Source organism: Marinobacter sp. S0848L, from assembly GCF_023016065.1.
In the GTDB taxonomy this organism is placed as follows: Bacteria; Pseudomonadota; Gammaproteobacteria; order Pseudomonadales; family Oleiphilaceae; genus Marinobacter.
In genome coordinates this window covers 1-57,671 of sequence record NZ_JALKAQ010000010.1, presented here as the reverse complement: position 1 = coordinate 57,671, position 57,671 = coordinate 1, and the positions used below count along the sequence as shown (strand labels likewise).

General features: G+C 55.5%; 52 protein-coding genes. 26 read left to right on the top strand and 26 right to left on the bottom strand.

Features of this window, described 5'->3' with window-relative positions:
• Positions 1-390 precede the first annotated feature (390 nt).
• From gatC to gatB, 3 genes are all read left to right on the top strand, one after another.
• A complete protein-coding gene (gene gatC / locus MWU64_RS12225; protein WP_199006454.1) occupies positions 391-678 on the top strand; it encodes an Asp-tRNA(Asn)/Glu-tRNA(Gln) amidotransferase subunit GatC in 288 nt (95 codons plus the stop codon).
• Between the two features lie 68 nt (positions 679-746).
• Complete coding sequence (gatA, locus tag MWU64_RS12220) at positions 747-2,195, top strand: Asp-tRNA(Asn)/Glu-tRNA(Gln) amidotransferase subunit GatA (protein WP_247064671.1); 1,449 nt, start codon at positions 747-749, stop codon at positions 2,193-2,195.
• A 22-nt stretch (positions 2,196-2,217) separates the two neighbouring features.
• Positions 2,218-3,669, top strand: a complete 1,452-nt coding sequence (gene gatB, locus MWU64_RS12215) for an Asp-tRNA(Asn)/Glu-tRNA(Gln) amidotransferase subunit GatB (RefSeq protein ID WP_247064670.1) — start codon at positions 2,218-2,220, stop codon at positions 3,667-3,669.
• A 395-nt stretch (positions 3,670-4,064) separates the two neighbouring features.
• On the opposite strand, the gene MWU64_RS12210 is transcribed toward gatB, so the two are convergent.
• Positions 4,065-5,012, bottom strand: a complete 948-nt coding sequence (locus tag MWU64_RS12210; RefSeq protein WP_247064669.1) for a LysR family transcriptional regulator — start codon at positions 5,010-5,012, stop codon at positions 4,065-4,067.
• A 132-nt stretch (positions 5,013-5,144) separates the two neighbouring features.
• Between MWU64_RS12210 and MWU64_RS12205 the strand changes: the two genes are divergently transcribed.
• From MWU64_RS12205 to MWU64_RS12195, 3 genes are read left to right on the top strand one after another with little or no spacing between them, the layout of a single operon-like run.
• Complete coding sequence (locus MWU64_RS12205; RefSeq protein ID WP_247064668.1) at positions 5,145-6,560, top strand: acetyl-CoA carboxylase biotin carboxylase subunit; 1,416 nt, start codon at positions 5,145-5,147, stop codon at positions 6,558-6,560.
• Positions 6,561-6,577: 17 nt separating this feature from the next.
• Positions 6,578-8,386, top strand: coding sequence for a sodium-extruding oxaloacetate decarboxylase subunit alpha (gene oadA, locus MWU64_RS12200; protein ID WP_247064667.1), 1,809 nt, complete (start codon positions 6,578-6,580; stop codon positions 8,384-8,386).
• An 18-nt stretch (positions 8,387-8,404) separates the two neighbouring features.
• Positions 8,405-9,067, top strand: coding sequence for a carbonic anhydrase (locus MWU64_RS12195; RefSeq protein WP_247064666.1), 663 nt, complete (start codon positions 8,405-8,407; stop codon positions 9,065-9,067).
• Positions 9,068-9,125: 58 nt separating this feature from the next.
• On the opposite strand, the gene rimO is transcribed toward MWU64_RS12195, so the two are convergent.
• Positions 9,126-10,466 carry a 30S ribosomal protein S12 methylthiotransferase RimO gene (gene rimO / locus MWU64_RS12190; RefSeq protein WP_247064665.1) on the bottom strand — a complete coding sequence of 447 codons (1,341 nt, stop codon included), beginning with the start codon at positions 10,464-10,466 and terminating at the stop codon, positions 9,126-9,128.
• Positions 10,467-10,768: 302 nt separating this feature from the next.
• Here rimO and MWU64_RS12185 point away from each other — a divergent pair, with 302 nt between their 5' ends.
• From MWU64_RS12185 to MWU64_RS12170, 4 genes are all read left to right on the top strand, one after another.
• On the top strand, positions 10,769-11,176 hold the full coding sequence (locus MWU64_RS12185) for a PilZ domain-containing protein (protein ID WP_247064664.1): 408 nt from the start codon (positions 10,769-10,771) through the stop codon (positions 11,174-11,176).
• A 175-nt stretch (positions 11,177-11,351) separates the two neighbouring features.
• Positions 11,352-12,266: a sulfate adenylyltransferase subunit CysD gene (cysD, locus tag MWU64_RS12180; RefSeq protein WP_305895978.1), complete on the top strand. Its 915-nt coding sequence runs from the start codon at positions 11,352-11,354 to the stop codon at positions 12,264-12,266.
• A 1-nt stretch (position 12,267) separates the two neighbouring features.
• Positions 12,268-13,908 carry a sulfate adenylyltransferase subunit CysN gene (cysN, locus tag MWU64_RS12175; protein WP_247064662.1) on the top strand — a complete coding sequence of 547 codons (1,641 nt, stop codon included), beginning with the start codon at positions 12,268-12,270 and terminating at the stop codon, positions 13,906-13,908.
• A 273-nt stretch (positions 13,909-14,181) separates the two neighbouring features.
• A complete protein-coding gene (locus MWU64_RS12170; RefSeq protein ID WP_247064661.1) occupies positions 14,182-15,198 on the top strand; it encodes a nucleoid-associated protein in 1,017 nt (338 codons plus the stop codon).
• 201 nt (positions 15,199-15,399) lie between these two features.
• Here MWU64_RS12170 and trmH read toward each other — a convergent pair whose 3' ends face one another.
• Positions 15,400-16,134: a tRNA (guanosine(18)-2'-O)-methyltransferase TrmH gene (trmH, locus tag MWU64_RS12165; RefSeq protein ID WP_247064660.1), complete on the bottom strand. Its 735-nt coding sequence runs from the start codon at positions 16,132-16,134 to the stop codon at positions 15,400-15,402.
• A 346-nt stretch (positions 16,135-16,480) separates the two neighbouring features.
• Here trmH and miaB point away from each other — a divergent pair, with 346 nt between their 5' ends.
• The 5 genes from miaB (at position 16,481) to lnt (ending at position 22,083) form a co-directional block, all read left to right on the top strand.
• Positions 16,481-17,827 (top strand): tRNA (N6-isopentenyl adenosine(37)-C2)-methylthiotransferase MiaB, encoded by a 1,347-nt coding sequence (gene miaB / locus MWU64_RS12160; RefSeq protein WP_247064659.1) that lies wholly within the window; start codon positions 16,481-16,483, stop codon positions 17,825-17,827.
• A 420-nt stretch (positions 17,828-18,247) separates the two neighbouring features.
• Positions 18,248-19,234, top strand: coding sequence for a PhoH family protein (locus MWU64_RS12155; protein WP_247064658.1), 987 nt, complete (start codon positions 18,248-18,250; stop codon positions 19,232-19,234).
• Positions 19,231-19,704, top strand: coding sequence for an rRNA maturation RNase YbeY (gene ybeY, locus MWU64_RS12150; protein WP_247064657.1), 474 nt, complete (start codon positions 19,231-19,233; stop codon positions 19,702-19,704). The genes MWU64_RS12155 and ybeY overlap by 4 nt, the downstream gene beginning before the upstream one ends.
• Entirely contained in the window at positions 19,701-20,546 is an 846-nt protein-coding gene (locus tag MWU64_RS12145; RefSeq protein WP_247064656.1) for a transporter associated domain-containing protein, read from the top strand. Before ybeY ends, MWU64_RS12145 begins: the two co-directional genes overlap by 4 nt.
• Positions 20,536-22,083, top strand: a complete 1,548-nt coding sequence (gene lnt / locus MWU64_RS12140; RefSeq protein WP_247064655.1) for an apolipoprotein N-acyltransferase — start codon at positions 20,536-20,538, stop codon at positions 22,081-22,083. Before MWU64_RS12145 ends, lnt begins: the two co-directional genes overlap by 11 nt.
• Positions 22,084-22,086: 3 nt before the next feature.
• On the opposite strand, the gene MWU64_RS12135 is transcribed toward lnt, so the two are convergent.
• Positions 22,087-22,641 (bottom strand): zinc ribbon-containing protein, encoded by a 555-nt coding sequence (locus MWU64_RS12135; protein ID WP_247064654.1) that lies wholly within the window; start codon positions 22,639-22,641, stop codon positions 22,087-22,089.
• A gap of 153 nt (positions 22,642-22,794) precedes the next feature.
• Here MWU64_RS12135 and leuS point away from each other — a divergent pair, with 153 nt between their 5' ends.
• The 4 genes from leuS (at position 22,795) to MWU64_RS12115 (ending at position 27,782) form a co-directional block, all read left to right on the top strand.
• Positions 22,795-25,380 (top strand): leucine--tRNA ligase, encoded by a 2,586-nt coding sequence (gene leuS / locus MWU64_RS12130; protein WP_247064717.1) that lies wholly within the window; start codon positions 22,795-22,797, stop codon positions 25,378-25,380.
• A 1-nt stretch (position 25,381) separates the two neighbouring features.
• On the top strand, positions 25,382-25,960 hold the full coding sequence (lptE, locus tag MWU64_RS12125; protein ID WP_348645557.1) for an LPS assembly lipoprotein LptE: 579 nt from the start codon (positions 25,382-25,384) through the stop codon (positions 25,958-25,960).
• Positions 25,957-26,964 (top strand): DNA polymerase III subunit delta, encoded by a 1,008-nt coding sequence (gene holA, locus MWU64_RS12120; RefSeq protein WP_247064653.1) that lies wholly within the window; start codon positions 25,957-25,959, stop codon positions 26,962-26,964. Before lptE ends, holA begins: the two co-directional genes overlap by 4 nt.
• A 182-nt stretch (positions 26,965-27,146) precedes the next feature.
• Complete coding sequence (locus MWU64_RS12115; RefSeq protein ID WP_247064652.1) at positions 27,147-27,782, top strand: endonuclease; 636 nt, start codon at positions 27,147-27,149, stop codon at positions 27,780-27,782.
• 205 nt (positions 27,783-27,987) lie between these two features.
• On the opposite strand, the gene MWU64_RS12110 is transcribed toward MWU64_RS12115, so the two are convergent.
• The 8 genes from MWU64_RS12110 to bioB all read right to left on the bottom strand — a co-directional run bounded on the left by MWU64_RS12110 (position 27,988) and on the right by bioB (position 37,084).
• Entirely contained in the window at positions 27,988-29,778 is a 1,791-nt protein-coding gene (locus MWU64_RS12110) for an acyl-CoA dehydrogenase C-terminal domain-containing protein (protein WP_247064651.1), read from the bottom strand.
• A gap of 227 nt (positions 29,779-30,005) precedes the next feature.
• Positions 30,006-31,805, bottom strand: coding sequence for an acyl-CoA dehydrogenase C-terminal domain-containing protein (locus MWU64_RS12105; protein ID WP_247064650.1), 1,800 nt, complete (start codon positions 31,803-31,805; stop codon positions 30,006-30,008).
• Positions 31,806-32,049: 244 nt separating this feature from the next.
• A complete protein-coding gene (locus tag MWU64_RS12100) occupies positions 32,050-32,694 on the bottom strand; it encodes a putative metalloprotease CJM1_0395 family protein (RefSeq protein WP_247064649.1) in 645 nt (214 codons plus the stop codon).
• Between the two features lie 90 nt (positions 32,695-32,784).
• The gene (locus tag MWU64_RS12095; protein ID WP_247064648.1) at positions 32,785-33,030 is read right to left on the bottom strand and encodes a flagellar basal body rod C-terminal domain-containing protein; all 246 of its coding nucleotides are present in this window, start codon (positions 33,028-33,030) and stop codon (positions 32,785-32,787) included.
• 51 nt (positions 33,031-33,081) lie between these two features.
• Positions 33,082-33,786, bottom strand: coding sequence for a dethiobiotin synthase (gene bioD, locus MWU64_RS12090; protein ID WP_247064647.1), 705 nt, complete (start codon positions 33,784-33,786; stop codon positions 33,082-33,084).
• A 5-nt stretch (positions 33,787-33,791) separates the two neighbouring features.
• The gene (gene bioC / locus MWU64_RS12085; protein ID WP_247064646.1) at positions 33,792-34,625 is read right to left on the bottom strand and encodes a malonyl-ACP O-methyltransferase BioC; all 834 of its coding nucleotides are present in this window, start codon (positions 34,623-34,625) and stop codon (positions 33,792-33,794) included.
• Positions 34,622-35,809, bottom strand: a complete 1,188-nt coding sequence (gene bioF / locus MWU64_RS12080) for an 8-amino-7-oxononanoate synthase (protein ID WP_247064645.1) — start codon at positions 35,807-35,809, stop codon at positions 34,622-34,624. The genes bioC and bioF overlap by 4 nt, the downstream gene beginning before the upstream one ends.
• 216 nt (positions 35,810-36,025) lie before the next feature.
• Entirely contained in the window at positions 36,026-37,084 is a 1,059-nt protein-coding gene (gene bioB / locus MWU64_RS12075) for a biotin synthase BioB (RefSeq protein ID WP_247064644.1), read from the bottom strand.
• 51 nt (positions 37,085-37,135) lie between these two features.
• Between bioB and MWU64_RS12070 the strand changes: the two genes are divergently transcribed.
• Positions 37,136-37,864: a ComF family protein gene (locus MWU64_RS12070; protein WP_247064643.1), complete on the top strand. Its 729-nt coding sequence runs from the start codon at positions 37,136-37,138 to the stop codon at positions 37,862-37,864.
• Here the strand turns inward: MWU64_RS12070 and MWU64_RS12065 are convergent.
• A complete protein-coding gene (locus MWU64_RS12065) occupies positions 37,861-38,970 on the bottom strand; it encodes an NAD(P)/FAD-dependent oxidoreductase (RefSeq protein ID WP_247064642.1) in 1,110 nt (369 codons plus the stop codon). The genes MWU64_RS12070 and MWU64_RS12065 overlap by 4 nt on opposite strands.
• A gap of 124 nt (positions 38,971-39,094) precedes the next feature.
• On the opposite strand from MWU64_RS12065, the gene MWU64_RS12060 reads away from it, so the two are divergent.
• From MWU64_RS12060 to cmoB, 5 genes are read left to right on the top strand one after another with little or no spacing between them, the layout of a single operon-like run.
• Positions 39,095-39,517 (top strand): hypothetical protein, encoded by a 423-nt coding sequence (locus MWU64_RS12060; RefSeq protein WP_247064641.1) that lies wholly within the window; start codon positions 39,095-39,097, stop codon positions 39,515-39,517.
• 5 nt (positions 39,518-39,522) lie between these two features.
• A complete protein-coding gene (locus tag MWU64_RS12055; protein WP_247064640.1) occupies positions 39,523-40,542 on the top strand; it encodes a serine/threonine protein kinase in 1,020 nt (339 codons plus the stop codon).
• Positions 40,543-40,567: 25 nt separating this feature from the next.
• Complete coding sequence (locus tag MWU64_RS12050) at positions 40,568-40,936, top strand: kinase (RefSeq protein WP_247064639.1); 369 nt, start codon at positions 40,568-40,570, stop codon at positions 40,934-40,936.
• Entirely contained in the window at positions 40,926-41,684 is a 759-nt protein-coding gene (cmoA, locus tag MWU64_RS12045; protein ID WP_247064638.1) for a carboxy-S-adenosyl-L-methionine synthase CmoA, read from the top strand. The genes MWU64_RS12050 and cmoA overlap by 11 nt, the downstream gene beginning before the upstream one ends.
• A 21-nt stretch (positions 41,685-41,705) precedes the next feature.
• On the top strand, positions 41,706-42,698 hold the full coding sequence (gene cmoB / locus MWU64_RS12040) for a tRNA 5-methoxyuridine(34)/uridine 5-oxyacetic acid(34) synthase CmoB (RefSeq protein WP_247064637.1): 993 nt from the start codon (positions 41,706-41,708) through the stop codon (positions 42,696-42,698).
• 68 nt (positions 42,699-42,766) lie between these two features.
• Here the strand turns inward: cmoB and MWU64_RS12035 are convergent, their stop codons facing one another.
• From MWU64_RS12035 to MWU64_RS11985, 11 genes are all read right to left on the bottom strand, one after another.
• Positions 42,767-44,062 (bottom strand): adenylosuccinate synthase, encoded by a 1,296-nt coding sequence (locus tag MWU64_RS12035; protein WP_247064636.1) that lies wholly within the window; start codon positions 44,060-44,062, stop codon positions 42,767-42,769.
• 82 nt (positions 44,063-44,144) lie between these two features.
• The gene (locus MWU64_RS12030) at positions 44,145-45,326 is read right to left on the bottom strand and encodes an ATP phosphoribosyltransferase regulatory subunit (RefSeq protein ID WP_247064635.1); all 1,182 of its coding nucleotides are present in this window, start codon (positions 45,324-45,326) and stop codon (positions 44,145-44,147) included.
• Between the two features lie 180 nt (positions 45,327-45,506).
• Complete coding sequence (hflC, locus tag MWU64_RS12025; protein ID WP_247064634.1) at positions 45,507-46,382, bottom strand: protease modulator HflC; 876 nt, start codon at positions 46,380-46,382, stop codon at positions 45,507-45,509.
• A gap of 3 nt (positions 46,383-46,385) precedes the next feature.
• Positions 46,386-47,570 (bottom strand): FtsH protease activity modulator HflK, encoded by a 1,185-nt coding sequence (hflK, locus tag MWU64_RS12020; RefSeq protein WP_247064633.1) that lies wholly within the window; start codon positions 47,568-47,570, stop codon positions 46,386-46,388.
• A gap of 78 nt (positions 47,571-47,648) precedes the next feature.
• Complete coding sequence (gene hflX, locus MWU64_RS12015) at positions 47,649-48,950, bottom strand: ribosome rescue GTPase HflX (protein ID WP_247064715.1); 1,302 nt, start codon at positions 48,948-48,950, stop codon at positions 47,649-47,651.
• 90 nt (positions 48,951-49,040) lie between these two features.
• On the bottom strand, positions 49,041-49,289 hold the full coding sequence (gene hfq, locus MWU64_RS12010) for an RNA chaperone Hfq (protein ID WP_114334161.1): 249 nt from the start codon (positions 49,287-49,289) through the stop codon (positions 49,041-49,043).
• 33 nt (positions 49,290-49,322) lie between these two features.
• Positions 49,323-50,360, bottom strand: a complete 1,038-nt coding sequence (miaA, locus tag MWU64_RS12005) for a tRNA (adenosine(37)-N6)-dimethylallyltransferase MiaA (protein WP_247064632.1) — start codon at positions 50,358-50,360, stop codon at positions 49,323-49,325.
• Positions 50,361-50,365: 5 nt separating this feature from the next.
• The gene (mutL, locus tag MWU64_RS12000) at positions 50,366-52,252 is read right to left on the bottom strand and encodes a DNA mismatch repair endonuclease MutL (RefSeq protein WP_247064631.1); all 1,887 of its coding nucleotides are present in this window, start codon (positions 52,250-52,252) and stop codon (positions 50,366-50,368) included.
• A 20-nt stretch (positions 52,253-52,272) separates the two neighbouring features.
• Positions 52,273-53,604, bottom strand: a complete 1,332-nt coding sequence (locus tag MWU64_RS11995; protein WP_247064630.1) for an N-acetylmuramoyl-L-alanine amidase — start codon at positions 53,602-53,604, stop codon at positions 52,273-52,275.
• Positions 53,601-54,098, bottom strand: coding sequence for a tRNA (adenosine(37)-N6)-threonylcarbamoyltransferase complex ATPase subunit type 1 TsaE (tsaE, locus tag MWU64_RS11990; RefSeq protein ID WP_247064629.1), 498 nt, complete (start codon positions 54,096-54,098; stop codon positions 53,601-53,603). Before tsaE ends, MWU64_RS11995 begins: the two co-directional genes overlap by 4 nt.
• Positions 54,095-55,651 (bottom strand): NAD(P)H-hydrate dehydratase, encoded by a 1,557-nt coding sequence (locus MWU64_RS11985; RefSeq protein ID WP_247064628.1) that lies wholly within the window; start codon positions 55,649-55,651, stop codon positions 54,095-54,097. Before MWU64_RS11985 ends, tsaE begins: the two co-directional genes overlap by 4 nt.
• Before the next feature lie 130 nt (positions 55,652-55,781).
• Here MWU64_RS11985 and queG point away from each other — a divergent pair, with 130 nt between their 5' ends.
• A complete protein-coding gene (gene queG / locus MWU64_RS11980; RefSeq protein ID WP_247064627.1) occupies positions 55,782-56,861 on the top strand; it encodes a tRNA epoxyqueuosine(34) reductase QueG in 1,080 nt (359 codons plus the stop codon).
• On the opposite strand, the gene orn is transcribed toward queG, so the two are convergent.
• Together orn and MWU64_RS11970 are read right to left on the bottom strand one after the other, a co-directional pair.
• Entirely contained in the window at positions 56,856-57,398 is a 543-nt protein-coding gene (gene orn, locus MWU64_RS11975; protein ID WP_247064626.1) for an oligoribonuclease, read from the bottom strand. The genes queG and orn overlap by 6 nt on opposite strands.
• Positions 57,395-57,671: hypothetical protein (locus MWU64_RS11970; protein ID WP_247064625.1), on the bottom strand; the 277-nt coding region annotated here is incomplete at its 5' end. The genes MWU64_RS11970 and orn, both read right to left, overlap by 4 nt.

Here is a 57,671-nt window from a genome sequence, read left to right as displayed (position 1 = left end):
TGTTTCAACCTGAGAGTTGCGGTTGCTAAAGAAGGATGCGGCAACTTTATCAGCGGGGCCCTGTGCAGGCAAGGAGCCATCGGGGCTGCTGGCTTACTAATTGCACATTTTATGGGTTGTTTCGGGGCCAATCTGTGGCAGCTTTCTGCTAATATATCGGGCTTGTTTTCAACAGGTGCAACGATGCCTTGGGGAACTGCTTTCCAAAAACCGCTCCTTCGGCACATCCTTGTGGCGCTTCTGCTCCGCCATCCATGGCTGCGCACATTTTTGGAAAGCAGTTCCCCAAGGCATCCCCGGACATCGCAGGTGCGGTCATAAACAGCCTCAGCTGCGCGTACGGGCATCATTGTATTAAATTGTATTCACACATGCTTTATTGGAGGCAACATGAGCATTTCCCGCGAGGACATTGAAAAAGTTGCCGTGCTCGCCCGCATCAAAGTGGATGACGAGCAGGTTTCGGCTCTGGAGAAAGATCTGGGCAATATTCTGGATCTGGTTGATCAATTAAGCGCTGCGGATACAGAGGCCGTGGAGCCGATGGCGCATCCGTTGGATGCGGTTCAGCGTTTGCGCGCGGATGAGGTTACCGAAACCAATCAGCGGGAAGCGTTTCAGGCGATTGCGCCAGCGACCGAGGATGGGCTGTATCTGGTTCCCAAGGTTATTGAGTGAAACGGTTCAAGTAAGCAGCCACTGCCTTTTACCCGGCATTTTTCTGACCATCAAAGATTTCAGGATTGATGATGCATAACAAATCCGTAGCAGAGCTTTCCAAAGAGCTGGAGAGCGGGAAGATTTCAAGCGTGGAGCTGACGCAACAGTTCCTCGATCGTCTGAAGAGTGAAGACGGCAAATACAACAGTTTTATTACCATCTCCGCAGACCAGGCACTGGCCGAGGCCAAGGCAGCTGATGAGATGCGGGCAGCTGGCAAGGCGACGGCGTGGACCGGGGTTCCGTTTGCCCACAAGGATATTTTCTGCACCAACGGCGTTCGCACTACTTGCGGCTCGAAGATGCTGGAGAATTTTGTCCCGCCTTACGACGCCACGGTTACCGCAAACTTTAAAGCGGCCGGTGCGGTTTGTTTGGGTAAGACCAACATGGATGAGTTCGCCATGGGGTCTTCCAACGAGTCCAGCTTCTTTGGTGCGGTGACCAACCCGTGGGGCGACAAGCGTGTTCCGGGTGGCTCTTCCGGCGGTTCTGCTGCGGCTGTTGCGGCGCGTTTGGTGCCGGCAGCGACGGGTACTGACACCGGCGGTTCTATCCGCCAGCCTGCGGCGCTGTGCGGCATTACGGGTTTGAAGCCGACTTATGGCCGGGTTTCCCGTTACGGCATGATTGCGTTTGCTTCTTCGCTGGATCAGGGCGGCCCTATGGCCCGCACGGCGGAAGACGCGGCGCTGATGATGAATGTGATGGCGGGTTTTGATCCGAAGGACTCCACCTGCATCGACCGGGAAGTGCCGGACTACACCGCGACGCTGAACGAGCCGCTGAAAGGTCTGAAAATTGGCCTGCCGAAGGAATACTTCAGCGAGCAATTGTCACCCGCTATGGAAGAGCAGGTTCGCAATGCGGTGCGCGAATACGAGAAGCTGGGCGCTACGGTGAAGGAAGTGTCCCTGCCGAACGCCAAACTGGCTATCGCTGCGTACTACGTAATTGCTCCGGCGGAAGCCTCTGCCAACTTGTCCCGTTTTGACGGCGCGCGTTACGGCTATCGCTGCGAGAACCCGAAAGATCTGATGGACATGTACACCCGCACCCGGGCGGAAGGCTTCGGCAACGAGGTTAAGCGCCGGATTCTGGTCGGTAGTTATGCGTTGTCAGCCGGTTACTTTGATGCCTATTACCTCAAGGCTCAGAAGGTTCGCCGTTTGATCCAGCAAGACTTCATCAACGCGTTCAAAGAAGTGGACGTGATGATGAGCCCGGTGTCGCCCTCGCCCGCGTTCGTGCAGGGCGAGAAGACGACGGATCCGGTGACTATGTATCTGGAAGACGTATTCACCATTGCCATTAACCTGGCAGGCATTCCGGCCATGTCGGTGCCCGCAGGCTTTGTGAACGGCTTGCCGGTTGGCTTGCAGATTATCGGGGATTACTTCTCTGAAGCGCGTTTGCTGAACGCCGCCCATCAATTCCAGCAGGTGACCGATTGGCACCAGCGTGAACCTCAATAAGCCCGGATAAGGAGACGAACACATGCAGTGGGATATCGTGATCGGGCTGGAAATTCACGTTCAGCTTGCCACCAAAACCAAAATTTTCTCTGGCTCCAGCACCGCATTTGGCGCTGAGCCCAACACCCAGGCCAACGCCGTTGATCTGGCCATGCCGGGCACGCTGCCGGTTCCGAACGAACAAGCGTTTCGCTATGCCGTCATGTTTGGTTTGGCCACCAATTCCGAGATTGGTCGTCGCTCGGTGTTTGAGCGAAAGAACTACTTCTACCCGGACTTGCCCAAGGGTTATCAAACCACCCAATTGGAGCAGCCGATTGTGGGTCCTGGCCACGTTGACATCGACCTGTCCGACGGCAGCACCAAGCGGGTTCGCATTCACCACGCACACTTGGAAGAAGACGCTGGCAAATCCTTGCATGAGGATTACCACGGCATGTCCGGCATCGATTTGAACCGCGCCGGCACACCGCTGATCGAGGTGGTGACCGAGCCGGACATGAACAGTGCCGAAGAAGCTGTGGCCTTCGCCAAGAAGCTGCACAGTCTGGTGACTTCACTGGGTATCTGCGACGGTGATATGTCTCAGGGCTCTATGCGTTTCGACGTGAACATCTCTCTGAAGCCCAAAGGCTCTGACACTCTCGGCACCCGTACCGAAACCAAGAACCTGAACTCCTTCCGGTTTATGGAACAGGCCATCGCGCACGAAGTTGAGCGCCAGATGGATATCCTGGAAGACGGCGGCGAGATCATTCAGGAAACCCGCTTGTACAACGGCGACCGGGACGAGTCCCGCTCCATGCGGAGCAAGGAAGAAGCTAACGACTACCGCTACTTCCCTTGCCCGGACCTGCTGCCAGTCGAAATCGACGACAGCTTCATTGAAGAGGCCCGCGCCCGTTTGCCCGAGCTGCCCGATGCTCGCCGCGCTCGCTTCAAGGAGCAGTATGGTCTAAACGACTACGATGCGGGCATTCTGTCTGCAGACGCCAAGCTGGCCGGTTTCTTCGAGGAAACCGTTGAGCATGGGAAGGACGCGAAACTGGCTTCCAACTGGGTTCAAGGTGAGTTTTCTGCGCGCTTGAATGCGGAAGAGAAGTCGGTAGCCGACGCTCCGATCACGGGCGCTCAACTGGGTGCGTTGGTGACTCGTATTGCCGACAACACGCTCTCGTCTTCCGGTGCGAAGAAGGTGTTTGAGGCTCTTTGGACCGGCGAGAACGATGACGTGGATGCGATTATCGACGCCAAGGGTCTGAAGCAGGTGTCGGATACGGGCGCTCTGGAAGCGATGGTAGACGAGGTTCTGGCCGGCATGCCGGATCAGGTTGCCCAGTTCCAGGGCGAGGAAGATCCGAAGAAGCGCAAGAAGATGCTTGGCGGCTTTATGGGCCCATTGATGAAAGCCTCCAAGGGCCAAGGCAACCCTAAGCTGTTCAACGAGATTCTTCTGCGTAAGCTTGGTGGCTAAGAGCCAACTCTGGCGGGGGACTTTAAATCAGGCCCCAGCCTGAGAAAGTATGGGGAGGGGGTGAGTTTTAGCCCCCTTCCCAAAAACCGCTACGAGCACATCCATGTGCGCTTCTCTCCGGCCATCCATGGCCTACGAAATTTTTGGGAAGGGGGCTAAAACCCACCCCGTCTCACTTCTGCAAATAACCTATTTAAAACACCCATGAACGCTCTGACTATTTCTCCGTGCGCCCGAAGGCCTTGGCGGGAGGTGTCTCCCAAAAATGTGCGGAGCCATGGATGGCGGAGCAGAAGCGCCACATGGATGTGCCGAAGGAGCGGTTTTTGGGAGACACCTCCCGCCAAGGCCCGCCCGCAAAAGTAGCAGGCTAGAAACGGAACCAAAGCACCAACCTAAGAACCCAACCGCCGAAACAAACGGTCGAACTCGGCAATATTCCGCTGTATGTAATCAATAAATGCCTTCATAGCCGGAGTCGGATGTCGCCCCTGAGGGTGTACCACACACCAACTCCGCCTTAAGGGAAACCCTTTGATATCCAAAGCCACAAGAGAACCTAGAGCCAATTCCGACAGAATGCTCAGTTTGGGAATAACAGCTACACCCAATCCTGCCAGAACCGCATGCTTTACCGCATCGTTTGAGCCAAGTTCCATTACAGGCTCCATTTTCAAACGATGTTTTTGACAATACACCTCCAACGCCAACCGGCTACCCGAACCCGATTCCCGGATCAGTAGCTGGCCACCTAAAAACTCTTCAGGGTTAACCGTACCCTTTGCAAGCAACGGGTGCCCCGCGGGCACAACCGGTACCAATTCATTGTCTAAAAAGGGCAACGAGGTTAACGGCTTGCCTTGCGGCACCATGCCCATGATGACCAAGTCATCGCTGTTTTCATTCAATCGCTCCAACGCAGTGGCGCGGTTAACCACCGCCACAGAGATATTGACCTGTGGGTTTTGTTCAAGAAACGAATGCAGTAGATAAGGCACCACATACTGGGCGGTACTGACCGCTACCAAGCGCAAGTCGCCAGCCACCCTGCCCTCAAGTGCCGCCAGGCGATTCTGCATATCGGCCAGCTCATGAAATACACTCGTCACACACGCCGCCATTTCTTCCCCGGCGGCCGTACAGTAAAGCTTGCGCCCAACGTATTCGAACATCGGCATTTGCAACGCCTGTTCAAGGTGACGCACCTGGCTACTGACTGCGGGCTGGGTTAGCCCCAAGAGTTCGCCGGCTTTGCTGTAGCTCTTCAAATCGTATACGGCCTTAAAAACCTGAAGCTGACGAAAGGTCAGCCGGTTGGCCAGTTTTTGGATACTTAGCGGCATAGATTCGCCCTCTCAAAACTACCTATAACAGATTTATTATACATAAACGAAATAATATCAATTTTTACTAATCAGCATTTCTCGTTACTCTTCTAAAACCTTCATTCGGGACGACGAAACGAGGAATCTCCCATGTTGAAGAAAGTTCTGATCGCCAACCGAGGCGAGATTGCGGTGCGAATTGTGCGCGCCTGCGCTGAGATGGGTATCCGCTCGGTGGCTATCTACACCGAGCCGGACCGATACGGCTTACACGTTAAGCGGGCTGACGAGGCCTACTCTTTGGGGGAAGATCCGATCGCCGGATACCTGGACCCCGCCCGGATTGTGAATCTGGCCATTGAAACCGGGTGCGACGCCATCCATCCCGGTTACGGCTTTTTGTCCGAAAACGCCCGGTTCGCACAGCTTTGCGAGCAGCAAGGGGTTACGTTTATCGGCCCAAAATCTGACGTCATCCACAAAATGGGCGACAAAACCCAGGCCCGCGACAGTATGCGGGCAGCTGGCGTGCCTATCACCCCCGGTTCAGAAGGTAACCTGGCCGATTTGGATGAAGCCCTCAAGCTGGCCAATGAAATCGGCTATCCGGTTATGCTCAAAGCCACGTCTGGCGGCGGCGGCCGGGGCATTCGCCGGTGCGATTCCGCTGAGGAATTGAAAACCCAGTATCCGCGGGTGATTTCCGAGGCCACCAAAGCCTTCGGTTCCGCCGAAGTGTTTATGGAGAAGTGCATCGTCAACCCGCGGCACATCGAAGTGCAGATCCTCGGGGATAGCCAAGGCAATGCCATTCACCTTTATGAACGGGATTGTTCCATTCAGCGCCGAAACCAAAAGCTGATCGAGATCGCGCCGAGCCCGCAGCTTACGCCCGAGCAGCGTCAGTATATTGGTGGCCTGGCCGTCAAGGCAGCGCAGGCCGTGGGGTATGAAAACGCTGGCACGGTAGAGTTTCTGCTCACCGGTAACGAAGTCTACTTCATGGAGATGAACACCCGGGTACAGGTAGAGCACACCATCACCGAAGCCATTACCGGCGTGGACATTGTTCGGGAGCAATTGCGTATTGCCTCAGGCTTGCCCCTGACCTACCGACAGGAAGACATTTCCTATCGCGGTTATGCCCTGCAATTCCGGATCAACGCGGAAGACCCCAAGAACGATTTCTTACCCAGCTTCGGCCGGGTCACTCATTACTACGCACCGGGCGGCCCCGGCGTGCGGGTGGATACCGCCATCTACACCGGCTATGAAATCCCTCCCTACTACGACTCCATGTGCCTGAAGCTCGTGGTGTGGGCATTGACTTGGGACGAAGTGATTGCCCGTGGCAAACGTGCGCTGGACGACATGCGTCTGCACGGGATTACCACCACCGCCAATTACTACCAGCAGATTCTGGACAATCCCGATTTCCGAGCCGGTAAATTTGACACCAGTTTTGTGCCAGAGCATCCGGAACTGCTGAACTATTCGAAGAAACGTCACCCCAGTGCCGTAGCACTGGCGATTGCCGCCACCATCGCAGCCCATGCTGGCTGGTAATCCAAAGGAGAGTGAACATGAGTAACGCAAAAAAAATCGAAGTCACCGATCTCATTCTGCGAGATGCACATCAATCTCTGATTGCCACCCGCATGCGCACCGAAGACATGTTGCCGATTTGCAACAAACTGGACCAGGTGGGCTATTGGTCTTTGGAAGTCTGGGGCGGCGCCACCTTTGACGCCTGCGTGCGGTTTCTGAAAGAAGACCCCTGGGAACGCCTGCGCCAATTACGAGAAGCCTTGCCCAACACGCGCTTGCAAATGCTGCTGCGGGGTCAGAACTTACTCGGCTACCGTCATTATGCAGATGACGTGGTCGAAGCCTTCGTGCAGAAAGCAGCAGATAACGGCATTGATGTGTTCCGAATTTTTGATGCCCTGAACGATCTGCGCAATCTTGAAACCGCAATCAAGGCGGTCAAAAAAGCCGGCAAGCATGCGCAAGGTACGATCTGCTACACCACCAGCCCGGTGCACACACCCGAGTTGTTCGTAAAGCAGGCCGAGCAACTGAAGGCTATGGGCGCTGACTCCATTGCCATCAAAGACATGGCGGGACTGCTAACACCTTACGCAACTTACGAACTGGTGAAAGCCATCAAAGCTGCGGTAGACCTTCCGCTGGTTATCCACAGTCATTCCACGGCGGGACTCGCTCCGCTATGTCAACTTAAAGCCATCGAAGCAGGCGCAGACCGTATCGACACGGCCATTTCAGCCTTTGCCAGCGGCACCAGCCACCCCGCTACCGAATCTCAGGTCGCTGCCTTGAAAGGAACTGAATACGACACGGGGCTGGACCTGGAATTACTCAGTGAAATTGCCGATTACTTCCGCGAAGTGCGCAAGAAGTACCATCAGTTTGAGAGCGAGTTTACTCGTGAGGATGTGTCGGTTCAGATCAACCAGGTGCCGGGCGGCATGATGTCGAACCTGGCCAACCAGCTGAAAGAGCAGAATGCCCTTGACAAGATCAACGAGGTATTCGATGAGATCCCACGCGTTCGAAAAGATCTGGGCTACCCGCCGCTGGTCACGCCGACATCCCAGATTGTCGGCACCCAGGCGGTCTATAATGTGCTCGCCGGGCAACGCTACAAAACCATCACCAACGAGGTGAAGCGCTACCTGCAGGGCGGTTATGGCCACCCACCCGCCGATGTGAATGCCGATATTCGCAAAAAGGCTATCGGCAACGAAACAGTCAACGATGGCCGGCCGGCTGACTTGCTTGCCCCCGAGCTGAACAAATTGCGAGAAGACATTGGTAGTCTGGCCAATTCCGAGGAAGATGTGCTCACATACGCCATGTTCCCGGACTTGGGCCGCGAATTCCTGCAACAACGCAAGGATGGCACTCTCAAACCGGAAGAACTCTTACCGGTGGAGCAATCAGGACAGGGTCGATTGGGCTCCGCCATGGCCACGGAATTCCGTATTGATGTTCACGGTGAAACTTACGAAGTGGCTGTTACCGGTGTTGGCAACACAGAGCCCGGTAAGCGCAAGCTGTATCTATCACTGGACGGCATGCCTGAAGAAGTGGTGTTCGAATCATTGAATGAATACGTGGCGGAAGCCGGCGGAAAAGGCCGCAAGCGGGCCACCGACCCAGGCCACGTCAGTACCGCCATGCCCGGAAATGTGGTGGACGTGCTGGTTCAGGAAGGCGATGCTGTAACCGCTGGCCAGGCCGTTCTGATTACTGAGGCCATGAAGATGGAAACCGAAATTCATTCCAGCGTTGACGGCACCGTGCAAGCGATTCACATCAGTAAGGGTGACCGGGTTACCCCTGGAGAAGTATTGATCGAAATTGCCTGAGCGGCAGGAGGAACTACTATGGATCACATTGTTCGCGGCGTACTGAACTTCCGCAAAAACGTTTACCCGGAGCACAAGGATCTGTTTGGCGCATTAGCCGACAGCCAAAACCCGGACGTGCTGTTTGTTACCTGTTCAGACTCGCGTATCGACCCGAACATGGTCACGGGCTCTCACCCGGGGGACCTGTTCATTTGTCGAAACGCCGGGAACGTTATCCCTCCGCACAGCAACGAAACCGGCGGCATGACCGCGTCGATCGAATACGCCGTTGCGGTTTTAGGTGTTCGCCACATCATCGTTTGTGGCCACACCGATTGCGGAGCCATAAAAGGTGCTCTGGACATTCCAGCGCTGAAAGGCCTTCCACACGTGAAAGAATGGCTGGGACATTGCCGTTCCGCGATGGAGATCGTGCGTGAACGACACAGCATTCCCAGTGATACGTGCCTAGACAGCAAGTACATGGATGAAGCGATCGAAGAAAACGTACTGCAACAGGTACAACACCTGCGCACACACCCTGTGGTAGCGGCCAAACTGGCCAACGGCAAAATCGAAATTCACGGTTGGGTCTACGACATCAAATCCGGCAACATTCGTTGCTGTGGTCGAGACAGCATGGAATTCATGGGTTTTGACCAGTACTACTCGGATTACATCGCTAAAATCGGCGAATAAGTCCGGCACCATAAAAAAGGCTCCGACATGTCGGAGCCTTTTTTTTCACTTCAACGCATCACACCAGCGTGGCCCACAAATCGTGCTCGTCGGCGTGTTCAACCACCGCCTTCACAATCTGTCCGGGCTCTACATCGGTCACCTCGTTCAGGTAGACCATGCCGTCGATTTCCGGGGCATCGGCTTTGGATCGGCCAATAGCACCTTCTTCGTCCACTTCGTCAATCAGCACATCGATGGTCTTGCCGATCTTGGCCTGCAACCGGGCTGCAGAAATTTCCGCTTGCTTCTGCATAAAGCGGGCAAGACGCTCTTCTTTCACATCTTCTGGCACCGCGCCTTCCAGTTCGTTTGCTGTTGCGCCTTCGACCGGGCTATAGGTAAAGGCTCCTACACGGTCCAGTTGCGCTTCATCCAACCAATCCAAGAGGTATTGGAAATCCTCATCGGTTTCACCGGGGAAACCCACAATAAAGGTCGAACGGATGGTCAGTTCCGGGCAAATTTCACGCCACTTGCGGATGCGGTCCAGAGTTTTGCTGTCGTGGGCCGGGCGCTTCATTGCTTTGAGCACTTTCGGGCTGGCATGCTGGAACGGAATATCCAGATACGGCAGGATTTTACCCTCGGCCATCAAGGGAATGATGTCGTCCACGTGCGGGTACGGGTACACGTAATGCAAACGCACCCAAACACCCAAATCACCTAAGGCCTCACACAACGCCTGCATTTTGGTTTTCAGCGGGCGGCCCTGCCAGAAACCCGTGCGGTATTTGATGTCCACACCATAGGCTGAGGTGTCCTGGGAAATCACCAGCAACTCTTTCACGCCTGCGTCGACCAAGCGCTGAGCTTCGTCCATGACATCGCCAATCGGACGGCTGACAAGGTCACCGCGCATGGACGGAATAATGCAGAAGGTGCAGCGGTGGTTACAGCCTTCGGAAATCTTCAGATAAGCATAGTGCCGTGGCGTCAGCTTAACGCCTTGCGGCGGGACCAGGTCCACAAACGGGTCATGATTCTTTTGCGGCGGCACGTATTGGTGCACGGCACCCACGACTTCCTCATAAGCATGAGGCCCGGACACCGCCAGCACGCCCGGGTGAGCTTCACGAATGGTATCCGCTTCCGCCCCCATGCAGCCGGTCACGATGACTTTACCGTTCTCGTTAATCGCTTCACCAATCGCATCCAGAGATTCCTGCTTGGCAGCATCAATAAACCCGCAGGTATTCACGACCACCACATCAGCGTCGTTGTACGTTGGCACCACGTCGTACCCGTCCAGACGAAGCTGAGTCAGGATGCGCTCGGAATCAACCAGTGCCTTCGGGCAACCCAGGCTGATAAAACCAACTTTTCCGCCTTGGGCGGCATTTTCTGTCTTCTCGGTCATAACGTTTTTTCAGGAATCCCGGAGCAATGCTCCTGATGAATGTAGGGGCGCGATTTTACATCAGCGGCTCGCCAACTGCAGCCTTGCCGATGATACTTATTTCGGCTTAAACGTGCGCTGCAAACGTACAATTCACACAGGGTGTGACGCTATGTTCATTATTTCTGTTGCGAATATGTCACACTCTGCTGCACAATTGGATTTGATCATTTTTCAAACAAACAAGAATACACCAAACCAGAACCTAAGGCATTATGGGACACGCGACCTCGCTTGATACGTGCAACGCCAGAAGAGTCAATATGAAGCCTCTCGACGCAAAACCTAATTTAAGAAATCAACAGCGGGTAGACGTGTCCTCGGCGATCAGTCTCAAGAAAGCGGACGGTTGCGAATTTCAGTGCGAAATCGCCAACATTTCTCGCACGGGTGTCATGATTCAGTGTGATGCGCAAACCGCCAAAGCCCTGATTCCCAACATGCTGCCACCTGCGCCCAAGAACCCCATTCAACTTACAGCCCGCTTCCCGGTGCCCGTCCTCCCGGCCCAACCCGTGACCATTGTGGCCGAGAGCAACATCGTTCATATCCGTCGAATCGCCCGCGACCAATTTCATATCGGTCTGCAGTTCAACAGCATTGAGGGCAACGGCTTTGTGTACATCGACCAATACATCGGCAAACTTTTCGACGCATCCCGGCAAAACTAAAGCGTCGGTATACTCGAGAGCAAAAGCGTTACCGTTCCGATCATGCCTTTTGGCCACGCCACCGGCCATATCATTAGAACGGAAAAGTCTTACCGGACACCTTCTTATACCCTATAGCGCCCTGTTATAGTTGGCATCCTGTTTACAGCCATTAAAAGCCCCCTTGCGGCAACGGATGACCATGACCACATACAATCTCACCCATCTGAAACAGCTGGAAGCCGAAAGCATCCACATAATCCGGGAAGTCGCGGCCGAGTTTGATAACCCGGTCATGCTTTACTCCGTCGGCAAAGACTCTGCCGTCATGCTGCATCTGGCGCTAAAAGCCTTTTATCCGGGTAAGCCCCCCTTCCCTCTGATGCACGTTGATACCACCTGGAAGTTCCGGGACATGATCGAGTTTCGTGACAAACAGGTGAGCCGCTACGGTCTGGATCTGATCGTGCACACCAATGAGGAAGGCGTGAAGCAAGGCATCGGGCCGTTTACCCATGGCAGCGCCAAGCACACTGACATGATGAAAACCCAGGCTCTCAAGCAGGCTCTGGACAAGTACAAGTTCGACGCGGCCTTCGGCGGCGCGCGCCGGGACGAAGAGAAATCCCGGGCCAAAGAACGCGTTTACTCGTTCCGGGATGAGCACCACCGCTGGGATCCGAAAAATCAGCGCCCGGAGCTTTGGAATACCTACAACGGCAAGGTGAACAAGGGCGAAAGTATTCGGGTTTTCCCGCTTTCAAACTGGACCGAGCTGGATATCTGGCAGTACATCTATCTGGAAAACATCGACATCGTACCTCTGTACTACTCGGCCGTTCGCCCGGTTGTCGAGCGCGATGGCACCTTGATCATGGTGGATGACGACCGCATGCCACTGAAAGAAGGCGAGGAGCCGATGATGAAGTCGGTGCGCTTCCGTACTTTGGGTTGTTACCCCCTGACCGGGGCCATCGAGTCTGAAGCCACAACGCTGCCAGAGATTATTCAAGAAATGCTGCTGGCCACCAGCTCCGAACGTCAGGGGCGGGTCATCGACCACGATTCAGCCGGCTCCATGGAACAGAAAAAGCGGGAAGGGTACTTCTAAGATGTCACACCAGTCTGAACTGATCGCCGACGATATTCTGTCGTACCTGAAACAGCACGAGAACAAAGAACTGCTGCGTCTGCTGACCTGCGGCAGCGTTGATGACGGCAAAAGTACTCTGATCGGCCGCCTGCTGCACGACACCAAGATGATCTACGAAGATCACATGGCAAGCCTGAAATCCGACAGCGCCAAAATGGGCACGACCGGTGAAAAGCTTGATCTGGCTCTGCTGGTTGACGGCTTGCAAGCCGAACGCGAGCAAGGCATCACCATTGATGTGGCGTATCGCTATTTCAGCACCGACAAACGCAAATTCATCATTGCCGACACTCCGGGCCATGAGCAGTACACCCGCAACATGGCCACCGGCGCGTCTACGGCCCAGCTGGCGATTCTGATGATCGACGCGCGCCACGGCGTGATGACTCAAACCCGCCGCCATTCGTTTATCGCCTCGCTGCAAGGCATTCGCCACATTGTGGTGGCGGTGAACAAGATGGATCTGGTGGACTTCAGCGAAGAACGGTTTAACGAAATTCGCGAAGACTATCTCGCTTTCGCCAGCAAGCTGGGCCTCAAAGACGTTCGTTTTGTGCCTTTGTCAGCGCTGGATGGCGACAACGTGGTGAACCGGAGTGAAAACACGCCTTGGTTTACCGGCCAACCGTTAATGGAAATTCTTGAAACCGTTGAAGTATCGCGAGACAAGAACCTGGAGCATTTCCGTTTCCCGGTGCAATACGTCACTCGCCCCAACCTCAACTTCCGCGGCTTCTGTGGCACCATCGCTTCTGGCGTGATCCGCCCGGGCGAAACCGTGATGGCCCTGCCCTCACGCCGCACCAGCAAGGTTAAGGAGATCGTTACCTTTGACGGCAATCTCGACGAAGCTTACATCGATCAGGCGGTCACGCTGACACTGGAAGACGAGATCGACATCAGCCGCGGCGATATGCTGGTGAAAGCGGACGATGAACCGGAAGTGGGTAACCGCTTTAACGCTAACATCGTTTGGATGACCGATGCGCCACTGGAAACCGGCCGTTTGTATGACATCAAACTTGGGCCTACGTTTACTTCCGGCACGGTGAAGAAGATTCATCACCAGACCGATGTAAACTCGCTGGAGCAGAACCCGAATCCGAGCCAGCTTCAGCTCAACGAGATTGGCCTGTGTGAACTGACGCTGAACCAGCCAGTCGCATTTGATGCTTACCAGCGCAATCACGCGACCGGTAGTTTCATCGTGATTGACCGTTTGACCAACGTTACGGTTGGTGCGGGGATGATCGCTGGTCTGGCCGATGGTTTGGAATCGTTTGACCCGGTCACTGCGGAGGAACGCGAGCGCCGCTTGGCTCAGAAGCCGGTGATCATTGCCTGTAATGGCAAGCAAGCTGCTGCCTTGGCCTTGGCTGTGGAGCGCGCTTTGTTCGATCAAGGGCGTACGGCGGTGGTGGTTTCCGAAGAAAACACTGGTGATGCGGAGGAACGCCGTCGTGTTGCGCAGTTGCTTACCGCTCACGGGCTGATTGCTGTGGCGGTGAATCTGGGTACTGACATTGCTAACACCAGCGTTACGGCTGATAGCGAAGCCGAGATTACTGAGGCGGTTTCTGGAATGCTTCGGGCGCTTTGATCTTAAAAGAGATTCCCCTTCCTTGGCGGGCGGGCTGCCGGGGTGGGGGGAGTTTTTTCTTTGAAAAAATAACTCGCTTCGCTCAGACATCTTTTTTCGGCAGAAAAAACTCCCCCCACCCCGCCGCCGACGTTATTTCGCGTTCGTGTGAAGACATCTTCTGCTTATTGCGGGCAAAACTCCCTCTCTCCGTACATTCTACAAATGAATCCCTGCCCGATCCGTGGCATCATCTGCGCCATCTGAATCTCGTAAAACCGACAGGATCGTAATATGGCCATCAAACACCTCCGCACCGCTTTCGCTAGCCAATACCAGCCGGGCCAACCCGCTCGCCTTGTTGCCGGTGAGGCTTTGCAGGAGCCGGGTGGCGATTACGAAGCGCTGCACAAACAGATGAAGCGTTTGTTTAACAGCAAACCGGGGAAAAAATACGGCCGTTTTTCTGAAGACGTTGGCGAGTGCCCGTTCAGCGCCTGGCTGAAGGACTATCTGGAAGAGAAGCAAACCTTTGCGGCGATGACGGATCGGTTGTTTGGCCAGTGGCAGGAGTTGTTAAACAGCAGTCAGGAGGAGTTCGATGGCCATCTTATGGTTGTGCACGATGCTTTGGCCGATTCGGAGGTGGTGTATCTGTTCGTTCTGGAAACCGACAGCGCGATGCGTTTTGATGGCAGCCAGAAGCTGGACGCGACCGATGTTCTAAGCCTTTCCCGCTTGAATCTTGCTGTTCGCATTGAGCTGGACGATTGGCGTGATGGCAAAGACGGCGACAATTACATGACCCTCGTGCACGCCCGCGGCACGGGTGATCCCGGTGAGTTGTTCATTCGTTTGTGTGCCTTTACCAACAGCGTGGATGTTGAGAAAGAAACCACCACTTTCCTGGATGCGGTAGAAGCATTCGCCAAAACCAGCGAGCCGGAGAAAGCCGGCGAGGTGCGTGCCAAAGCTTATGAGTTCTGCAAAGACCAGCACGCCTTGGGTGAGCCGGTGGCGATTGAGGCTTTGTCCAGTTATCTGGACGAGAGCCAGCCTGAGCGTTTTAAGGAGTTCGCCAGCAAGACTGTGGAGATGCCGGAAACCGGGGTTTTGCATCCGGACCACCGCAAGGTGAAGAAGCTGGTACGTATCGCCGGTTCTGGTGGGGGGATGAGTGTTTCGTTTTCATCGGATTTGGTGAATCAGGCGGTGTATTACGATCGCGATAAGGATGCGCTGACGATTACGCGTTTGCCCAAGGCTTTGCGGGAGCAGTTGCAGCGGTATCTTGAGGCTCGTGAGGAGTGATCCGGTTTATGTAGCCTGAAGGTTTGGGGGCGGGTTGCGGGGTGAGGATTCTTTTTTCCTTGGAAAAATAACTCGCTTCGCTCAGACATCTTTTTCCGGCGGAAAAAAGAATCCTCACCCCACACCGGCAGAGCTTTTTGGGATACTGATTTAAAGAAAAAGATTATAAACAGAACTTTTTTTCGTTGGCTTCGCTGCTGCTTACTCTTCTGTTAAGGGCTCTTTTTCATCGTCCCATCTGGGGCGGTTGGCTCTTAGTTTTCTGACTTCTTGCATCCAGCCTACGCCGTCGATGAGCTCACCAGTTTCATGATCGATGGGTGGGTACGGCAGGTTGCGGTCGTCGCAATAGCGTTTGACCGTGGGCTGGCACCATGCAAACAACAGGCGGTTGTATTCATCCTCCGGCATCCGCCGCTGGTCAAACATGCCTGCGAGCTTTCGCTGCCGCTGGGCTTCCGAGAGGATGATTGAACAGGCCGCCGACACGTTTAGTGACTCCACCATGCCCATCATCGGCACCACGATATGCTCATCCGCTTGTTCGGCGGTAACGGGGTTCACCCCATCTACTTCGTTGCCCATGACGATCGTACACGGCACGGTGAAGTCCACGTCCCGAAAATCCACTGCCCGGTCTGACAGCTGTGCCGCGTAGATTTTGTGGCCCTGCCCTTTCAGGTCGGCCACGGCCTCTTTCATCGTCGGGTGGGTGTGGGTAGTGACCCAGTGGTAGCTGCCACCGGCGGTTTTCCGGAAGGCCCGGAAACCTTCTTTCGGCCACACCACGTGCATATTGGCCAGGCCGAAGGCATCGCAGGAACGGATGATGGCGGAGAGGTTTCTGGGTTTATGCACCTGATCGGTCAGCACCCGAAGGTCTGGCTGGCGGGTGTCGAGGATGTGTTTGATTCGGGCGAGGCGTTCGGGGGTCATGTTTCGAATTTCGTATCGTTATAGGAGCAATCACACAACAATAAAATATACTGAGGACTCCAGCTCCAATAGTTGGGGAAGGGTTTTGGGGTGGGTTTTCCAAAAATTTCGTAGGCCATGGATGGCCGGAGAGAAGCGCACATGGATGTGCTCGTAGCGGTTTTTGGAAAACCCACCCCAAAAGCCTTCTAACACCTAAGCCGCGAATAATAGCACAGTGTTAGGTAAGGAATACCGAGACAACGGTGGTTGAAGTTTAATCACGCCGGTATAATGTGCCGTCCAATTTTTGCCAGCGCCAAAAACACCACATCCGGCGCAACATACACCAAACTGCGTGAGACCCATGGCCAAGAAGCTGTACATCAAAACCCACGGCTGCCAAATGAACGAGTACGACTCCGCCCGCATGGCAGACCTACTCAAAACTGGCGAGCCCGTCGAAATGACCGACTCACCAGAAGACGCCGACATTCTGCTACTGAACACCTGCTCCATCCGGGAAAAAGCCCAGGACAAAGTGTTTCACCAACTCGGCCGTTGGAAAAAGCTCAAAAGCAACAAGCCCGACACCATCATCGGTGTCGGCGGTTGCGTAGCGAGCCAGGAAGGTCAGGCGATCATCGACCGGGCGCCGTTTGTCGATATGGTCTTCGGCCCACAAACCCTGCATCGCCTGCCGGATATGATCACTGAAGTGCGCGCCAAAGGTAACGGCGTTGGCGTGGTTGACGTGAGTTTTCCGGAAATCGAGAAATTCGACAACCTGCCAGATCCTGGCGCAGACGGCCCCTCCGCGTTTGTTTCTATCATGGAAGGCTGTAGCAAGTACTGCACCTTCTGCGTGGTGCCTTATACCCGTGGTGAAGAAGTCAGCCGCCCGGTGGACGACGTCATTGCCGAAGTCGCGCACTTGGCCAGCCAGGGAGTGCGTGAGGTTAACCTGCTGGGTCAGAACGTGAACGCGTACCGTGGCGAAACCCACGATGGTGATGTGATGGACATGGCGGAGCTGGTGGAGTTGATCGCTACCATCGATGGCATTGACCGCATTCGTTACACCACTTCTCACCCGGTGGAGTTCAGCGATTCGCTGATCGAAGTGTATGAGCGGGTTCCCGAGCTGGTTAGCCACCTGCACTTACCGGTGCAAAGCGGTTCCGACCGCATTCTGGCGGCCATGAAACGTGGCCACACGGCGCTGGAGTACAAATCCAAGCTGCGCCGTTTGCGCAAGATTCGCCCGGACATCAGTTTCTCGTCTGATTTCATTATCGGTTTCCCCGGTGAAACCGATAAGGATTTCGAGGACACTATGAAGCTGATCAACGACATCGGTTTCGATATGTCGTTCAGTTTCATTTACAGCGCCCGTCCGGGTACACCCGCGGCGGATTTGCCTGACGATACGCCGATGGAAGTGAAGAAGCAGCGCCTGAAGATTTTGCAGGATCGCATTAACCAAACGGTGATGGACATCAGCCGCAAGATGGTGGGTTCCACCCAGCGCATTCTGGTTACCGGGCTTTCCAAAAAAGACCCTGGTGAATACTCAGGCCGCACCGAGAACAACCGGATTGTGAATTTCCGCCACGAAAACCCGGAGATCGTCGGGCACTTTATCGATGTGGAAATTGTCGAGGCTTACGCGAACTCCTTGCGTGGCGTGCCTGTGGATTCGGCGATGTACTAGGTTTCAGCGTTAGTGTGGTGATGGGAGGCGGGCCGGATGGGCCTCCCATAAACCGCTACGAGCACATCCATGTGCGCTTCTCTCCGGCCATCCATGGCCTACGAAATTTTTGGGAGGCCCATCCGGCCCACCTCCTTCTAATTTCACAGTGGCATTCCAGAAAAGTAACGATGTAAATTCATCAAAATTGAATCCACTAAGCCTTGTTTTTTCACTATCGGGCCTGCACATTATTTGAACGGTTCAGGGTGGGTAAGGCTTTCCAAAAATCTGGAGCGCCAGGGATGGCGCGACGAAGCCCTACACGGACGTATTTACGTGGCGTTTTTTGGAAAGCCTTACCCACCCTGAACCAACGCACATTTCCAGAAATGCTAACTCCTTCTGAACCGAGAGGGAGTAAACCAATACGGAGTAAGATTGAACACTCAAGACAGCAGACAATTTGACCTGCATCCCGTAGACCAGCGACGTCTCACCACGCTGTGTGGGCAATTTGATGAACACCTGAAGATGATCGAAAAGCGTCTGCAGGTAAAAGTCGGCCGTCGCGGCCACCACTTCCGGGTTGAGGGTGCCACTGAAAACGTCGCCGCAGCCACCGAAGTTATTCGCCACATGTACCGGGAAACCGAAGCCGTGGACGATATCGCACCAGATACCGTACACCTGTTTATTCGGGAAACCGGGCTAGAGCGGCTGCCGGACGACGTGCCTTATAACGAAGGGCAAATTACCGTCATCAAAACACCCAAGTTGACGGCTAAGCCTCGGGGCCAGAACCAACAGAAGTATGTGCACAGCGTTCGCACCCACGACATCAACTTTGGTATTGGGCCTGCGGGTACCGGTAAAACCTGGTTGGCCGTCGCCTGTGCCGTGGAAGCTTTGAAAGATGAGCAGGTTAAGCGCATTTTGCTGGTACGTCCTGCGGTCGAAGCCGGTGAAAAGCTGGGGTTTCTGCCGGGTGACCTTGCGCAGAAAGTGGACCCTTACCTGCGCCCGCTGTATGACGCGCTTTACGAAATGCTTGGGTTTGAGCAAACCACCCGGTTGATCGAAAAAAGTGTGATCGAGATTGCACCACTGGCGTTTATGCGTGGTCGTACGCTCAACAACTCTTTTATTATTCTGGACGAAAGTCAGAACACCACCCGGGAACAGATGAAAATGTTCCTGACCCGGATTGGTTTTGGCTCTACCGCTGTGATCACCGGCGATACCACTCAGGTGGATTTGCCGCGCGGTCAGGATTCGGGGCTGATCCATGCGGCCAGCGTTCTGAGTAACGTGCGAGGCATCGGGTTCACCCGTTTCGAATCAAAAGACGTGGTTCGCCACCCCTTGGTTCAGCGCATCGTTGAAGCTTACGATTCATTCAACGATGGTAGTGGCCCACGCACATGAGTCAATTGACCGTTGATTTCCAGAATGCCTTCGAAGGCGAAGGCCTGCCTGAGGAATCCGGCCTCCAAAAATGGGCGGGGCTTGCCTGGCAGGGTGATGCAGATTCCGAGGTGACGATTCGCATCGTTGACGTGGAAGAAAGCCAAGCCCTGAACTTTCAGTACCGTGGAAAGGACAAACCTACCAATGTTTTGTCCTTTCCATTTGAAGCACCAGCGGGTATAACATTTCCTCTGGCCGGGGATCTTGTTATTTGCGCGCCGGTTGTTGAAAAAGAAGCCCAAGAACAGCATAAAGAACCTGCGGCCCATTGGGCCCACATGGTTATTCACGGCATGCTCCATCTTCAGGGCTACGACCACATTGAAGACAGTGATGCCGAGGTGATGGAAAGCCTCGAAATCCAGCTGCTGGAGCAGCTCGGGTTTGCTAACCCTTACGAAGCAGAGGAAACGGAAAAAGACTCATGAGCGACGATCAGTCGAGTCGCAGTCAGGGCAACAAGTCCTGGCTGGAGCGTATTTCACAGGCCTTTTCCAGTGGGCCGGAGTCCGTAGAGGACGTACTGGAAATCCTGAGGGATGCAGAGTCCCAGGAAATCATCGACACCGATTCAATGAGCATTATTGAAGGTGCGATGCAGGTGATTGATATGCGTGTGGAAGAAATTATGATTCCACGCTCGCAAATGATCACCGTCAAAGCCTCTCAGGACCCCAAAGAGTTTCTTCCCGATATCATTGCTTCTGCCCACAGCCGCTTCCCGGTCATCGGTGAAAGCCCTGACGACATTCTGGGTGTGTTATTGGCCAAAGATCTTTTGCCTCTGGCTCTTAACGATGATCTGGATTGGTCCCATATTCGCGGAATACTTCGTCCACCGACTTTTGTACCCGAGAGCAAGCGCCTGAACCAGCTTCTCAAAGAGTTCAAAGAGAACCGCAACCACATGGCCATGGTGGTCGATGAATACGGTGGCACAGCCGGCCTGATTACCATTGAAGATGTGCTCGAACAAATTGTGGGCGAGATTGAAGACGAACATGACTTCGATGAAGAAACCCACATCAAGGCCCGAGGCGATGGCACCTATGCGGTGAAAGCTGTTACCCCGATCGATGATTTTAACGAATTCTTCGAAACCGGCATGGACGAAGAAGAGTTCGATACCATCGGTGGATTGGTTCTGAAAGAGTTTGGCCACCTGCCCAGGCGCGGTGAAACGGTTGAATTCGGCGGCTTGCAGTTTACCATTGCCAACGCCGATAACCGTGTCATCCGTTTGCTGCAGGTAACCCGAAGTGACTCATGAGCCAACACCTGAACACCCTTTAAACCTCAAGTTTACAGCTAACCCCTGGTTCAGCTCGGCGATCCTCCTGATCGCCGGTGCTGTGCAAACGCTGACGTTCTCGCCATTCCATCTTTGGTGGCTCGGGCCTCTGTCTGTGTTTCTTATTCTTCTGGTGGCACTGCATCAGCCTTCTGGAAAACTGTTTCGTACCGGTTGGCTGGTCGGGCTTGGCCTGTTTGGTTCAGGCGCCAGCTGGATCTATATCAGCATCAGCGAGCACGGCAACACGCCGATTCCGGTTGCTATTATTCTGATGGTCTTGTTCGTGGCAGGCCTTGCCTTGTTCCACGGGCTGGCGTTCTGGTTCTGGGGCAAACTGGCAAAGCAAAATCTGATTCGTCGGCTGATTTTGTTCCCCGCCATTTGGTTGCTGGGAGACTGGCTGCGTGGCTGGCTGCTGACCGGTTTCCCCTGGCTTTATCTGGGCACAGCCCACACCGACGGCCCTCTTGCAGGCCTTGCGCCAGTACTCGGAGTTCACGGGATCACCTTCTGGGTGACCGCCACGGCCGCTGCCGCCTATGCATTCTGGTGGCTGCTGCGAGCCGGCCGCACTAAAGCGGCTGCCGCAACAATCCTTGCGGCTCTGTTGCCTTGGGGTATTGCACCAGCACTGAAAAAAATCGATTGGACCACCATCAGTGATGAACCGGTCAGTTTTGTCACCATGCAGGGCAACATTCCTCAACAGATCAAGTGGGACCCGGACTTTCTTCGCGACCAGATTGTTACGTATCTGGGAATGACGGAGGAACACTGGCAAGCCGACATCATTTTGTGGCCCGAAACGGCGATCCCGATTCCGCAAGACCAAGCGGGCCCCATCATTGCTCACATTCAGGAGCGTCTGGGCGAAGACAGCACGCTGATCACCGGCATTCCCTGGTATGGCTACAGCGAGAAGAGAGAAGGCAACACCTTCCACAACAGCATCATGGCGATGGGTAACGGTGAAGGCATTTATCACAAGCAGAAACTCGTGCCTTTCGGGGAATACGTTCCGCTGGAAGGGCTGCTTAGAGGTTTGATCGGTTTTTTCGACCTCCCTATGAGCAGCTTTTCCCCCGGCCCTGACAATCAGTCACCACTGCAGGCCAATGGCACTAACGTGATGCCGTACATTTGCTATGAGGTGGCTTACCCGGATTTTGTGGCCTTCAACGCCCGTAACTCCGGGTTGTTGCTGACCATCAGCAACGATGGCTGGTTCGGGGACTCCATCGGTCCGCTGCAACACCTGCAGCTGGCTCGCATGCGCGCTCTGGAAACAGGCCGCTACATGTTGCGGGGCACCAACAACGGGGTCACCACCATCATCAACGAAAAAGGCCAGATGACGGAACGGGTGCCTCAGTTCAAGCGAACGGTTCTGACGGGCGAAGTCTTCACCGCTACCGGCAGCACGCCCTACATGCAAACCGGGTCCTGGCCGGTGCTCACGTTGGCGCTGATCCTCATCGTGTTCGTTCGTGAGCGTGTGATTCCTAAAAACTGACCCTCAGTCATTGTCAGTCCTGTTTGGCCAGCGACTCGTTACCCGCTCGAAATAGTGGGAGTCGCACGCCTCACAGGGCTCCAGATGACTGGTTTTGGTCAGGCACAGCATGTGGCTGCAGTTCAGGCACCGAAACATCCCTGCCGTCGCCACTTCCCCCGCAATGTACTGCCCTACCTCTTCGTTTTCGAGTTTCTGTTTCAGTGCCAGCGTGTCCACCAGGGTTTGATCCGCCACCGACAACAGCCGATCGGTCAGGGTCTGCTCCAACAAGGAAATATCCAGTTGCAGCCATTCCTTCAACCCTTCGCCGGTCTCCTCAACAAAGTGCATCAGGTGCTCCAGATCTCGCTTCAGGTAAGCTCCCAATAAATCGGCTTCCTCGCGGGTCATTTCTTCCAGTTCGTATTCGAACTCGACGGCTTTCTGAACCTCTTCCTCCAGCGTCTGCACTGAAGTTTCCTGAAACATATGCAAACGGGACTGCACCCGCTCAAGCATTCTGTCATAGGCCTCAAGAGCCTTCCCGGAAAGATGGTTGCGCTCGGGTTCTGTCATGGTCGTCCTCTCATCGGCTGAAAAACTTCAACAATAGGAAGTCTGGCACAAGTCCGACAAATTGGCAGACTACCTGTTAGGCCGCGGGTGCGTTAGAATGTTCGGCCTTTTCGAACATCATTCTGACACAGGGTAATTTTGGTAATGGCAGGACTGGACGAGCAATACAATCCACGCGATGTAGAACAGACCGCCCGTGACTTCTGGGAAACCAACGAAACCTTCAAGGTTGTAGAAGATCCGAGCAAGCCCAAGTACTACTGCCTGTCTATGTTCCCGTACCCGAGCGGCAAGCTGCACATGGGCCACGTGCGCAACTACACCATCGGCGACGTGATCTCACGCTACCAGCGCATGCAGGGCAAGAACGTCATGCAGCCCATGGGCTGGGACGCCTTCGGTCTACCCGCTGAAAACGCCGCCATTGCCAACAAAACTGCGCCCGCCAAGTGGACCCGCTCGAACATCGAGTACATGAAGAACCAGCTCAAGCAGCTGGGCTTCGGTTACGACTGGAATCGCGAACTGGCCACCTGTGATCCGGAATATTACCGCTGGGAACAGTGGTTCTTCGCCCGTCTTTACGAAAAAGGACTGGTGTACAAAAAGATGTCCACGGTTAACTGGGACCCGGTTGATCAGACCGTACTTGCCAACGAGCAGGTCGTGGATGGCCGTGGCTGGCGCTCCGGCGCTCTGGTTGAGCAGAAAAAGATTCCCCAGTGGTTTATCCGCATTACCGATTACGCGGAAGAACTGCTGAACGACATGGATGACCTCGACGGCTGGCCAGAACAGGTTAAGACCATGCAGCGGAACTGGATCGGCAAATCCACCGGTACCGAGCTGACCTTCCCGCTGAAAGATCGCGAAGATGGCCTGACTGTATACACCACTCGCCCCGACACCTTGATGGGCGTGAGCTACATGGCCGTTGCCGCCGAACACCCATTAGCCAAAGCCGCCAGTGAGCGTCATCCCGATGTGGCGGAATTTGTTGAACAGTGCCGCAACAGCAAGGTGGCCGAGGCTGAAATGGCCACCATGGAAAAGAAAGGCATCGACACTGGCTTTAAAGCGATCCATCCCCTGACTCAGGAAGAAGTTCCGGTTTGGGTGGCCAACTTTGTGTTGATGGATTACGGCACAGGTGCCTTGATGGCGGTCCCCGGTCACGATGAACGCGACCATGAATTCGCCCTCAAGTACAAACTGCCGGTCAAGCAGGTTATCACCCCGAGCGATCATCAAGAGATCGACGTGCAGGAAAAAGCCTACACCGAAAAAGGCATTCTGGTTTCTTCCGGTAAATACAGCGGCTTGACCAGCGATGAAGCCTTCGAGGAAATTGCCAGCTTCCTGGAAGAAAACAACATTGGTAAGCGCACGGTAAACTACCGGCTGCGCGACTGGGGCGTTTCACGCCAGCGGTACTGGGGCGCGCCTATTCCGATGATGACGCTGGAAGACGGTACCGAAATGCCGGTCCCGGACGACCGCCTGCCGGTACGCCTGCCGGAAGACGTTGAGATGGACGGTGTTCAGTCCCCCATCAAAGCTGACACCGAGTGGTGCAAAACCGAGTTCAACGGTCAGCCTGCAACGCTGGAAACCGACACCTTCGACACCTTCATGGAGTCGTCCTGGTACTACGCTCGCTTCTGCAGCCCGAACTACGATCAGGGTATGCTGGACCCGGCCGCAGCCAACTACTGGCTGCCGGTAGATCAATACATTGGCGGCATCGAACACGCCATCCTGCACCTGCTGTACGCGCGCTTCTTCCACAAGCTGTTGCGCGATGTTGGTCTGGTGGACAGCTCAGAGCCGTTCAAGCGCCTGCTGACCCAAGGCATGGTGTTGGCGGAAACCTATTACCGCAACGAAGATAACGGCGGTAAGTCCTGGTACAACCCTTCTGAAGTCACGGTCGAACGCGACGGCAAAGGCCAGGTAGTGCGCGCGGTCTTGAAGTCTGATGGTGAACCCGTTGAGATTGGCGGCGTTACCAAGATGTCCAAGTCGAAGAACAACGGCATCGACCCGCAGTCGATCATCGACGAGCACGGCGCCGACACGGTTCGCTTGTTCATGATGTTTGCTGCGCCCCCCGAGCAGTCTCTGGAATGGTCTGACAGCGGCGTTGAAGGGGCTCATCGCTTCCTCAAGCGGCTGTGGCGCATTGTTCATGAGCACACCAGTAAAGGCGAAGCTCCGGCTCTGGATGTCGACAATCTGTCCAGCGCCCAGAAAGATCTGCGCCGCAAGACTCATGAAACCATTGCTAAAGTCAGTGATGACATCAGCCGCCGCCTGACTTTCAACACCTCCATTGCCGCGACCATGGAACTGCTGAACGAAGTCAGCAAACTTGGCGATGACGAACCGCAGAGCCGTGCCGTTCGCCAGGAAGCGCTGGACGTTGCCGTGCTGGTACTGTCACCGATCGTACCGCACATCTGCCACCAACTCTGGCACGCGCTCGGCCACAGCGAAACCGTTGTCGATGCCAGCTGGCCAGTGGCCGATGAAAGCGCCATGGTCCGTAGCGAGATTGAAGTGGTGCTGCAAGTGAATGGCAAGGTGCGCGCCAAACAGAGCGTTCCGGCCGACATCAGCAAAGACGACCTCGAAAAGATGGCGCTGGAGAACGAGAACGTACAACGCTTTACCGACGGCAAAACGGTTCGTAAAGTGATTGTGGTTCCGGGCAAGCTCGTAAACGTGGTAGCTAACTGATATGAAATGGATGCCTCTGACTCTGAAAACCTTTCGGTTATCGCTCCTTGCGGTCATAACCGCGACTGCGGTTTCTGGCTGCGGCTTTCAGCTAAGAGGCACCTCGCCGGTGCCAGCGGCTTTGCAGCCTCTGGCCATTGACTGCCCAAACTCTTTGCCAGCGCGCTTTTGCGAGTCGGTACGCGAACAATTGTCGCTGGGTGGCATAAAGCTTGAGCCCACCGAAACCGCGGATTACGTGCTGACGCTCAGGGATTACAATCAGGATCGTCGGGCTTCGGCCATCACTGCCCAGGCTTCCGCCGCCGAGTATGTGCTGCGCCACAGTGTGACCATCGAGCTGCACTCGGCCAATAAAGTCCCTCTCATCGCTGCAACAGATCTGACCGCCAGCGAAACCTATCGCTACGATGAAACCAACGTGCTGGCCAAACAGCGAGAGGAAGAAGAACTCCAACAGCAGCTCGGCGACCGTCTCGCCCAGCAGGTGATATTCCGCCTGGTTCCGATGACCCAAGAGCGTATAGACGCTGCATTGGAAGCACATTCCGCTGATCAGAAGCCCTCAGAGTCGCCATGAAGATTCAGGCCGGCCAACTCCCTCAAATATTAAAAAAGGGTCTTGCACCGGTTTACCTCGTCTCTGGCGATGAACCCCTTCTGGTTCAGGAATGCTGCGACCAGATCCGTAAGGCCGCCAAGGGCGCAGGCTTTCATGATCGCCTGACCTACCACGCCGACCAGCAACTGGACTGGGGCTCGGTGGCGAACGAATGCAATGCCATGTCCCTGTTTGCCGAGAAACGGCGCATCGAGATCCATTTACCGACCGGCAAGCTCGGCGATGGTCGTAAGGTGATGGAACAGATTCTTCAATCCCCCCCTGACGATGTCATTCTGCTGCTGATCAGCGCCAAACTTGATGCGGCGGAAACCAAGCGCAAGTGGTACAAAGATTTACAGGCCAATGGTGTGCACGTGCCGGTTTGGCCTGTCGATTCGGACAAATTTACCGGCTGGCTGCAACAGCGGGCCAGCAATCAGGGCCTGCACATTACCCGTGGGGCTTTGGCGATGTTGGCTGAACGTTTGGAAGGCAACCTTCTTGCCGCGAGCCAAGAGCTGGACCGGCTGACCCTGCTGTCTGATGGCAAAACCATCGATGAAGAAACCATAGAGATGGCGGTACAAGACAGCGCCCGGTTCAACGGTTTCGAGCTGGTTACTGAGCTTCTAGCCGGGAAAGCAGCACATGCTGGAAAGATCATCGGCATCCTGCAACAGGAAGGCGAAAACCCGCTGGGCCTGCTCAGCGTGCTGGTTCGGGATCTGCATCTGATCATCGAGCTGAAAACCGCCCTGCCTCCCGGTGATAATCCGGCCGGTTTTCTGAAAAAGCGGGGGGTATTCCAGCCCAAGCGAGCGGGGGCTATTCAGCACGCCGCACGCAGGCTCAGCCTGGCTCAATTGCATCGCGCCATTCAGCTTTGCGGTATCACCGACCGCGCGGCCAAGGGATACGGCGACCTTCCGCCATGGCATCACCTCAGGGATCTGTCGGCTCTGCTCGCCGGTGCCAACTGAGAAATGTGTAACAAACATACACATTAATCAGGCCAAACGCGCTTCCGCGAAACCACCACTGTGTCATACTTCACATTAATAAATGATCACACTGTCATAATTTCGGCGAACTGTTCATTTAGCCATCAGCCAGTTCTCTAATTGGCCCAGGCACTCGATGTACGATGTGAGGCACATGGACCATGAAAAAAATAATAGCCATACCCACGACACTTGCTATCGCTCTTTCAACAGGCATGGTGATCGCCCAGAACACTCGATTCAGTGATCCTGAATCGGTGGTGAAGAATGAGTTTTGGGGCAATCTTTATGCGGACGGCGGTTCGTCTTTTTTCTGCAATGAGCCGTTTAAATCCAAAGGTTTTGTGATGACCGACGGGCACATTTATCCGCTCGCCGATATTCGTTCTGCCTTGGATTGCGGTACGAAGTCACAGTGTAAGCGGGACAATCGCTATCGGCAGATTGCGTCGGATTTGCACAATATGGTGCCGGTTCGTAGTCGCGTTGAGCTGAAGCGCCGGACGGCGCGTTATGAGGATTTGAGTCCGGCGATTGATCGGGATGAGTGCGGTATTCGCACGAATAATCAGTTCTTTGAGCCGGCAGAGCGCATTAAGGGTGATGTTGCTCGTACCATGGCCTACATGGTGGATACTTATGGTTTGCCGTGGCTGGGGGCGACTCCGGTATTCCAAAGCTGGAGCAAGCTTGATCCGCCAGATGATAGAGAACTGACTCGGCATCGCAGGGTTGCAGAGATTCAGGGTAATGAGAATCCATTTGTGACCAACCCTGACCTGATTAACCGCCTGTGACCTAAACTTTGGGAGTAGGTGACGTTCGGGAACTGCTTTCCAAAACACGCTGTGAATACGTCCATGTACGCTCTGCTTCGCCATCCATGGCTACGCAAGGTTTTGGAAAGCAGTTCCCGAACGCCACCAAACTTCCGCGTAAGCATCCACAAAAAAGCAGGCCACTTGGGCCTGCTTTTTCACTTTCTGGACTGACGAAATCGTTTTAGATTTCGTTAGCATCCAGCGCCATCATGGCATCGCTGCCACTACGGATACCTTCAGCCAGTGACACGGCTTTCGGCAGCAAACGCTCGAAGTAGAAACGTGCTGTTTTCAGCTTACCGGTGTAGAAACCGGAAGTGTCGCCTTCTGCTTTCGGTGCAGCCGCTTTAACGGCTTTTACCCACATATAGGCCAGTGCGGTGTAACCGAACATGTCCAGGTAGTCGACTGCCGCAGCGCCGATGGCGTTGGGGTTTTCAGCAGCCTGCTTGATGACGTGCTCGGTGGTGTCAGACAGTCGCTCCAGTGAAGCCGCCAGCGGCTCGAGGTAGGGGCGCAAGGCTTCATCGCTGCTGTTTTCTTCGATGAATGCGCTAACGTCTTCTGCGAAGAGTTCAAACAACTTGCCCTGGCTCGCTACGACTTTACGGCCCATCAGGTCCATAGCCTGGATACCGTTGGTGCCTTCGTAGATCTGGGTGATGCGGCAGTCACGAACCAGCTGCTCCTGACCCCACTCGCGGATAAAGCCGTGGCCACCGAAGACCTGCTGGCCAATGATGGTGGTTTCCAGACCACGGTCGGTCAGGAAGGCTTTGGCAACCGGCGTCAGCAAAGCAACCATGCCTTCTGCGTGTTTGCGCTGTTCGTCGTTGTCGGAGTACTTGGAGATGTCCAGCCACTTGGCGACGTAGGTAGAGAAAGCACGGCCGCCTTCAACGTAGCTCTTCATGGTCAGCAGCATGCGACGCACATCCGGGTGTACCAGAATCGGGTCTGCGGCTTTTTCTGGCTGCTGGGCGCCAGTCGGCGCACGGCTCTGGATACGCTCGTTGGCGTATTCACGAGCGCTTTGCAGAGAGGCTTCAGCAGCACCGATGCCTTGAATACCCACACCCAGACGCTCGTAGTTCATCATGGTGAACATGGCGTTCAGGCCTTTGTTTTCTTCGCCGACCAACCAACCTTTGGCGCCATCAAAGTTCATCACACAGGTAGCGGAACCTTTGATGCCCATTTTCTTTTCAATGGAGCCACAGCTGAACTGGTTGCGCTCGCCCAGTGAGCCGTCGTCGTTAACCATGAACTTCGGAACCAGGAACAAGGAGATACCCCTCGGACCTTTAGGCGCATCCGGCAGCTTAGCCAGCACCAGGTGGATGATGTTCTCCGCCATGTCGTGCTCGCCCCAAGTGATGAAGATCTTGGTGCCGGTGATATTGAAGGAGCCGTCGTCGTTTGGCTCTGCTTTGGTGCGAATGATGCCCAGATCAGTACCGGCGTGGGGCTCGGTCAGGTCCATGGCGCCGGACCATACACCGGAGTACATGTTCGGCAGGTATTTTTCTTTCAGCTCCTGGCTGCCGTGGGCGTTCAACGCCAGGCAGGCACCAGCGGTCAGCATGGGTGCCAGGCCGAACGCCATGTTGGCGCCCTGCATCATTTCTTCAAATTGCGCGACCAGTGTTTTGGGCATGCCCATGCCGCCGAATTCCGGGTTGCCACCCAGTCCATTCCAGCCACCTTCTACGATGGTTTGGTAGGCCTCTTTGAAACCTTCCGGACTGGTTACTTCGCCTTCGTCCCACTTACAACCTTGTTCGTCGGCTTCGCGGTTCAGAGGGGCCAGAACGCCGCCGGTGATTTTTCCAGCTTCTTCCAAAATGGCATCGGCCGTTTCCGGATCAACGTTTTCGGCAATTCTTGGCAGTGAAGCCCACAAAGCAGGCGCATCAAACATTTCGTTCAGAACGAAACTCATATCACGAAGGGGGGCTTGATAATCAGCCATGTATAACTCTCCAGAAAATCAGTCAGTCTCTTCGGGGGCATGCTTTGACAATGGCCCTCATTGGAAGGCTCAGCGACGTCCGCCCGATCGGCAATGTGTCCGTATCAAGGTTATTATTCTATGCTCGGTATTCTACCTTAATACTGGCCTCAAACTCATGAAAAAAGCCCGCCTCTTCACAGAGAACGGGCTTTTTTTGCACTATCAATCAGATAGCAACCTCAGCCTTAAAGGGCGAAGTTTTCTTCCGGCATATCCAGCAGAGTGTCTGCACCGGCCAGCATGGTGGCAGCGTGAGTCTTGGTACGCGGCAGCATGCGGGTGAAGTAGAAGCGAGCAGTCTGCAGCTTCGCAGTGTAGAACGCTTCTTCAGTCGTGCCTTGCTCCAGCTTTTCCTGAGCAACTTTGGCCATCTGAGCCCACAGGTACGCAAACACGGCGTAACCGGAGTACATCAGGTAGTCAACGGAGGCAGAACCTACTTCTTCACGGTTCTTCATAGCGGCCATGCCCACTTTCATGGTCAGGTCGCCCCACTCTTTGTTGATTGCTGCCAGCGGCTCGATGAACTGCTTCAGCTGCTCGTTGTCTGCGTTTTCTTTGCAGAACACGTGAACTTGCTTGGTGAAGGTCTTCAGAGACTCGCCCTGAGTCATCAGAACCTTACGGCCCAACAGATCCAGCGCCTGAATGCCGGTAGTGCCTTCGTAGATCATGCCGATACGGGCATCACGTACGTTCTGCTCCATACCCCATTCGGAGATGAAACCGTGACCACCAAATACCTGCATACCCAGGTTCGCAGCTTCGTAACCGATTTCGGTCAGGAAGGCTTTGGCGATCGGGGTCAGGAAGCCCAGCGCTTCGTCGGCTGTCTTGCGCTCTTCGTCAGTCTTGCCACGAGCCACGAGGTCTGCTTTTTGCGCAGTCAGGTAGATCAGGGCACGAGCACCTTCAGCAACGGCTTTCTGAGTCAGCAGCATGCGACGCACGTCTGGGTGAACGATGATCGGGTCAGCGATGCCTTCCGGGTTCTTCGCGCCACTCAGTGAACGCATGGCCAGACGGTCTTTGGCGTAAGCCAATGAGCCCTGGAACGCCAGTTCAGCTGCGCCCAAACCCTGGATAGCTGTACCGATACGCGCGGTGTTCATGAAGGTGAACATGCAGTTCAGACCTTTGTTCTCAGGTCCGATCAGCCAGCCTTTGGCGCCGTCGAAGTTCATTACGCAGGTTGCGTTGCCGTGGATACCCATCTTGTGCTCGATAGAGCCACAAGAAACAGCGTTGCGCTCACCCGCAGAACCGTCTTCGTTCGGCAGGCACTTAGGTACGATAAACAGGGAAATGCCCTTGGTACCTTCAGGTGCACCCGGCAGACGAGCCAGTACGATGTGAATGATGTTCTCGGTCATATCGTGCTCACCGGCCGAGATAAAGATCTTGGTACCGGAAATGCTGTAAGAACCGTCTGCGTTAGGCTCTGCTTTCGTACGCAGGGTGCCCAGGTCAGAACCACAGTGCGCTTCGGTCAGGCACATGGTGCCGGTCCACTCACCGCTGATCATTTTGGTCAGGTAAGTCTGCTTCTGCTCTTCAGTACCGTGCGCTTCCAGGGTGTTGATTGCACCGTGGCTCAGGCCCGGGTACATGCCCCAAGACCAGTTAGCAGTACCGTTCAGCTCGCTCATCACGATGCCGAGAGAGTCTGGCAGGCCCTGGCCGCCATAGTTAGCGTCGGCCGCCAGTGATGGCCAGCCGCCTTCAACAAACTGGTCGTACGCTTCTTTAAAGCCAGTCGGCGTTTTAACGCCGTCTTCGCTCCAGGTACAACCTTCACGGTCACCTACCGCGTTCAGCGGAGACAGTACCTGTTCAGCAAACTTTGCACCTTCCTGGATGATGGCATCGACCATATCCGGAGTTGCGTCTTCAGCGCCTTCCAAATTGGCGTAGTGGGTCTCGCTGTCGAGCAGCTCGTTCATTACAAATTTGATATCACGCAGGGGCGCTTTGTACTCAGGCATTGAATCCACCTCAATGTTGGTTGCAGCTGAAGTTGTTGCAGCTATACCGTGGTTTGCTCAAACACCGCGAAGCTCGTGCTCCACAGCCTTAATTAAACACTTGTTTGAAACATACGTTTTGGAGCACAGAATTGTCAAGAGAATTGAGTCAATTTTGTCGGGCTTTGTGTTCACAAACGTAACAAACAGAGAGGAGAAAAGGCGATATGCCTATCGCGTTCAGGGCTTTATCTTGAGGGGTGTGTCAAATGAAAATCGAAGTGGCAGCGTCCGAGTCGAACCCATAACCCTGCATAGCGGATACATTTTGATACGCCTCTGTGGCTTGGCGGGACTGACTATCCTGAGGCCTTTGAACTTGTCCGATGTCCTCAGCCCGGCCATCAATACTGGCGCTCTCCCCCTCACCACTGGCCAGTTCCACCTGTGCCTGCAGCATGGTTTGCATCGCTTGCGCGGCCACGGCACGATCTTGCGACGAGGGTTGGGCCGGGGCCATGGCGGCCGCGCGAACAACACGCATTTTTTCAATTGTTGCCTGGGGGTCGCCCGCCACTGGCGATACATCGATAGGCACTTCCCCGCCGACCGCGTATTGAGCGCCATCAGGGCCACGCTCATAGGAGTATGAAATCGCGCCGGCGTGCTGCCCTCCCACTGCTTGGTGGGCCGCCTCGTGAGCGCGCACTTCCCGATCCCGGGCTTTGAGCTCAGCAAGCTGTTTCAGCTCGGACTCGGTCAACCCTTGGGGATTTTCGTTTTCTTGCTCGGATTTTTCGGTAGATGAGCCGGACGATTTGTCTTCGGAAGCCTGTTCCGAAGCGCGTATCGAACGATTTTCACCCTCAGTGGGTTGTTCACCCGGAGCGGTCGCTGAACCAGCGACCACAGGGCCAACGGCACCTGCCGCTGAGACAGAGCCTACCGAGGGATAAACTGGAGAAATTTGTGGGGGTATGTTCACGGCCGTGCCCGTTGATCAGACCTTGATATCCAACAGGGTGCCTATGGTTTCGTCAGCGGTTCTAACCACCTGTGCCGAGGCCTCAACACTGCGCTTGTAGAGATTCAGCTCGATCATAGGCTCAGCAAGATTACCGGCCCCTTCTGCACTTCCCTGCGGACCATCTGCGCCACCCCGGGCAATTTTTCGGGCGGCGTTATCCATCCCGACTATGCCGTCCTGGATGCCCTGAATACCGATACCGAGAGTGTTATTGATCATGGAGCCAATTCCCCGTGGCAGACAATTGGCTCAATTAACGCACAAATCTGGTTAATTTTCAAACAACGGAGACACATTTAGATAACGGGCCAACACTGAGGGCAAATCCGCCACTGGCACTTCGCCCACATAGGGCAAAACGCCCAAACAGGGCGCCTCAAGATGCGCAACCAAATAATTGAGGGTTTCTTCTTCACAGCTCATCGGGTCGGCTTCGGGGTGGTTTGCGACCCAACCAGCCACGGTTAAACCATCTGCACGAATAGCTTCTGCCGTCAGCATCGCATGATTGATACAGCCAAGTTTCAGCGGCACCACCATGATCACGCCCAAGCCCATCTCACGGGGCACCGACGCGTAGGTTTCGCGATCATTTAACGGCACCCGCCAACCTCCAGCCCCTTCGATAAGCATCACGTCCGCGGGCTGCATCTGCAGACCGCGACAAAAACCGATCAAACGTTGGGAACTGATCTGCTTACCCGCTTGAACCGCCGCGACATGAGGCGCAATCGCGGGCTCCAAGGCAACTGGATTAATCACATCGTAAGCCACGGTTTCCGTAACCGCGGCTTGCAGCATCAGCGCATCTTCATTACGAAGGCCTTCCGGTGTTTGCTCACAGCCCGAAGCGATTGGCTTCATGGCAATGGTACGTTTGCCCTGCGCCTTGGCAGCCTCGAGAATCGACGCACTGACGATGGTTTTACCCACCTCGGTATCAGTACCCGTTACGAAGTATGTTTTCTTTGCCATCGTGTTTATCCTGCTGTGGGCTTTTGCCAATACAACCAACCGGCCTCGTAAGTCGCGAAAACCTGACCAGACCGAACGCCCGGATAGGCCCTGCACATCGCGCGGAAACGCCCCGGAGCGGTCACTGTCCGGCGCCTTTCTTCCCCTTTGAACACGGCTCCCAAATGTTTGAGTTCCCGATTGAGCGCCATGGGTGTGTCATAGCGCAAACGAATTGGCGATAACGCAAGCTCTGACCCCGTCAACGTTGCCCTCGTCAGGCTGCGCCAATGCTCCGCCGGCACAAATCGATTGACGTGTGGCTGCCCCGGGTCGGCTTTCGCCCACGCTTGCTTGAGCTCTCGCAACGTACCATCCACCAGCGTAGACATCACTAACAGACCACCCGGACGCAGCACCCTCTGACATTCCGCCAGCACAACCTCGGGCTGTTGGCTCCATTGCACCATCAGATTGCTGAACACCAGGTCAACACTCTGGTCCGCCAGCGGCAACTGCTCTGCATCGGCATTCAGCCAGTTAACATCAGCGCGGTCGGTAGCCGCTTCAGCTTGCGCCAACATACCCGGAGATAAATCCGCACCCGTAACCCGAGCCTCGGGAAATCGTGCCGTCAGCTTCCGGGTAAACCAACCGGTGCCGCAGCCCAAATCAAGAACAGACTCCGGTCTGAAAGATTCGGGAATGCGCGACAACAGCGTGTCGCCCATCGCCTTTTGCAATCGAGACGCACTGTCATACGTTTGGCTGGCACCACCAAACCCCGAGGCAATCGATGCCTTGGTTCCGGTACCGCCATCCGTGGCAGAGGCCGTGGTCAGATCATTAAACATATTCATAGGGCTGCCACCTGCTCCGAATCACTTAAATCACGCAACACCCGACACTCTGAAAGAGCCGCCAACAAACGAGCAACATGCGCCTCGCTGTGGGCAGCACTCAAGGTCACCCGCAGGCGAGCCTGCCCCTCAGGCACCGTCGGCGGCCGAATAGCCGTCACCATCACGCCTTGCTGCTCCAAGGCCTGACTCAACGCCAAAGCCTCCTCATTGCCGCCAATCATGATCGGCTGAATCGGCGTATAAGACGGCATCAGCTCATAACCCAACGCCTGCGCGCCTTCGCGGAAACGCGCGATCAACCCATTCAGGTGTGCCCGCCGTTGATCATCGACCTCAATCAGATCCAAGCTCGCGCAGGTCGCAGCCGCCATCGCCGGCGGCATCGCTGTGGTGTATATATACGTTCGAGCTTTCTGCACCAGATAATCCATCAAGAGCGCCGGACCCGCGACAAAAGCACCACTGGTACCCACCGCCTTGCCGAGCGTACCAATCAAAACCGGCACCTCATCCTCCGACAGCCCCGCCTCCAGCACACTGCCCCGCCCCTGTGGCCCCAGCACGCCAATGCCGTGGGCATCGTCCACTATCAACAAAGCATCGTGGGCCTTACAGACTCGCGCCAATGCCTTCAATGGCGCCACATCGCCATCCATGCTGAACACCCCGTCGGTGACCACAACCTTGTGCCCCGAAGTATCTGCCAACATCGTTTCCAGCGCTTCAACATCCCCGTGGGCATAGCGCCGGACCCGAGCCCGGCTAAGAATACAGCCATCGATGATGGAGGCATGGTTCAGTCGATCCGAAAACACCGTATCGCCCCGCCCCACCAGCGCCGAAATCACACCCACATTTGCCATATAGCCGGTGGAAAAGAACAATGCGCTGCTGCGCCGGGTAAAATCCGCCAACCGTTCTTCCAAGCGGTGATGAGCGTCATGATGACCACACACAAGGTGAGACGCAGCCCCACCCAACCCGGTCTCGGGCAAGGCGTTCTTCAGCGCTTCAATATTGTTGGGGTGATTGGCGAGGCCCAGATAATCGTTGCTGCAGAACGACAGCAACGCCCGACCATCTGCGGTTAACTCCGGCTGTTGCGGGCCAGAAACCAAACGTCGGGTCCGGTACAGACCCGCGCGTTTCCGTTGTTCAATCTCGTGGGCAAAATCGCGCATAAAGACGACACACCAAAAGGTCAGGGCAATGAAAATCCGGGTAAAAAGGAGTCAGAATTGGCAACTGACTCCCCGATCAGATTTGGAGTGAAGGTCTGGCGCTGCTTTTCGGGACTGTTGAAGGCCAAGGACGGCCTGAAACAAGCGCACATGGATGTGCTCGTAGCGTGTCCCGAAAAGCAGCGCCAGACCTTCACACGCCACCAAAGCCTGAAATCAGGCAGATTCCCGAGAAGCGTCATAAAACATGTGACGCGTAGCCTCATACTCAACCGCTTCGGCCAACTCCTCTTCCTGCTGTTCCTCGGTGGCACACTGCTCCCGCTGCTCAGGACGAATGCCCAGCTTACGGAACAACTGCATATCCGCATCCGCCTCCGGGTTAGACGTCGTCAGCAACTTCTCGCCGTAAAAAATCGAATTCGCACCCGCCAGGAAACACAGCGACTGCATCTGCTCATTCATCTGCTCGCGACCAGCCGACAAACGAACATGAGAGGCAGGCATCATAATCCGCGCCACCGCAATCATCCGGATAAAATCAAACGGCTCCAGATCCTCCACATCTTCCAGCGGCGTCCCCTTCACCTTCACCAGCATATTCACCGGCACACTCTCCGGATGCTGTGGCAAATTGGCCAACTGAACCAACAAGCCCACACGGTCATCTTCGTCCTCACCCATGCCCAGAATCCCGCCGCAGCAAACCTTCATACCGGCTTTGCGCACGTTATCCAGCGTATCCAGACGATCCTGATAGGTGCGGGTAGTAATAATGTGGTTGTAATACTTCTCGGAGGTATCCAGGTTATGGTTGTAATAATCCAGACCGGCTTCCGCCAACTCCTTGGCCTCTTCTTCTTTCAGCATGCCCAGCGTCATGCAGGTTTCCAGCCCCAGCGACTTCACCTGCTGAACCATATCCAAAACGTACGGCATATCTTTCTTTGCCGGGCTGCGCCAGGCCGCCCCCATACAAAACCGCGACGCGCCCTTTTGCTTCGCAGCGCGCGCCTCCGCGACAACCTTTTCAATCTCCAACAGTTTTTCTTTCTCCAGACCGGTGTTGTAATGCCCGCTCTGAGGGCAGTATTTACAGTCCTCCGGGCAAGCGCCGGTCTTAATCGAAAGCAACGTACTGACCTGCACTTCGTTCGGGTCAAAATGTTCCCGGTGCACCGACTGAGCGCGGAACAAGAGATCGTTAAACGGGAGATTAAAAAGCGCTTGAGCCTCCTGAAGGCTCCAGTCGTGTCGCAGTGCAGTAGCAGTCATGTTCAAGTCCTGTTAACCTTCGCAAGGTATTTGGTTTACGGATAAACCACGATGATAAACAGACTGAAAGCGCTGTCAACCTTATTGGACTACTTGGTTAACAGAGAAGCGACCACCGGCCGCTGCGTCACCTGCTTGAGTAAACAGGCACTCCAAGGCCTGTGCCCACCTTGCCGCGCCGACCTTCCCCACAACCGACTGCGGTGCGAAACCTGCGCCCTACCCCTCCCCTTTGACGGCCCCGTCAAGCACTGCGGCGAATGTCTTACGCAACCGCCCCCGTTTACACGCTCACTGATCCCCTGGCGTTATCAGTTTCCAGTAGACAGCATGATCGGCCGCTACAAATACCTTGGCCAACGTAAGTTCGCCCGACCACTGCTTGCAGATTTCAGTGACTACCTCGAGAACACTCTGGCCGACTCAGAACTCCCGGAGTTGCTGATCCCTGCCCCCATGCATTGGCAACGTCGATGGCGGCGTGGATTCAATCAATCACAGGATATTGCCGAATATCTGGGTCAACGCCTTGGGGTCCCGGTCGGGAGCCGTGCTGTTCAGCGAAAACGCAACGTGCGAGCCCAAAGGGGCCTCAACAGAGAGGCTCGATTGAGCAATTTGCGATTGGTATTCGAGGTTTGCGAACCCATTCCGGAGCGGGTCGCGATTATCGACGATGTGGTGACAACGGGTGCAACCACAAGGGCGCTCGCCAAAGCACTGTCCGAAGCCGGCGCCCGGGACATTCAAATCTGGGCTTTGGCCCGCACGCCCGGTTAACTCAACTGCTGTTTAACGTATTCGGCGATAGCGAGACAGGAGGTCAGCCCCGGCGATTCGATGCCGTAAAGATGAACCACGCCGGCAAGACCATGAACCTCGGGCCCGTCGATCCGGAAATCCGCAAAACCGCCCTCCGGCCCCACAAGTTTAGGTCGAATACCGGCATAGGCGGGTTGAAGCCGGTGAGCATCGAGCGACGGCCACCACTGGCGAATGCCCTCTGCAAAAGCGCGAAGCCGTTCGGGGGCCACGGTGAAATCTATTGCATCAACCCATTCAACGTCGGGCCCGAAACGGGCTTGCCCGGCCAGATCCAGCGTTAGATGCACACCCAGCCCACCCGGCTCCGGCAAGGGATACATCAAATGATTGAACGGGTGTTTCCCGCTGTAGCTGAAATACACGCCACGGGCCAGCCATTGCCTGAGCCTGGCAGCGTCCGGTAACCCCAACCAGTTATGTGCAAGCCCCGGAGCACCCAACCCTGCGGCGTTCACGACCTCTTCGGCTGTCAAGGTCACCAAAGCGTCCCCTTCTACGGTAAGACGGTGGCCATCCGATACACTTTCCACGGCAACTACCCGGCTGTTCAGCACCAGTTGTCCGCCGGTGTCTTCCAACTCACCCAACAACGACAGCATCAAGCCGTGGGTATCAATAATACCGGTCTGCGAGGACCACAAGCCCCCGGCGGCCCGCACTTCCGGACAGTGCGCGGTTATCGCATCACTTTCAACGGGGTGCAGGGAAACTCCATTTGCCTCCGCCTGTCGGCGAATCGAATCGAGCCGCACCAACTGATTTTCATCGGTGGCCACAATCCATTTGCCGCATTTACGGTGCCCCACCTTTCTGCTGGCGCAATAGTCGTACAGCAACGCCCGCCCCCGCACGCAAAACCTGGCTTTCAAAGAATCGGTCGGATAGTAGATACCGGCATGAATCACTTCGCTGTTGCGGGACGATATTCCTTCACCAAATCGCGGCCCGCTTTCCAGCACCAACACCTCGCGCCCCGAACGAGCCAGTTCCCGGGCAATCGCCAACCCAACCACGCCGGCGCCTATCACGACGGTTTGCACTTTGTAGCTTTCGTAATCCACTTTTCCGTCCCGTTCTTCGATCCACGGTCTGAAATTACCGCAGATAACCCTGCGTTACATTACCTGAGCTTTCAGAACCGTTATACTTTACCCCAAGCGCAACGGATGCACGGAGCATTGGGCAATGTCCGACAGGAAGCAGTTTCTTACGGTAATGATCGTCGCCGCACTATTTGTCGGCTGGATCGCTTGGCGTGGCTTTGAAGTCACCAGCCTGAACGATCAGCTTAAAGCGGACAAAGTGGTATCCAGTTACCCCTATCAACACCGGGTACTGAGAGTAGAAGGGGATACAGCCACCATCAGCTCGCTTCGGTCCCACACCCTGTCAACGCAACAGGCGTTATCGGTGGTGTTTCCGGGCATGAAACATTTGACTGACACCCATCGGGACTGGCAAAAAGCCGAACGCGAGCTGGCTCAGGTGCAGGCCCGGGCCGGCGATATTGTGCTGGCGTCACCAAGCATCAATCGTGTGCGCTGGGAGCTGGATGAAAACTGGTATCACCTGCAATTCATGAAATCTCAACAAAATTCGGCCTTCTGAATACTATGCAACATGAGCCTTCTGACATAACCGCTTCGCCACATCCGTACGACAGCCTGACACCGGAAACTATTCTGGATGCCATGGAAGAAGCCGGTTTCCCTGTCAGTGGGCGGCTGTTTGCGTTGAACAGTTATGAAAACCGGGTGTACCAGATCGGGCTGGACGACGGCCCTCCCGTTATCGTGAAATTCTACCGCCCCGGTCGCTGGTCGGATGCCGCCATTCGCGAAGAACACGAATTTACACTCGAGCTTCAAGCGGCCGACATTCCCGTAGTCGCACCACTGGCACTGCGCAACGGCGAGTCATTAGGTCACCATGGCGACTTCCGTTTTTCGGTGTTTCCTCAACGGGGCGGCCAGGCACCCGACACCAGCGTGACGGATACACTCTATCGCCTTGGCCAATGGCTGGGCCAAATCCATAATCTGGGCGCAACCAAAACCTTCGAGCACCGGCCGGAGTTTGACCTGATTCGGGGATTGGAGGAACACAACGCCTTGCTCGTTAACGGCGGCTGGATTCCGGATGACCTTCGGCCCGCCTGGGACAGCCTGATCCCGGATTTAATCGATGGCTGCAAGCAGCGTATGGAAAACGCTGGCGATGTAAACACGCTCCGAATCCACGGGGATTGTCACGCAGGCAACATTCTTTGCCGTGACGAAGCCATGCTGTTTGTTGATCTGGACGACTGCCGCACCGGCCCCGCGGTGCAAGATATGTGGCTGCTGTTGAACGGTGAAGCAAATGAACGCGGCAGCCAGTTGGGCGAGCTGCTTGAGGGCTACGAAACCTTCCGGGATTTTGATCGCCGGGAACGGCATTTGATCGAACCTTTGCGCTGCTATCGGCAAATCGCCCACTGCGCCTGGCTGGCGCGGCGCTGGCAAGACCCCGCGTTCCCGCGTTTTTTCCCATGGTTTGCACAGCCGCGTTTCTGGTCTGACCAAATCCTGTCTCTGCGCGAACAACTGTCTGCCCTGCAAGAGCCCGCTCTGACGCTTCCGGGGCAATTCTGAATACTGACGTTTCAAAGAGGTAACCATGAGCGAACGTGAAAACCGCTATTCGGCGCGTGCCCTTATTGTGACTGCGGTGATTGCCATCATCGGCACAGTCACGGCACTGGAGGTCGGCGGAAAAATCAAACACTCAGACAACAAAGATCATGTTCCCGTTGGTGATTTTCAGGCCATCCACGTAAAACCTGGCGAAGCATTCCGCATGTCTCGCAAGCCCTCCGGGCTGCACGCTGTCTGTGAAAACGGCTACCTTGCCATCGCCGCCGATGTAGACCCATCGTTCCGCGGTATTCTGGTCGATTACAAGAACCGAGGTGTTCGCTGCGCCCGCCCTTCACCCACCGATCAAGATCCGGCAAAACCCAAAGTCGGAGACAGTGATGAGCGATAAAAAACCGAGCCCCGCGCCACAGATGACCGACCGGTTGTTCGCCACCGAGCGAAACCCTGAAGATTTTCGCTTTGATGCCTCGGTAGCTCGGGTGTTTCCTGACATGATTCGTCGATCCGTACCCGGCTACACCACAATCATCCCGATGATTGAGGTAATTACCGAACAATACGTACAGCCCGGCTCTCACTGCTACGACCTGGGCTGTTCACTGGGCGCTTCTACCCTGGCCATGCGGCACGGCATCCCCCACACCGATTGCACTTTGGTGGGTGTCGACAACTCCAGCGCCATGATCGAACGCTGCGAGCATTACGTGGCTCTCGACGATCACGAGTTGCCGGTTACCCTGCGCTGCGAAGACATTCTGACCACCGAGCTCAGCCGGGCTTCAGTCACCACTTTGAACTTTACGCTGCAGTTCGTCCCGCCTGAGAAGCGAAAGGATTTGCTGGCACGAATCGCCGATGCCGCCTTGCCGGGCGGCGTACTGATTCTGTCCGAAAAGATCCGCTTCGAATCCGATTCGGAACAGAACACCCAGACGCAGCTGCATCATGAGTTTAAACGCGCCAACGGCTACTCCGATCTGGAGATCAGCCAAAAACGCGCTGCAATCGAAAACATCATGATTCCCGAAACCCTGAACACCCACAAACAACGGCTGCTGGATACCGGGTTTGATCAGGTGCTGGTGTGGTATCAGTGTTTCAATTTTGTTTCCATGCTGGCCATCAAGAACTCTTAATTACCGGATACCACGAAACCTATGCCTGCTTTCGACTGGCGCGAACATTTCTCGCCGTTTATCGACTCCCTCAACAACAGTGATCAGGCAGCCTGGGCCGAGGTTTTGACGGCTCAGCTGATCCGCCGTTTCGAAGACAACCCACACGGTGATATGGCGCGCTGGCACGCAGCCCTCCAGGCCTTGCCGTCAGATCTCCCGGCGAAAGTAGAACTGAATTCGTCAGCCGTGACCGTAACCTCAGAGCAACCGTTAAGCGAACAGGACGCCGAAAATCTCGAGCAGGGTTTACGCGGCTTAATGCCCTGGCGGAAAGGCCCTTTCAATTTTTTCGGCACCCACGTGGACACCGAATGGCGGTCAGACTGGAAGTGGGACCGGGTTTCGCCTCACCTTGCGGACTTGAAAGGACGCACCATTCTCGATGTCGGTTGCGGCTCGGGTTATCACTGCTGGCGCATGGCGGGCGCCGGTGCCCGGCAGGTTGTTGGCATCGATCCCGGGCTGCTGTTTATGTTTCAGTTTCTGGCGGTCAAAGGTTACCTCGGAGACGTTCCGGTAGATCTCTTACCCATTCGCATGGAAGATCTGCCGGACAATCTTGAACACTTCGACACCACCTTCTCCATGGGCGTGCTATACCACAGGCGCTCCCCAATTGACCACCTGCTGGATTTGAAAGGCACCTTGCGCCGGGGCGGCGAACTGGTGCTGGAAACCCTGGTTGTGGATGGCCCTGAAGGTTTCAGCCTGATGCCGGAAGATCGTTACGGGCAGATGCGCAACGTCTGGTTCTTACCCAGTTGCCCGACACTGATTCGCTGGCTCGAACGAGCTGGCTTCCGCAACGCCCGAGTCGTGGATGTCAGCGACACCACGACGGAAGAACAACGGCAAACCGACTGGATGCGGTATAACTCGCTGGCCGACTTTCTGGATCCCAATGATCCGACTAAAACCATTGAAGGTTACCCCGGCCCGAAACGGGCAACGATCATTGCCGAGAAGCCCTGATCAAACCTTCAAGGCGTAAAAAAACCGCCAGAAGCTCACGCTAAAGGCGGTTTTTTTGACTCTGACGCTTATTCCCCGAACGGGTGCCTCAGAGTGATGGTTTCTACGCGGTCCGGACCAGTAGAGATAATGTCGATCGGCGCTTCGATCTGCTCTTCCAGGAAGCGGATATACGCTTTCGCGTTCTCCGGAAGTTCCTCGATCGACGTCAGACCGAACGTGCTTTCGCTCCAGCCCGGCAGCTCTTCGAAGATCGGCTCAATGTCCTTGAAGGTGTCGCAGCCAATCGGCGGACGGGTAATTTCTCCGTGCGGCGTTTTGTAGCCGACACAAACCTTCACGGTTTCCAGGCCGTCTAGAACGTCCAGCTTGGTCAGGCAGATACCAGACACACTGTTGATCTGAATCGCGTGACGCAGAGCGACAGCATCGAACCAACCACAACGACGGGAACGGCCAGTCGTGGTGCCAACTTCGTTACCTTTAACCGCCAGGTGTTCACCCATGTCGCAAAACAACTCTGTCGGGAACGGTCCTGAACCCACACGTGTGGTGTAAGCCTTGGTAATACCCAGCACGTAATCCAGGTACAGAGGACCAAAGCCGGAACCGGTCGCCGTGCCACCTGCGGTGGTGTTAGACGAAGTAACGTACGGGTAGGTACCGAGGTCAATGTCCAGCAAAGAACCCTGAGCGCCTTCGAACAGAATGTGCTCGCCGCGCTTGCGGTGGCCATGCAGGATATCGGTTACGTCAGCCGCCATCGGCAGAATCTCTTCCGCCATCTGCTTCAGTTCAACCAAGGCCGCGTCGATGTCTTCCGCTTCTTCTTTGAAATATTCTGTCAGCACAAAGTTGTGGTACGACATGATCTCGCGAAGCTTAACTTCAAAGTCTTCCATGTTGTGCAGGTCGCCCACGCGAACACCCCGGCGAGACACTTTGTCTTCGTAGGCCGGTCCGATACCACGGCCAGTGGTGCCGATCTTGTCTTCACCCTTCGCCCGCTCACGCGCCTGATCGATGCGAACGTGGGTACGCAAAATGATCGGGCACGCCAAGCTGATCTTCAGGCGATCGCGAACTGCAACGCCGTTGGCTTCAAGTTCACGTACTTCTTTCAGGAGCGCTTCCGGGGACAGCACAACGCCGTTACCGATCAGGCAGTGGACATCTTTCCGCAGAATACCAGACGGGATCAGGTGCAAGGCCGTCTTCTTGCCCTCGATGACCAGTGTGTGGCCAGCATTGTGACCGCCCTGAAAGCGCACCACTGCCGCCACTTTTTCTGTCAGAAGGTCAACGATCTTGCCTTTACCTTCATCACCCCACTGGGTACCCAGCACAACAACATTTTTACCCATGATTCTCTCTCACATCAGGCGGCCCGAAGGAACGCGCCTTGCACATTTACTCAGGAATATTCGTTGAATACCGGCGATACAATCAGCCCAGCATTTCCACAACCCATTGCCCGTCTTTTTTCACCAGCTGACGATCACAACCTTGCAACGCGGGATTTGCAGGTTCGTCACCCGGCAATTGTCGAATCACTGTTTCGGTCATTCGCAGGCCGGAAATCACACCTTCAAGGGCTGAATCTTCAACCGCAGGTGCCCAGATAGCGCCTGAACGATGATGCACACGCTCGCCCAGAGCCACCAACGCGCGAATATCCAGACTAAAGCCGGTCGCTGGCCGGGCTCGCCCGAAATCACTGCCAATGGCATCGTAGCGACCACCCTTGGCAACGGCGTCGCCGTGTCCGGGGACATAAGCCGCAAACACCAAACCGGTGTGGTAGTTATAGCCACGCAACTCGCAGAAATCGAAGCCCAGACTGACTTCCGGAAAGTCGCGACTCAGCATCTCAACCACACGGGTGAGCTTATTCAATGCCGCATCCATCGCCTCGGAGGCGCCACCCAAAATCTCACGAGCCTGTTCCAGCGCTTCTACGCCACCGCTGACCCGAGCGAGATCACGCAAGCGCGCGCCCGCCGAACCGGGTTCGCAGTTGCCCAGCAACTGGTCGAGTTCCGGAACCGACTTGCGTGCCATCGCATCGAAAACGGCCGCTTCGGTGCCTTTATCAAACCCGGAATTGGCAATCAGGCTTTCGTAAATAGACACGTGAGCCAGATCCAGATGCACCCGTGGCAAACCGGCTACCCGAAGGGCTTCCAGCATCAGGCTGATAATTTCCAGATCCGCCGCTTCCGAGGTGCTGCCAAACAACTCGCAGCCTGCCTGAATCGGCGTTCGCCCGGTCAGCATATGGCGTGGGCGGGTATGCAGCACGTGGCCAGCGTAGCAAAGGCGGGTAATACCTTCCTGACCCAGCGTATGCGCATCAATCCGGGCCGCTTGCGGCGTCATGTCGGCCCGCACACCCATCATGCGGCCGGTGAGTTGATCGGTCAGCTTGAACGTTTGCAACTCCAGGTCGTGTCCGGTTCCCGTAAACAGGGACTCCAGGTACTCGATCAGGGGTGGGATAACCAGTTGGTAACCCCAGCGTTGGCAGGTGTCCATTACATCCCGGCGCAGGGACTCGATCCGTCCGGCCAGCGGAGGAAGAATGTCTTCGACTCCATCTGGCAGTAACCAGCGATCAGATACTGTCATGAGATTCTGTTGTCCGTTTTTCCGTCACTGGCTCAGGTGCCAGCGGGAATGACTCAGGGTTCAGGATGTCCGGGCGAAGAAATAAATGCCCAAACAAAACCGAAAGGATTCTACACCCTTGGCAGGCACAAAAAAACCGGAACACATACGTATTCCGGTTTTCGTTTCGAGCCAGGCGTTTTAGTTAGCGCCGGCCGGGTCCTTCAGGAACTTCATGAACGCACTGTCGGAGTCGATGACCATGATGTCATCCTTGCCAGCAAAGGTTTTCTCGTATGCCTGTAAGCTACGGTAAAAGCTATAGAACTCTTCATTGCTGCCATAAGCTTCGGCATAAATCCGAGCAGCTTCACCGTCGCCTTCACCACGAGTGGTTTCCGCTTCAGCAAAGGCATTAGCTAAGGTTACTGTCTGCTGACGATCTGCGTCAGCACGTATTCCTTCCGCCAATTCCAAACCGCGGGAACGGAATTCCTGCGCCAGCTTGTGCCGCTCGGTCGCCATGCGGCGATAAACGTTTTCGCTGACAGCACCCGGGAACTCGATGGCTTTAACCCGAATATCAAGAATTTCGATACCGAATTCTTTCACCGCGGTTTCGTTCGCACGATCTCTCAGGGCATGCATCAGCTCATCACGCTGACCGGATACAACCTCGTGCATGGTACGGACACCGAACTCGTCACGCAGACCATTGTCAACACGAGACAGAATCAAGCTTTCCGCCCGGCGCTCATCACCACCGGTTGCACGGTAGAACTGGTCAACGTCACGGATTTTCCATGCCACGTAGGAGTCCACATCCAGCGGCTTTTTCTCGATGGTGAGGTACTGCCGTGACGGCAGATCCATGGTCAGCACCCGGATATCAAACTCCCGGATCTGATCAATCACCGGCACTTTGAAATGAATACCGGCCTGAATATCGGTTTGCACCAACTCACCAAAGCGGAGTTTCACGCCGCGATGGGTTTCGGGGATGATGAACACACTAGACAACACGAGCAGGACGACGATAAGAGCGCCTGCAAGGCCCAATACACCTTTAGGTCCCATAACTTATCTACTCCTCCGAGTGTTTCCATCCTGACGCGCGCGCAACTCTTGCAGGACCTGATCAGTCAGCGACTGAACGTCGACTTGCTGATTACCTGACCGCGATGAACGGGAGCCTGAGCTAGACATCTGGCCCTGAGTCAGCTTATCCAAAGGCAGGTACATCATGTTCCCACTACTTTCTGTGTCGACAAAGATCTTGCTGCTGTTACCCAACACCTGTTCCAGGGTTTGAATATACATACGCTCACGCGTGACCACCGGCGCCTGCTCGTACACCGCCAACAGCTGATTGAATCGTGCGGTTTCACCGCGAGCCCGCTCAATCACTTCGGCCTTGTAAGCATTGGCTTCCTCAATCATACGCTGAGCCTGACCACGTGCCTCGGGAACAATCTTGTTGCGGTAGGTTTCGGCTTCTTCTTTCGCACGTTGCTCGTCTTCACGAGCCCGCTGAACTTCACGGAAAGCGTCTTGCACGGCCGCAGGCGGCTGAGTGCTTTCAACGTTTACCCGAACAATTTCCAGACCGGTACCGTACTCTTTCAAGAAGCTTTGCAGACGCTGTTCAACGCGCACCGCTAGCTCTGCACGCCCTTCGGTCAATACATCATCCAGCGATGAACTGCCCACTTCGTGACGCAAAGCACTGTCGGTTGCAAAGGCCAGCGCCTGGTTCGAATCACGTACATTCAGAACGTAGGCTTTCGCATCGCCAACCCGGTACTGGACCTGAAGATCCACGGTTACCAGATTTTCGTCTTGCGTCAGCATCTGCCCGCTGGAACGCGCGGAACGCACATTGGTGACGCGGACTTTGGTGGCCGAATCAATCAAAGGCACTTTGAAACGCAGGCCGGGGTTTTCGGTACGACTGAATTCGCCGAAGCGCAACACAACCGCTCGCTCCTGTTCATCTACGGTGTAGAACGACTGGTACAGGACGTAACCGAACGCCAGAATGGCGGCGATGGCTAAAATCGCACCAAAGCCACTGCTATTGCTACCAGAGCCGGAGCTGCCGCTGTTGCCAGAGCCGCCTTTGCCGCCCAACATGCGATTCAGCTTATCCAGCCCCTTTTTCAGAGCCTCATCCAGATCTGGTGGCCCCTGATCATTGCCGCGACGACCACCGCTTCCCCAGGGATCGTTGTCGTTACGGTTACCACCCGGTTCATTCCAGGCCATAATTCTCTCCGTTCGTGTTTATTCGAATGGCTGCAAATACTAGGGATTTATAAAGCCCCCGGCAATAGGCGGCGTGATTCACAGTGCCCGGTCTTCCAGCCGAACCTCTTCCTGGCTAACACCTGCCCGACTGAGCAACTGCATCCAATCGCGATTCTGCAGCCGAACTTCTACTACGGTATCACCACTTTCCCGGTGCTCTTCGCTCAGCACAGAACCGGCCTCATGCAACAAGGCACGAAGCTTACCATCCGCCGGCCCCAACAAAACAAAGTGATGCACCACATCTTCTGCCAGACGCTCTACCACCGCATCAAAGAGCAGATCCATGCCCTCCCCGGTTATCGCTGAGACCCACACTCTTACTGGAATGCCCTCTTCGTTGCGATCAATTCGGGGTGCGAAATCATCTAACAAATCTATTTTGTTGAAAACCTGCAACTGGGGCACTTCATCAGCGCCAATTTCCAACAATACGTTTTCCACTTGCTCAATGTTTTCGTCACGGCGCTCATCGTGGCAATCAATGATGTGCAGCAGCAGCGATGCCTGCCGGGTTTCTTCAAGCGTTGCACGGAAGGCTTCCACCAATTTGTGCGGAAGATGACGAATGAACCCTACGGTGTCCGCCACTACGACCGAGCCGATGTCCGGAAGTTCCAACTTGCGCAGAGTCGGGTCTAGGGTAGCGAACAATTGGTCCGCCGCGTAAACCGTTGAGGTAGTAACCTGATTGAACAAGGTCGATTTACCGGCGTTGGTGTACCCCACCAGAGACAGGGTCGGCACGTCGGCACGCTTACGGGCACGGCGGCCCTGATCCCGCTGTTTACGGACCTTTTCCAGCCGCTTGTGAATCGACTTGATACGCTCGCGCAACAACCGCCGGTCTGTCTCGAGCTGAGTTTCACCCGGCCCCCGCAAACCGATACCACCCTTTTGCCGTTCAAGGTGGGTCCAGCCACGAATCAGGCGCGTAGACATATGCTCCAGCTGCGCCAACTCAACCTGCAATTTACCCTCATGGGTACGGGCGCGTTGGGCAAAGATATCGAGAATAACGCCGGTTCGATCTAACACCCGGCACTTGAGCTCTCGCTCGATGTTTCGCTCCTGGCTCGGGCTCAAGGCATGATTGAACAACACGACATCGGCTTCGTTGGCAGCAACGGCATCGCGAATTTCTTCGAGCTTGCCTTCACCAACGAATAGCCGGGGGCTGGGTTGTTTGCGCGTACCGGTCACCATATCCACCGGCTCGACACCTGCAGACGTTACCAGTTCACGGAACTCACCCGGGTCTTCAGTACCGTCGTGGGCGGTGAATTCGATGTGGACGAGAACCGCGCGTTCTCCAACGTCAGGACGTTCAAACAAAATAGAATCAACTCCATAAAAACAAACACCCGCGGCCAGCTCAGCTCAATGGCTGCCCTGCACCGCGGGTGTCAAAACCGGAAGCACCGGAATTTAACCTTCAGCTTCTTCCTCTCCGGGATTCGCCTGCGGCAAACGAACATTGCGAGCAGGTACAACAGTCGAAATAGCGTGCTTATACACCATCTGGCTGACAGTGTTCTTCAACAAGATTACGAACTGATCGAAAGATTCGATCTGGCCCTGAAGCTTGATGCCGTTAACCAAGAAGATAGAAACGGGAATGCGTTCCTTGCGCAAAGCATTGAGGTAAGGGTCTTGTAAGGAATGCCCTTTTGACATGAGTATTCTCCTGTTAGGGGTAGGTGCAGATCGTCAATTTGCAGAGTTAAATGTGGTGTGTAGACCTGATTTTTTCAAGGTTTCCAGCACCATTTGTAAGTTATTACTATCCAGCCACTGTACATCAGGCCATTTTCGTAACCAGGTAATCTGGCGCTTCGCCAATTGGCGGGTTGCCGCCATGCCTTTGTTCAAATAGGTTTCATGGTCGCAGTCACCGGACAGATACTCCCAAGCCTGGCGGTAGCCCACGCAACGCATGGAGGGCAGTTCAGGGTTAAGGTCGCCCCGTCCCATCAGCTGCCGGACTTCATCCAGAAACCCTGCGTCTTGCATGGCCAGAAATCGCGTTCGAATCCTCTCATGAAGGACTTTACGGTCTGCCGGAGCGAGCGCAAACTGGAAAACAGTATACGGCAGGTCGGCACTTTCGTCTGCCTGCCACTTGGTGAAATACGTGTAATCCTTGATATCCGACGATTTTTGCTCTTCGGAGGTGTCGGTATTCGCCTGCCAGTGGGCCGAAATGGGCTTTCCGGTTAGCCGGATAACCTCGATCGCTCGCATCAGGCGCTGGCGATTGTTGGGGTGGATAATCTCTGCGGCGACCGGATCTTTGGCAACCAGCTCGTCGTACAACGCCGGCCAACCCTGAGCGTCGGCTTCTTTCTCGATCTGCGCTCTTAGCTCAGGATCAGCAGATGGCAGGTTCGACATGCCACTCAACAGCGCCTTGAAATACATCATGGTGCCACCGACCAGCAGCGGAATCCGCCCCCGCTCGGTAATCTCCGCCATTTCCGCCAAAGCGTCCCGCACAAAGTCTGCGGCGGAGTATGTGTCCGCCGGGTCACAAATATCGATCAGCCGGTGAGGCGCCTTCGCCAATTCGTCGGGAGTGGGCTTGGCGGTGCCGATGTCCATGCCACGGTAGATCATGGCGGAATCAACGCTGATGATCTCGCACGGCAAATGCTCACACAGCGCCATGGCCATATCGGTTTTACCCGATGCCGTAGGGCCCATCAGAAAGATAGCGGGGGGAAGCACTGACCGTTGCTCGCCTGTCATAATGCTTAACGCCCCCTCAGGAACAATTTATCAAGCTCGGACAGCGTCATCAGCGTCCAGGTCGGACGACCGTGGTTGCACTGGCCACTGCGTTCCGTTGCTTCCATGTCTCTCAACAAGGAATTCATTTCAGGGATGGTTAGCTGTCGATTGGCCCGCACGGAGCCATGGCAAGCCATGGTGCCCAGCAATTCGTGGGTGACAGCTTCCACTCGATCGCTTTGTCCGTTCTGAATCAAATCCGCCAGAACATCACGTACTAATTGTTCAGTATCTGCTCCCCGTAACAAAGCAGGAATCTGCCGGACAGCCAGCGTTTCAGGGCCAATTCGCTCGATTTGTAGCCCCAGCTGCTGTAACTCATCACTGTGACTTTCCGCCAGCGCAGCTTCTTTCTGGCTGACAGCTAGCGATACCGGCACCAGCAATGGCTGACTTTTCAGATCTTGCTCCACCAACGCCCGTTTCATGCGCTCGTAGGTGATGCGCTCGTGCGCCGCGTGCATGTCCACCACAATCATGCCGGTACGGCTCTGAGCCAGAATGTAAATGCCATGCAATTGGGCAATAGCATAACCCAGCGGCGGCTCGTCTTCGCCATCCTGAGGCGGGGTAGGCACCGGCTGCGACTCAAACGGGTCGGGGCGAGTCTCGTTGGTGACGCCACCACCGGCGTTGAGCGAGTTATAGAAAGCCATTTGATCGCTGGCCTTCCAGTCCTGCTGTGGCTGGGCGGGCTGCGCATTGCTGTAACCCGCGTTGTACGAAGGTACCTGCGAAGGCGTGGCCCCCTGAGAGAGGGGAAAAGCTTCCGGGCTGGCACCTGATTGCGGAGCCTCGGGTTCACGGCTCAACGCCTGCGCTTCGGCACCTCTGAAATGGTCCGCCGGGCGCACGTCAGCCAGCGCTCGGTGTAAGGTGCGGAAAATGAAATCGTGCACCAGTCGGCCATCACGGAAACGCACTTCGTGCTTGGTTGGGTGAACGTTTACATCCACGGTGGCGGGATCCACCTCGAGATACAGCACAAACGCCGGATGGCGGTTGTTGTAGAGCACGTCGCGATAGGCCTGACGCACCGCATGCGCCACCAATTTGTCCCGAATCACCCGGCCATTGACGAAGAAATACTGCAGGTCCGCCTGGCTGCGAGAAAAGGTCGGCAGCGCCACCCAGCCCCACAACCGAAGGCCACTGGCTTCTGCTTCGATAACCACCGCGTTATCAATGAATTGCTGGCCACAGAGCGAGCTGATCCGGCGTTCTTTATCAATGTCCGATTCAGCCGGCCGCAAGCTTTGAATCACACGTTGGTTGTGGCGCAGAGTAAATCCCGCATCAAAACGGCTGAGCGCTTGCCTGCGGATGGATTCATCAACGTGATTGAATTCGGTTTTTTCGGTGCGCAGAAATTTACGGCGTGCGGGGGTGTTGAAAAACAGATCTCGCACTTCAACGGTGGTACCTACAGGGTGCGCGGCCGGCGAGATCTTCGCGTCCATATCCCGACCTTCGACCTCCACCCGGGCCGCCGCCTCCTGCTCCGCGGTGCGCGACGTTAGCGAGAGACGCGATACCGAACTGATACTGGCCAGCGCTTCCCCACGGAAACCCAGCGTGCCGACCGCTTCAAGATCATCCAGGGTCAGGATTTTGCTGGTTGCATGGCGACTCAGAGCGAGCGGGAGGTCAGACTCGGCGATCCCGAAGCCGTCATCCCGAACCCGGATCAGCTTGACACCGCCTTGCTCCAGTTCAATATCAACCCGGCTGGAGCCGGCATCCAGAGCGTTTTCCACCAGTTCTTTAACAACAGACGCGGGACGCTCCACCACTTCACCGGCGGCTATCTGGTTTGCAAGCCGGGGCGAGAGCAATTGAATGTGGGGCATAGCCGGGAACTACCTCTTGGTCAGGATGAGGGGATGCGTATAGTTTGCCCTACCATAACACGATCGTCGTTCATCCCGTTAAAGCGCATCAGCTCACTGACGGTAGTCTGGTTTTCGCGGGCCACACCCGACAAGGTATCGCCCCGTTGAATCCGGTACTGCCCGACACGCCCTTTACCTTTCCCGTTCTCTTTTTGCCAAGCCAGCAAGGTTCCCGGGGGCGGGCTGCGCCGGAAGTAGTCATGAATGCCGCCCATCATCGCCTTGGCCAGCTTTTCTCGATACCAGGCGGACGACAGATTTTTCTCTTCTTTAGGGTTGGATATGAACCCCGCCTCAACCAGAATCGAGGGGATATCCGGCGACTTGAGTACCGCAAACGCCGCTTGTTCTACCCCCGGCTTGTGCAGCTTGGCGACACTGCCCAACTGGCCCAGCACCGAACTGCCCACGCCCAGGCTGGCGTTAATACTTGCGGTCATCGACAAATCGAGCAATACCCCGGCCAGCATTTCATCCCGACCCTCCAACGACAGCGCTCCGGCACCACCAATCAAATCCGACCGGTTTTCACTTTGAGCCAGCCACCGGGCCGTTTCACTGGTCGCGCCGCGCTGCGACAGAGCGAACACCGAAGCGCCGCTGGGTTGCGGCGTTCGAAACGCATCGGCATGGACCGAAACAAACAAATCGGCATTATGCTTACGGGCCAGAATGGTTCGGTTTCGCAAACCGATGTAGTAGTCCCCGGTACGGGTGAGTTTGGCAGTAAACCCGGGCTGCTTGTTCACCAGCTCGGCCAGAGTTTTCGCCATTTTCAGAACCACGTCTTTTTCACGGGTGCCGCGTGGCCCGATTGCCCCGGGGTCTTCGCCACCGTGGCCGGCATCAATCACTACGATAATGTCACGCTTCCCCGCCGAGTTCTGCGTGACCGTCGGGCTAGCCGCCTTGTCGAGCCGCGTTCCGGATTCATCAATCAGATCTACCACCAACCGATGGCCGTACTGCTGGTTGGGTTCAAGCACAAAACTGCGAGGTTTGATGTCGGTTTTCAGATCCAATACCACCCGAAGATCGTTACCGTTGCGGGGCGCGCTACGGATTCGGTTGATCGGACTGCCGGACAAATCTACCTTGCTGAAATCGGCACGTTTGGTGGTGTTCTTTAAATCAATCACCAATCGAGATGGGCTGGAAAGGGAAAACATGTTGTGTTCCACCTTCCCGGCCGTATCGAGCACCAACCGGGTATGATCTGGCGCTGGCCATATGCGCACTCCCTCAACCTTTGTGGCCGCATGAACAATGCTTGCCGCGAGCGCCAGCAGTAGACACAGTGCGATTCTCATGAATCCGGCCCTATCAATTCAATTTGATTTAACAACGAGGCACCGAACTCAGAGCGCGCCCTCAAGATCACGGTTCGCCCCTCGCTCTGACGCTCCAACTGTATCTCGACATCCGGCTCAGGCAATACGCCTTCGCCGCGCTCGGGCCATTCGATCAGACACAAATTATTCGCTGAAAAATAGTCTCGAATCCCCATGTATTCGAGCTCTTCCGGGTCACCCAGCCGGTACAAATCAAAGTGGTACACCGGTGGTGTTAAATGCTCGTAGGGTTCCACGATTGTATAGGTCGGGCTTTTCACGGCACCTTCGTGCCCCAAACCACGCATGACGCCCCGGCTTAGGGTGGTTTTACCCATGCCTAAATCGCCTTCCAGAAACACTGTCAGGCTTTGCTCCGACTGTTTTGCCAGCCTCGCCAGCTCACCGCCCAGGCGTTCCGTTTCTACTTCACCTTCCAGAAACAACCGGCGCTCGTTACCTATAATGCTCATTCTTCCTCCCGGTGATTTCTGACGCCAATAACGTCGGTTTCCTTCAGTACCAAAGACAAATCGTTGATCACATCAGTGGGCAGCAGAGCCATGTATCCCAGCTGGTCGACCGCCCTGTTCGCTGCAGCCAAATGCGCCGACGCAGCGGCTTGGGTCGCGAATTCGATCTCGCCGAGCTGGCTGATAAACGCCCCCAATATGCCCGATAAAACATCCCCCATGCCCCCTGTAGCCATGCCCGGATTTCCTCCGGCGGTAACGACAGGCAGTTCGGCGCTGCTCGCAATCACGGTACCGGCGCCTTTAAGCAACACCACCCCGCCCCAAATGCGCTGCATTTTTTGCGCCGCTGCCAGCCGATCAGCTTCAATCTCTGCAACACTGCACCCGAGCATTCGGGCGGCTTCACCCGGGTGCGGCGTCAGTACTTGCTGACGAAAAGGAATCGCCGCGCGCGTGGCCATCAAATTCAGCGCATCGGCGTCCAACACTCTGGGCTTTGCGCTATCCAGGACCTGCTGCAGCATTTGCTGGCCCCAAGCCGACTTGCCAATGCCCGGGCCACAGACAATGACATCTGCCTGATCAATCAGTGCGGTTAACTCGGAACCGTGGACAACGCCACGCGCCATCACGTTCGGACAACGCACCAATGCCGCCGTTACATGCTCTGGCCGAGTCGCCAGCGTCACCAACCCGGCGCCGGCGCGCGACGCCGCTTCTGCGGCCATGATACCAGCGCCCCCAAAGCCGCTGTCACCGGCAACGATCAACACATGACCAAAGCGTCCCTTATGGGCATTGAGCGGACGCTTTGGAAAACCGGTTTTGCAACTCTGCCATTGAACAAGTCGAGCCATCGGCTGTTCCCGGCAACCACGGATTTGCTCTGGCGCTGCCAATGGTTCAAAAACCACCTCACCACAAACCGCCGGCCCTGCTCCGGTAAACAGCCCGATTTTGGCTCCGATAAAGGTGACGGTCAGCTCTGCCTCCACCACGTCGCCTGCAGCAGCAGCGGTTGTGGCATCAAGGCCGGACGGTACATCAACGGCCAAAACCGGCCGTTTTGCCTGATTAACAGCGCGGATCACCTCGGAAAACGGGGTTCGTGGCGCACCGGCGACCCCGGTTCCGAGTAACGCATCGACAACCACGTCCGAAGCTCTAAGCTTCTCGCACAGCAGACCATCCGGTATATCGGAAACTTCCGTAATCGGGACACCTTCCGCGCTCGCCACCTCGAAGGCTTTGAGCGCATCCCCTGTCAGTTTCGAACGGGGAGCCACCGCAATACACTCTACAAAAATCCCCAGCCGCTGCGCATTGGCCGCCATGAGATAACCATCGCCACCATTGTTTCCTGCACCGCATAACACCAGCAACGAACCGGGCGACGGCCAGCGCTTTCTAAGCTGCCGAAACCCGGCCCGGGCTGCCGATTGCATCAAGTCGAAACCGTCAATTCCCTGTTCTTCAATAAGATAGCGATCCATCGCTCGTACAGAGTCGGCGGAATACAAGGCTTCTGGTAGACTGTCCACGTAACGCATGGGGCATCCCGCTAAAGAAAACGGTTTAAATTAATTGGCCAGATACCTGTAAAGCATAGCAAAACAGGAAAAAAGGTCATAACTTAATCAAATTAAATCTCCGCAGGCTTTCACCGCCGAAGACTCCGTCATGGTCACCACTACAGACAATACGCCCTCGAACAGCGCTCTCGACGCCCTGCCCGATAAAATCCGCCAGTGGGCCAAAGAGCTGGGATTTGCAGACGCGGGCATCACCTACGCCGACACCGGCCCCCATGCGGAGCGCCTGAAACAATGGCTCGCCGCCGGTTACCACGGCGACATGGCCTATATGGCCGACCACGGCGACAAACGTTACACCCCGGACTCTCTGGTGCCGGACACCCAGCGGGTTATTTCAGTGCGGATGGACTACCTGCCCTCCCCGGACAACCCGAAACAAGCGCTTACTAACCGGGAAACCGCCTACATCACCCGCTATGCCCTCGGGCGGGATTACCATAAGCTCATGAGAAAGCGGCTCGCCACGTTGGCGAAATGGATTGATGAAGCGGTGGGCGGTTACGACTACCGTGCCTTTGTGGACAGCGCGCCTGTGCTGGAGCGCGGTTTGGCGCAGCGCGCGGGCCTTGGCTGGATTGGCAAGAACAATATGGTGATTCACCCCAAAGCAGGTTCGTTCTTTTTTCTGGGTGAAATTTTTACCAGCGCGCCTTTACCGGTGGATGAGCCGTTCGACAAGCAGCATTGCGGCTCCTGCTCTGCCTGTTTGGAAATTTGCCCCACGGATGCCTTTGTTGGCGCTCACTTACTGGATGCCCGCAAGTGCATCAGCTATCTCACCATCGAGCTAAAAGGCCCGATTCCGGAAGAGTTGCGTTCAAAAATGGGGAACCGGGTGTTTGGCTGCGATGACTGCCAGATTGTGTGCCCCTGGAACAAGTTCAGCAAACCCACCACTGAAAACGATTTTCAGCCAAGGCACGGGTTAGACAACACCGAGCTTGCCGAGCTTTTCCTCTGGACAGAGCAGGAGTTTTTGAAGCGTACCGAGGGTTCGGCGATTCGCCGTACCGGTTATGAAAACTGGTTGCGAAATATTGCGGTAGGGCTGGGCAACGCCCCGTCAACCATTCCGGTTATCGAGGCGTTGAAGCAGCGGGCGGAGCACCCATCCGAGGTGGTGCGGGAGCACGTTACCTGGGCGCTTCGCCAACACGGCTTATAGTTTAAAGAAGTGTTCGCGGTAGTGACGCAACTCGTTGATGGAGTCGCGAATGTCGTCCAGCGCCAGATGGCTGCCTTTCTTTTTCACGCCGTCCAAGACATCCGGGCGCCAGCGGCGGGCCAGTTCTTTGATGGTGGATACGTCCAGATTGCGGTAATGGAAGAAGCCTTCCAGCTCTGGCATGTATTTCACCAGGAAGCGACGGTCCTGGCCGATGCTGTTGCCACACAGCGGGGATGATCCGGCTGACAGGTGTTGTTTCAGAAACGCCAGAGTCTGTTGTTCAGCTTCTGCTTCGCTGATGTCACTATCTTTCACGCGCTGAGTCAGGCCACTTTCGCCATGAGTTTTGGTGCACCATTCGTCCATGGAGTCCAGCAGGCTATCCGGTTGCTTAATCGCAATCACGGGGCCTTCAGCAACCAGATTCAGTTCCGAATCGGTAATAATCGTGGCCATTTCGATGATCCGCTCTTTCTCCGGATCCAGACCGGTCATTTCCAGGTCTATCCACACCAAGTGGTTTCCGTTGCTCATTTTCTTTTACACCTATGCCGTTGTTCTTGAGTGCATGTGCAGGTGTGGGGCGCGTTTCCGGAAACCGCTACGAGCACATCCATGTGCGCTTCTCTCCGGCCATCCATGGCCTCCGACATTTCCGGAAACGCGCCCCACACCCGCACACCAAACTTGCTACTTACCGCCACCAAAATCAGAGGCCCGCAATTCAGCCGGAGCGCTGGGTCGGGAATGCCTTTTCGGGAGTATCTGAAGCCATGGATGGCTTCAGCTAAGCGCACAGGGATGTGC

What these genes read in the sequence shown, in the direction of transcription:
- gatC (WP_199006454.1), top strand. Translation starts at nt 391, where the DNA reads ATGAGCATTTCCCGCGAGGACATTGAAAAAGTTGCCGTGCTCGCCCGC.
- gatA (WP_247064671.1), top strand. Translation starts at nt 747, where the DNA reads ATGATGCATAACAAATCCGTAGCAGAGCTTTCCAAAGAGCTGGAGAGC.
- gatB (WP_247064670.1), top strand. Translation starts at nt 2,218, where the DNA reads ATGCAGTGGGATATCGTGATCGGGCTGGAAATTCACGTTCAGCTTGCC.
- MWU64_RS12210 (WP_247064669.1), bottom strand. Translation starts at nt 5,012, where the DNA reads ATGCCGCTAAGTATCCAAAAACTGGCCAACCGGCTGACCTTTCGTCAG.
- MWU64_RS12205 (WP_247064668.1), top strand. Translation starts at nt 5,145, where the DNA reads ATGTTGAAGAAAGTTCTGATCGCCAACCGAGGCGAGATTGCGGTGCGA.
- oadA (WP_247064667.1), top strand. Translation starts at nt 6,578, where the DNA reads ATGAGTAACGCAAAAAAAATCGAAGTCACCGATCTCATTCTGCGAGAT.
- MWU64_RS12195 (WP_247064666.1), top strand. Translation starts at nt 8,405, where the DNA reads ATGGATCACATTGTTCGCGGCGTACTGAACTTCCGCAAAAACGTTTAC.
- rimO (WP_247064665.1), bottom strand. Translation starts at nt 10,466, where the DNA reads ATGACCGAGAAGACAGAAAATGCCGCCCAAGGCGGAAAAGTTGGTTTT.
- MWU64_RS12185 (WP_247064664.1), top strand. Translation starts at nt 10,769, where the DNA reads ATGAAGCCTCTCGACGCAAAACCTAATTTAAGAAATCAACAGCGGGTA.
- cysD (WP_305895978.1), top strand. Translation starts at nt 11,352, where the DNA reads ATGACCATGACCACATACAATCTCACCCATCTGAAACAGCTGGAAGCC.
- cysN (WP_247064662.1), top strand. Translation starts at nt 12,268, where the DNA reads ATGTCACACCAGTCTGAACTGATCGCCGACGATATTCTGTCGTACCTG.
- MWU64_RS12170 (WP_247064661.1), top strand. Translation starts at nt 14,182, where the DNA reads ATGGCCATCAAACACCTCCGCACCGCTTTCGCTAGCCAATACCAGCCG.
- trmH (WP_247064660.1), bottom strand. Translation starts at nt 16,134, where the DNA reads ATGACCCCCGAACGCCTCGCCCGAATCAAACACATCCTCGACACCCGC.
- miaB (WP_247064659.1), top strand. Translation starts at nt 16,481, where the DNA reads ATGGCCAAGAAGCTGTACATCAAAACCCACGGCTGCCAAATGAACGAG.
- ybeY (WP_247064657.1), top strand. Translation starts at nt 19,231, where the DNA reads ATGAGTCAATTGACCGTTGATTTCCAGAATGCCTTCGAAGGCGAAGGC.
- MWU64_RS12145 (WP_247064656.1), top strand. Translation starts at nt 19,701, where the DNA reads ATGAGCGACGATCAGTCGAGTCGCAGTCAGGGCAACAAGTCCTGGCTG.
- MWU64_RS12135 (WP_247064654.1), bottom strand. Translation starts at nt 22,641, where the DNA reads ATGACAGAACCCGAGCGCAACCATCTTTCCGGGAAGGCTCTTGAGGCC.
- lptE (WP_348645557.1), top strand. Translation starts at nt 25,382, where the DNA reads ATGAAATGGATGCCTCTGACTCTGAAAACCTTTCGGTTATCGCTCCTT.
- holA (WP_247064653.1), top strand. Translation starts at nt 25,957, where the DNA reads ATGAAGATTCAGGCCGGCCAACTCCCTCAAATATTAAAAAAGGGTCTT.
- MWU64_RS12115 (WP_247064652.1), top strand. Translation starts at nt 27,147, where the DNA reads ATGAAAAAAATAATAGCCATACCCACGACACTTGCTATCGCTCTTTCA.
- MWU64_RS12110 (WP_247064651.1), bottom strand. Translation starts at nt 29,778, where the DNA reads ATGGCTGATTATCAAGCCCCCCTTCGTGATATGAGTTTCGTTCTGAAC.
- MWU64_RS12105 (WP_247064650.1), bottom strand. Translation starts at nt 31,805, where the DNA reads ATGCCTGAGTACAAAGCGCCCCTGCGTGATATCAAATTTGTAATGAAC.
- MWU64_RS12095 (WP_247064648.1), bottom strand. Translation starts at nt 33,030, where the DNA reads ATGATCAATAACACTCTCGGTATCGGTATTCAGGGCATCCAGGACGGC.
- bioD (WP_247064647.1), bottom strand. Translation starts at nt 33,786, where the DNA reads ATGGCAAAGAAAACATACTTCGTAACGGGTACTGATACCGAGGTGGGT.
- bioC (WP_247064646.1), bottom strand. Translation starts at nt 34,625, where the DNA reads ATGAATATGTTTAATGATCTGACCACGGCCTCTGCCACGGATGGCGGT.
- bioF (WP_247064645.1), bottom strand. Translation starts at nt 35,809, where the DNA reads ATGCGCGATTTTGCCCACGAGATTGAACAACGGAAACGCGCGGGTCTG.
- bioB (WP_247064644.1), bottom strand. Translation starts at nt 37,084, where the DNA reads ATGACTGCTACTGCACTGCGACACGACTGGAGCCTTCAGGAGGCTCAA.
- MWU64_RS12070 (WP_247064643.1), top strand. Translation starts at nt 37,136, where the DNA reads ATGATAAACAGACTGAAAGCGCTGTCAACCTTATTGGACTACTTGGTT.
- MWU64_RS12060 (WP_247064641.1), top strand. Translation starts at nt 39,095, where the DNA reads ATGTCCGACAGGAAGCAGTTTCTTACGGTAATGATCGTCGCCGCACTA.
- MWU64_RS12055 (WP_247064640.1), top strand. Translation starts at nt 39,523, where the DNA reads ATGCAACATGAGCCTTCTGACATAACCGCTTCGCCACATCCGTACGAC.
- MWU64_RS12050 (WP_247064639.1), top strand. Translation starts at nt 40,568, where the DNA reads ATGAGCGAACGTGAAAACCGCTATTCGGCGCGTGCCCTTATTGTGACT.
- cmoA (WP_247064638.1), top strand. Translation starts at nt 40,926, where the DNA reads ATGAGCGATAAAAAACCGAGCCCCGCGCCACAGATGACCGACCGGTTG.
- cmoB (WP_247064637.1), top strand. Translation starts at nt 41,706, where the DNA reads ATGCCTGCTTTCGACTGGCGCGAACATTTCTCGCCGTTTATCGACTCC.
- MWU64_RS12035 (WP_247064636.1), bottom strand. Translation starts at nt 44,062, where the DNA reads ATGGGTAAAAATGTTGTTGTGCTGGGTACCCAGTGGGGTGATGAAGGT.
- MWU64_RS12030 (WP_247064635.1), bottom strand. Translation starts at nt 45,326, where the DNA reads ATGACAGTATCTGATCGCTGGTTACTGCCAGATGGAGTCGAAGACATT.
- hflC (WP_247064634.1), bottom strand. Translation starts at nt 46,382, where the DNA reads ATGGGACCTAAAGGTGTATTGGGCCTTGCAGGCGCTCTTATCGTCGTC.
- hflK (WP_247064633.1), bottom strand. Translation starts at nt 47,570, where the DNA reads ATGGCCTGGAATGAACCGGGTGGTAACCGTAACGACAACGATCCCTGG.
- hfq (WP_114334161.1), bottom strand. Translation starts at nt 49,289, where the DNA reads ATGTCAAAAGGGCATTCCTTACAAGACCCTTACCTCAATGCTTTGCGC.
- miaA (WP_247064632.1), bottom strand. Translation starts at nt 50,360, where the DNA reads ATGACAGGCGAGCAACGGTCAGTGCTTCCCCCCGCTATCTTTCTGATG.
- mutL (WP_247064631.1), bottom strand. Translation starts at nt 52,252, where the DNA reads ATGCCCCACATTCAATTGCTCTCGCCCCGGCTTGCAAACCAGATAGCC.
- MWU64_RS11995 (WP_247064630.1), bottom strand. Translation starts at nt 53,604, where the DNA reads ATGAGAATCGCACTGTGTCTACTGCTGGCGCTCGCGGCAAGCATTGTT.
- tsaE (WP_247064629.1), bottom strand. Translation starts at nt 54,098, where the DNA reads ATGAGCATTATAGGTAACGAGCGCCGGTTGTTTCTGGAAGGTGAAGTA.
- MWU64_RS11985 (WP_247064628.1), bottom strand. Translation starts at nt 55,651, where the DNA reads ATGCGTTACGTGGACAGTCTACCAGAAGCCTTGTATTCCGCCGACTCT.
- queG (WP_247064627.1), top strand. Translation starts at nt 55,782, where the DNA reads ATGGTCACCACTACAGACAATACGCCCTCGAACAGCGCTCTCGACGCC.
- orn (WP_247064626.1), bottom strand. Translation starts at nt 57,398, where the DNA reads ATGAGCAACGGAAACCACTTGGTGTGGATAGACCTGGAAATGACCGGT.